At 64.4% G+C, this 55,444-nt stretch carries 53 protein-coding genes and 1 other RNA gene (1 of these 54 cut by a window edge); 19 read left to right on the top strand and 35 right to left on the bottom strand.

Translation table 11 applies throughout. The annotated features are described in order from the left end of the window. Both ACE3TQ_RS12670 and ACE3TQ_RS12665 read right to left on the bottom strand, forming a co-directional pair. Positions 1-824, bottom strand: partial view of a helix-turn-helix domain-containing protein gene (locus ACE3TQ_RS12670; protein WP_374582572.1) — the 5' portion only. The gene continues 13 nt to the left of window position 1, outside the view; only the first 824 of its 837 coding nucleotides appear in the window; the start codon lies at positions 822-824; its stop codon lies beyond the left edge, outside the window. Between the two features lie 88 nt (positions 825-912). Continuing rightward, positions 913-1,455 carry a hypothetical protein gene (locus ACE3TQ_RS12665; protein WP_374582571.1) on the bottom strand — a complete coding sequence of 181 codons (543 nt, stop codon included), beginning with the start codon at positions 1,453-1,455 and terminating at the stop codon, positions 913-915. Positions 1,456-1,533: 78 nt separating this feature from the next. On the opposite strand from ACE3TQ_RS12665, the gene ACE3TQ_RS12660 reads away from it, so the two are divergent. The 8 genes from ACE3TQ_RS12660 (at position 1,534) to ACE3TQ_RS12625 (ending at position 8,804) form a co-directional block, all read left to right on the top strand. Further along, complete coding sequence (locus tag ACE3TQ_RS12660) at positions 1,534-2,823, top strand: HlyC/CorC family transporter (RefSeq protein ID WP_374582570.1); 1,290 nt, start codon at positions 1,534-1,536, stop codon at positions 2,821-2,823. A 122-nt stretch (positions 2,824-2,945) separates the two neighbouring features. Further along, positions 2,946-4,640, top strand: a complete 1,695-nt coding sequence (gene pilB, locus ACE3TQ_RS12655; protein WP_374582569.1) for a type IV-A pilus assembly ATPase PilB — start codon at positions 2,946-2,948, stop codon at positions 4,638-4,640. A gap of 11 nt (positions 4,641-4,651) precedes the next feature. Then, positions 4,652-5,863 (top strand): type II secretion system F family protein, encoded by a 1,212-nt coding sequence (locus ACE3TQ_RS12650; RefSeq protein ID WP_374582568.1) that lies wholly within the window; start codon positions 4,652-4,654, stop codon positions 5,861-5,863. 7 nt (positions 5,864-5,870) lie between these two features. Next, a complete protein-coding gene (locus ACE3TQ_RS12645; protein ID WP_374582567.1) occupies positions 5,871-6,761 on the top strand; it encodes an A24 family peptidase in 891 nt (296 codons plus the stop codon). 1 nt (position 6,762) lies between these two features. After that, positions 6,763-7,365, top strand: a complete 603-nt coding sequence (gene coaE / locus ACE3TQ_RS12640) for a dephospho-CoA kinase (protein ID WP_374582566.1) — start codon at positions 6,763-6,765, stop codon at positions 7,363-7,365. A gap of 61 nt (positions 7,366-7,426) precedes the next feature. After that, a complete protein-coding gene (zapD, locus tag ACE3TQ_RS12635) occupies positions 7,427-8,182 on the top strand; it encodes a cell division protein ZapD (protein WP_374582565.1) in 756 nt (251 codons plus the stop codon). 5 nt (positions 8,183-8,187) lie between these two features. Beyond that, positions 8,188-8,367, top strand: a complete 180-nt coding sequence (gene yacG, locus ACE3TQ_RS12630; RefSeq protein ID WP_374582564.1) for a DNA gyrase inhibitor YacG — start codon at positions 8,188-8,190, stop codon at positions 8,365-8,367. Continuing rightward, entirely contained in the window at positions 8,364-8,804 is a 441-nt protein-coding gene (locus tag ACE3TQ_RS12625; protein WP_374582563.1) for a nuclear transport factor 2 family protein, read from the top strand. Before yacG ends, ACE3TQ_RS12625 begins: the two co-directional genes overlap by 4 nt. 99 nt (positions 8,805-8,903) lie before the next feature. On the opposite strand, the gene mutT is transcribed toward ACE3TQ_RS12625, so the two are convergent. The 3 genes from mutT to argJ are packed head-to-tail and all read right to left on the bottom strand — an operon-like array spanning position 8,904 to position 11,420. Further along, positions 8,904-9,305 carry an 8-oxo-dGTP diphosphatase MutT gene (gene mutT, locus ACE3TQ_RS12620; RefSeq protein WP_374582562.1) on the bottom strand — a complete coding sequence of 134 codons (402 nt, stop codon included), beginning with the start codon at positions 9,303-9,305 and terminating at the stop codon, positions 8,904-8,906. Continuing rightward, entirely contained in the window at positions 9,302-10,177 is an 876-nt protein-coding gene (locus ACE3TQ_RS12615) for an ATP-binding protein (protein ID WP_374582560.1), read from the bottom strand. The genes mutT and ACE3TQ_RS12615 overlap by 4 nt, the downstream gene beginning before the upstream one ends. A gap of 4 nt (positions 10,178-10,181) precedes the next feature. After that, positions 10,182-11,420 (bottom strand): bifunctional glutamate N-acetyltransferase/amino-acid acetyltransferase ArgJ, encoded by a 1,239-nt coding sequence (gene argJ / locus ACE3TQ_RS12610; protein WP_374582559.1) that lies wholly within the window; start codon positions 11,418-11,420, stop codon positions 10,182-10,184. A 251-nt stretch (positions 11,421-11,671) separates the two neighbouring features. On the opposite strand from argJ, the gene ACE3TQ_RS12605 reads away from it, so the two are divergent. From ACE3TQ_RS12605 to ACE3TQ_RS12595, 3 genes are all read left to right on the top strand, one after another. Beyond that, positions 11,672-12,904: a porin gene (locus ACE3TQ_RS12605; RefSeq protein WP_374582558.1), complete on the top strand. Its 1,233-nt coding sequence runs from the start codon at positions 11,672-11,674 to the stop codon at positions 12,902-12,904. Between the two features lie 10 nt (positions 12,905-12,914). Next, the gene (locus ACE3TQ_RS12600) at positions 12,915-13,322 is read left to right on the top strand and encodes a hypothetical protein (RefSeq protein WP_374582557.1); all 408 of its coding nucleotides are present in this window, start codon (positions 12,915-12,917) and stop codon (positions 13,320-13,322) included. A gap of 171 nt (positions 13,323-13,493) precedes the next feature. Then, positions 13,494-15,470, top strand: coding sequence for an ATP-binding protein (locus ACE3TQ_RS12595; protein ID WP_374582555.1), 1,977 nt, complete (start codon positions 13,494-13,496; stop codon positions 15,468-15,470). 21 nt (positions 15,471-15,491) lie between these two features. On the opposite strand, the gene ACE3TQ_RS12590 is transcribed toward ACE3TQ_RS12595, so the two are convergent. The 3 genes from ACE3TQ_RS12590 to secA all read right to left on the bottom strand — a co-directional run bounded on the left by ACE3TQ_RS12590 (position 15,492) and on the right by secA (position 19,474). Beyond that, positions 15,492-15,755, bottom strand: coding sequence for a hypothetical protein (locus ACE3TQ_RS12590; protein WP_374582554.1), 264 nt, complete (start codon positions 15,753-15,755; stop codon positions 15,492-15,494). A gap of 122 nt (positions 15,756-15,877) precedes the next feature. Beyond that, complete coding sequence (locus ACE3TQ_RS12585; RefSeq protein WP_374582553.1) at positions 15,878-16,477, bottom strand: hypothetical protein; 600 nt, start codon at positions 16,475-16,477, stop codon at positions 15,878-15,880. 234 nt (positions 16,478-16,711) lie between these two features. Further along, positions 16,712-19,474 (bottom strand): preprotein translocase subunit SecA, encoded by a 2,763-nt coding sequence (gene secA, locus ACE3TQ_RS12580; RefSeq protein WP_374582551.1) that lies wholly within the window; start codon positions 19,472-19,474, stop codon positions 16,712-16,714. Between the two features lie 147 nt (positions 19,475-19,621). On the opposite strand from secA, the gene ACE3TQ_RS12575 reads away from it, so the two are divergent. After that, entirely contained in the window at positions 19,622-20,092 is a 471-nt protein-coding gene (locus tag ACE3TQ_RS12575; protein WP_374582550.1) for a DciA family protein, read from the top strand. A gap of 71 nt (positions 20,093-20,163) precedes the next feature. On the opposite strand, the gene lpxC is transcribed toward ACE3TQ_RS12575, so the two are convergent. From lpxC to ACE3TQ_RS12550, 5 genes are all read right to left on the bottom strand, one after another. Then, complete coding sequence (gene lpxC, locus ACE3TQ_RS12570; protein ID WP_374582549.1) at positions 20,164-21,099, bottom strand: UDP-3-O-acyl-N-acetylglucosamine deacetylase; 936 nt, start codon at positions 21,097-21,099, stop codon at positions 20,164-20,166. Positions 21,100-21,134: 35 nt separating this feature from the next. Continuing rightward, positions 21,135-21,602, bottom strand: coding sequence for an N-acetyltransferase family protein (locus tag ACE3TQ_RS12565; RefSeq protein ID WP_374582548.1), 468 nt, complete (start codon positions 21,600-21,602; stop codon positions 21,135-21,137). Then, positions 21,599-22,441: a DMT family transporter gene (locus tag ACE3TQ_RS12560; protein WP_374582594.1), complete on the bottom strand. Its 843-nt coding sequence runs from the start codon at positions 22,439-22,441 to the stop codon at positions 21,599-21,601. The genes ACE3TQ_RS12565 and ACE3TQ_RS12560 overlap by 4 nt, the downstream gene beginning before the upstream one ends. 111 nt (positions 22,442-22,552) lie before the next feature. Continuing rightward, positions 22,553-22,933: a hypothetical protein gene (locus ACE3TQ_RS12555; RefSeq protein ID WP_374582547.1), complete on the bottom strand. Its 381-nt coding sequence runs from the start codon at positions 22,931-22,933 to the stop codon at positions 22,553-22,555. Continuing rightward, on the bottom strand, positions 22,912-23,328 hold the full coding sequence (locus tag ACE3TQ_RS12550) for a hypothetical protein (RefSeq protein ID WP_374582546.1): 417 nt from the start codon (positions 23,326-23,328) through the stop codon (positions 22,912-22,914). The genes ACE3TQ_RS12555 and ACE3TQ_RS12550 overlap by 22 nt, the downstream gene beginning before the upstream one ends. A gap of 103 nt (positions 23,329-23,431) precedes the next feature. Between ACE3TQ_RS12550 and ACE3TQ_RS12545 the strand changes: the two genes are divergently transcribed. Continuing rightward, positions 23,432-23,977, top strand: coding sequence for an SET domain-containing protein (locus ACE3TQ_RS12545; protein ID WP_374582545.1), 546 nt, complete (start codon positions 23,432-23,434; stop codon positions 23,975-23,977). Between the two features lie 8 nt (positions 23,978-23,985). Here the strand turns inward: ACE3TQ_RS12545 and ACE3TQ_RS12540 are convergent, their stop codons facing one another. The 20 genes from ACE3TQ_RS12540 to rnpB form a co-directional block, all read right to left on the bottom strand. Further along, a complete protein-coding gene (locus ACE3TQ_RS12540; RefSeq protein WP_374582544.1) occupies positions 23,986-24,489 on the bottom strand; it encodes a peroxiredoxin in 504 nt (167 codons plus the stop codon). 232 nt (positions 24,490-24,721) lie between these two features. Further along, the gene (ftsZ, locus tag ACE3TQ_RS12535) at positions 24,722-25,942 is read right to left on the bottom strand and encodes a cell division protein FtsZ (protein WP_374582543.1); all 1,221 of its coding nucleotides are present in this window, start codon (positions 25,940-25,942) and stop codon (positions 24,722-24,724) included. A 98-nt stretch (positions 25,943-26,040) separates the two neighbouring features. Beyond that, positions 26,041-27,273: a cell division protein FtsA gene (gene ftsA, locus ACE3TQ_RS12530; protein ID WP_161026424.1), complete on the bottom strand. Its 1,233-nt coding sequence runs from the start codon at positions 27,271-27,273 to the stop codon at positions 26,041-26,043. A 15-nt stretch (positions 27,274-27,288) separates the two neighbouring features. After that, complete coding sequence (locus ACE3TQ_RS12525) at positions 27,289-28,053, bottom strand: cell division protein FtsQ/DivIB (protein ID WP_374582541.1); 765 nt, start codon at positions 28,051-28,053, stop codon at positions 27,289-27,291. A gap of 15 nt (positions 28,054-28,068) precedes the next feature. After that, the gene (locus ACE3TQ_RS12520) at positions 28,069-29,028 is read right to left on the bottom strand and encodes a D-alanine--D-alanine ligase (RefSeq protein ID WP_374582540.1); all 960 of its coding nucleotides are present in this window, start codon (positions 29,026-29,028) and stop codon (positions 28,069-28,071) included. A 4-nt stretch (positions 29,029-29,032) separates the two neighbouring features. Continuing rightward, the gene (gene murC / locus ACE3TQ_RS12515) at positions 29,033-30,421 is read right to left on the bottom strand and encodes a UDP-N-acetylmuramate--L-alanine ligase (protein ID WP_374582539.1); all 1,389 of its coding nucleotides are present in this window, start codon (positions 30,419-30,421) and stop codon (positions 29,033-29,035) included. Then, positions 30,418-31,473 carry an undecaprenyldiphospho-muramoylpentapeptide beta-N-acetylglucosaminyltransferase gene (gene murG, locus ACE3TQ_RS12510; RefSeq protein ID WP_374582593.1) on the bottom strand — a complete coding sequence of 352 codons (1,056 nt, stop codon included), beginning with the start codon at positions 31,471-31,473 and terminating at the stop codon, positions 30,418-30,420. The genes murC and murG overlap by 4 nt, the downstream gene beginning before the upstream one ends. A gap of 11 nt (positions 31,474-31,484) precedes the next feature. After that, entirely contained in the window at positions 31,485-32,696 is a 1,212-nt protein-coding gene (gene ftsW / locus ACE3TQ_RS12505; protein WP_374582538.1) for a putative lipid II flippase FtsW, read from the bottom strand. Next, complete coding sequence (murD, locus tag ACE3TQ_RS12500) at positions 32,696-34,213, bottom strand: UDP-N-acetylmuramoyl-L-alanine--D-glutamate ligase (protein WP_374582537.1); 1,518 nt, start codon at positions 34,211-34,213, stop codon at positions 32,696-32,698. Before murD ends, ftsW begins: the two co-directional genes overlap by 1 nt. Continuing rightward, positions 34,213-35,382, bottom strand: coding sequence for a phospho-N-acetylmuramoyl-pentapeptide-transferase (gene mraY, locus ACE3TQ_RS12495; protein ID WP_161026430.1), 1,170 nt, complete (start codon positions 35,380-35,382; stop codon positions 34,213-34,215). The genes murD and mraY overlap by 1 nt, the downstream gene beginning before the upstream one ends. A gap of 2 nt (positions 35,383-35,384) precedes the next feature. Next, positions 35,385-36,830 carry a UDP-N-acetylmuramoyl-tripeptide--D-alanyl-D-alanine ligase gene (gene murF, locus ACE3TQ_RS12490; protein ID WP_374582535.1) on the bottom strand — a complete coding sequence of 482 codons (1,446 nt, stop codon included), beginning with the start codon at positions 36,828-36,830 and terminating at the stop codon, positions 35,385-35,387. Continuing rightward, positions 36,830-38,371 carry a UDP-N-acetylmuramoyl-L-alanyl-D-glutamate--2,6-diaminopimelate ligase gene (locus ACE3TQ_RS12485; protein WP_374582534.1) on the bottom strand — a complete coding sequence of 514 codons (1,542 nt, stop codon included), beginning with the start codon at positions 38,369-38,371 and terminating at the stop codon, positions 36,830-36,832. Before ACE3TQ_RS12485 ends, murF begins: the two co-directional genes overlap by 1 nt. After that, positions 38,372-40,162 carry a peptidoglycan D,D-transpeptidase FtsI family protein gene (locus ACE3TQ_RS12480; protein WP_374582533.1) on the bottom strand — a complete coding sequence of 597 codons (1,791 nt, stop codon included), beginning with the start codon at positions 40,160-40,162 and terminating at the stop codon, positions 38,372-38,374. Continuing rightward, positions 40,159-40,431: a cell division protein FtsL gene (gene ftsL, locus ACE3TQ_RS12475; RefSeq protein WP_374582532.1), complete on the bottom strand. Its 273-nt coding sequence runs from the start codon at positions 40,429-40,431 to the stop codon at positions 40,159-40,161. Before ftsL ends, ACE3TQ_RS12480 begins: the two co-directional genes overlap by 4 nt. Beyond that, positions 40,428-41,393, bottom strand: a complete 966-nt coding sequence (gene rsmH, locus ACE3TQ_RS12470) for a 16S rRNA (cytosine(1402)-N(4))-methyltransferase RsmH (protein WP_374582530.1) — start codon at positions 41,391-41,393, stop codon at positions 40,428-40,430. Before rsmH ends, ftsL begins: the two co-directional genes overlap by 4 nt. A gap of 12 nt (positions 41,394-41,405) precedes the next feature. Beyond that, positions 41,406-41,834: a division/cell wall cluster transcriptional repressor MraZ gene (gene mraZ / locus ACE3TQ_RS12465; RefSeq protein WP_374582528.1), complete on the bottom strand. Its 429-nt coding sequence runs from the start codon at positions 41,832-41,834 to the stop codon at positions 41,406-41,408. A 478-nt stretch (positions 41,835-42,312) separates the two neighbouring features. Continuing rightward, a complete protein-coding gene (locus tag ACE3TQ_RS12460; RefSeq protein ID WP_374582527.1) occupies positions 42,313-44,541 on the bottom strand; it encodes a collagenase in 2,229 nt (742 codons plus the stop codon). 104 nt (positions 44,542-44,645) lie between these two features. Continuing rightward, entirely contained in the window at positions 44,646-45,416 is a 771-nt protein-coding gene (locus ACE3TQ_RS12455) for a PAS domain-containing protein (protein WP_374582526.1), read from the bottom strand. Continuing rightward, positions 45,413-46,903: a glycerol kinase GlpK gene (gene glpK, locus ACE3TQ_RS12450; RefSeq protein ID WP_374582525.1), complete on the bottom strand. Its 1,491-nt coding sequence runs from the start codon at positions 46,901-46,903 to the stop codon at positions 45,413-45,415. The genes ACE3TQ_RS12455 and glpK overlap by 4 nt, the downstream gene beginning before the upstream one ends. A gap of 12 nt (positions 46,904-46,915) precedes the next feature. Next, an RNA gene (gene rnpB, locus ACE3TQ_RS12445) (RNase P RNA component class A) lies at positions 46,916-47,239 on the bottom strand. A 96-nt stretch (positions 47,240-47,335) separates the two neighbouring features. Here rnpB and ACE3TQ_RS12440 point away from each other — a divergent pair. Together ACE3TQ_RS12440 and ACE3TQ_RS12435 are read left to right on the top strand one after the other, a co-directional pair. Beyond that, positions 47,336-49,033 (top strand): thiamine pyrophosphate-binding protein, encoded by a 1,698-nt coding sequence (locus tag ACE3TQ_RS12440; RefSeq protein WP_374582524.1) that lies wholly within the window; start codon positions 47,336-47,338, stop codon positions 49,031-49,033. Between the two features lie 385 nt (positions 49,034-49,418). After that, positions 49,419-49,796 carry a hypothetical protein gene (locus ACE3TQ_RS12435; protein ID WP_374582523.1) on the top strand — a complete coding sequence of 126 codons (378 nt, stop codon included), beginning with the start codon at positions 49,419-49,421 and terminating at the stop codon, positions 49,794-49,796. Between the two features lie 5 nt (positions 49,797-49,801). On the opposite strand, the gene ACE3TQ_RS12430 is transcribed toward ACE3TQ_RS12435, so the two are convergent. After that, complete coding sequence (locus tag ACE3TQ_RS12430; protein WP_374582522.1) at positions 49,802-50,269, bottom strand: hypothetical protein; 468 nt, start codon at positions 50,267-50,269, stop codon at positions 49,802-49,804. A 63-nt stretch (positions 50,270-50,332) separates the two neighbouring features. Next, entirely contained in the window at positions 50,333-51,412 is a 1,080-nt protein-coding gene (locus tag ACE3TQ_RS12425) for a porin (RefSeq protein WP_374582520.1), read from the bottom strand. 359 nt (positions 51,413-51,771) lie between these two features. On the opposite strand from ACE3TQ_RS12425, the gene ACE3TQ_RS12420 reads away from it, so the two are divergent. Genes ACE3TQ_RS12420 through ftsX form a run of 4 tightly spaced genes read left to right on the top strand, consistent with a single transcriptional unit; the run spans position 51,772 to position 55,408 of the window. Then, positions 51,772-52,722 (top strand): MerR family transcriptional regulator, encoded by a 951-nt coding sequence (locus ACE3TQ_RS12420; protein ID WP_374582519.1) that lies wholly within the window; start codon positions 51,772-51,774, stop codon positions 52,720-52,722. 50 nt (positions 52,723-52,772) lie between these two features. Further along, positions 52,773-53,816 (top strand): signal recognition particle-docking protein FtsY, encoded by a 1,044-nt coding sequence (gene ftsY, locus ACE3TQ_RS12415; protein ID WP_374582518.1) that lies wholly within the window; start codon positions 52,773-52,775, stop codon positions 53,814-53,816. A gap of 21 nt (positions 53,817-53,837) precedes the next feature. Continuing rightward, on the top strand, positions 53,838-54,497 hold the full coding sequence (locus tag ACE3TQ_RS12410) for a cell division ATP-binding protein FtsE (RefSeq protein WP_374582517.1): 660 nt from the start codon (positions 53,838-53,840) through the stop codon (positions 54,495-54,497). Further along, on the top strand, positions 54,494-55,408 hold the full coding sequence (gene ftsX, locus ACE3TQ_RS12405) for a permease-like cell division protein FtsX (RefSeq protein ID WP_374582516.1): 915 nt from the start codon (positions 54,494-54,496) through the stop codon (positions 55,406-55,408). The genes ACE3TQ_RS12410 and ftsX overlap by 4 nt, the downstream gene beginning before the upstream one ends. Positions 55,409-55,444 lie beyond the last annotated feature (36 nt).

Raw genomic sequence — 55,444 nt, 5'->3', positions numbered from 1 at the left:
GTCACCACCAGGCGCGACTCGCCCTCGTAGCGCAGCAGGCGCAGCTTGCCGGCCGCGTCGGCCGCCGCGCCCTCCATCAGGACGCCCGGCGGCATGCCGGTGAAGTGGACAAAGTCGCGCACCATATGGGCCTGGTCGTGGTAGCCGCAATCCATGGCCAGGCGGGTCAGCAGGCCGTGGCGCGGCGGCAGCAGCATCAGGCGGCCCAGCGCCTTCACATAGCGCGCCATGCGGCGGCTGTCGCGGATGGTCTGGCCGTAGCTGGCCAGGTAGCGCCGCTCCAGCGTGCGCACACTCAGGCCGCAATGGCCGGCAATCGCCTCGGTCGGCAGCGCCAGCGCGCTGGCCGGCAGCGAAAACGGCAGGCGCGCCCCTTCGCGCCGGCCCAGCAGCTGCAGCAGCCAGTCGGAGACGGCGGCCACCCACTGCATGCTGCCGCTCATGCGCTGCAGGCGCTCCTGCAGGCCGGCCGCGCCCAGCTGCGGCGCCAGCTCGTCCAGCGGCAGCAGGGTGTCGCGCAGCTCCGGTAAAGGAATGTCCAGCAGGCGCGCGAACTGGCCCGCCTCCACCATGGCGCTGATAAAGGTGGTGCCCGGCTCCCACACGGCCGGCGTCGGGCGCGTCAGGGCGCCCGACACCATGGGCTGGCTGCAGCGCCGCTCGCTGCCGTCCGGCGCGGCAAAGCGGGTGCCGCCGGCGATATAGAAGCCGATCATGGGGCAAGGGGTGGACGGCACGATGACCGGGCCGGGGCTGGAATGCTCGATATGGAAGTAGCGCACCACGCCTGCCAGGGCGGCAGGCGGCAAAATGGCCAGGCGCATTGGCGCCAATGTCACATCCCGGTCGCGCATGCCGGGCATTATAGGCCAGCGCCACGGCCGCTGCTGGAGCGGCCGGCGCTGCGTCCCGTCAGAACTTGATGCCGCAGGTATCCAGCGCGGCCATCCACTTGATATACATCCGGTCGGCGCGCTTTTTATCGTCCGGCATGGACGGCAGTTTCATCATTTCCGGGTCTTTCGCCAGGTCCTGGGCCGCGCAGCTGCAGGCTGCCTCCCGCCTTTTCCCGCCCAGTTTTTTCAGGAAAGCCAAAGCCTGGGATTGGGGCGCCATGCAAATGGTCTTGAACTCGCCGGCCAGCTTGCGCTCCACATACGGCCGGAAGCACTCATTCGTGCCCTTCGCCTCCACCGCCTGCACCACGGCCTGGTCGGCGTCGGTCGGATTGCGGGTGCTGGTCACCTGGGTGGTGCGCAGGCGTTCAATAAACAGGGTCCTGGAACAACCGCATGCCTTGGCCTGCTCCTCCGCGCTCATCTGCACCGCCGCCATGTCCACCTTCAGGCAGCCGCCATGGACGTTGGCAGCCAGGTGCTGGATCATTTTCTCCGGCAGCACCTCGGCCTGCGCCAGCGGCAGCAGCAGGCAAGCACACAACAGGATCCAACGCATCTTCGCTCCTTTAGTTATTAAATTATTAAGTATGGCAGCATGATAGAATTGCCCTCTTATTGACTTGTCGTGACGACCTTGGATACCGTTCCCTTGTGGGCGCAATTTGCCGCCCTCTCCTTCCTGATCCTCGCCTCGGCCTTCTTCGCGATGGCTGAAACGGCCCTGATGGCCGCCAACCGCTTCCGCCTGCGGCACCAGGCCAAACGCGGCAGCCGCCGCGCCATCGCCACCCTGTGGCTGCTGGAACGCACCGAACAGCTGCTGTCCCTGGTCCTGGTGGCCAATACCCTGATCAACGCCATGGCCATTGCCCTGGCCACCGCCATCGCCATCACCCAGTTCGGGCTGGAAGAGCATGTGATCGCGCTGTCCACCGTGGCCACCGTGTTCGTGCTGATCGTGCTGGCCGAGATTTCGCCCAAGATCGTCGGCGCGCGCTATGCCGACCAGATCGTGCTGCCGGCCTCGTTCGTGCTGCGGCCGCTGCTCTCGGTGTCCAAGCCGCTGCTGTGGTTCGTGCACCTGTTCGTCAACACCCTGCTGCGCCTGTTCCGCATCAAGCCCACCGGCCAGATCCACGAAGGCCAGCTGTCGGCCGACGAGCTGCGTTCGGTGCTGCTGGAAAACGGCAGCTTTATCCCGAAAAAGCACAAAAGCATCCTGCTCAACCTGTTCGACCTCGACACCATCTCGGTGGAAGACATCATGACGCCGCGCGCCCAGGTCGAAGCGCTCGACTTCTCGCTGCCGGTGGCCGAGATCAAGGCGCAGCTGACCACCTGCTTCCACAACAAGCTGCCGGTGCATGAAGGCGAGATCAACCAGGTGAGCGGCATCCTGCACGTACGCAAGGCCATCGCCCTGCTGAACGAGGAGGACGAGCTGACGGTCGAGCACTTCCGCGCCCTGCTGAGCGCCCCCTTCTTCATCCCGCAGGACACGCCGGCCTTTGCCGCCCTGCAGAACCTGCAGGAAAACAAGGAGCGCCTGGCCCTGGTGGTCGATGAATACGGCGAAGTGCAGGGCCTGGTCACGCTGGACGACATCATCGAGGAAATGATCGGCGAATTCACCACCTCGACCCCGAGCGCGGCGCGCGCCGACAGTTTTGGCTGGGATGCCCAGGGCGAATGCCTGCTCGAGGGCAGTACGGCATTACGTGACATCAACAAGCGTCTGGGTTTAAACTTCCCGCTGGATGGGCCCAAAACCTTGAATGGCATGTTGCTGGAAGTATTACAGGACATCCCCGATGCGCCGATCTCGGTCAAGGTGGGGAACTGCATCGTGGAAGTGGTGCAAGCCCAGGACCAGGCTATCAAAGTAGTGAAATTACGACGTCCGGAGCCCCGTCACGCAGAGTGAATCGTGCGGCGCTTTACAAAAATGATGCCTGCAGGCATCATCCGGAGACTCACTCAATCTTATCAATCTGATAGTGCCCTCCTATGGCTGCAGTTCAACCCAACCCGGCAACCGGCACACCCATGTCGGGTTTGGCCCGGGCCCTGACGCAAGCGGGGCGCCTGACCGCGCCGCAGGCGGATGCGCTGCAAAAAAAAGCCCAGGCCGAGAAATCCCACTTCATTGATGTGCTGCTGGGCAGCGGCGCGATCAATGCGCGCGAGCTGGCCGCCTTCTGCGCCGACACCTTTGCCTATCCCCTGCTCGACCTGACGGCGCTGAACGTCGAAGTCCTGCCGCCCAAGGCCATCGACATCAAGCTGATGGTGACGCAGCGCGTGGTCCCGCTCTCCAAGCGCGGCAACAAGATGTCGGTGGCGCTGTCCGACCCCACCAATACCCAGGCCTTGGACCAGATCAAGTTCCAGGCCGAGTCGACGGTGGAACCGGTCATCGTGCCGCACGACAGCCTGCTCAAGCTGCTGGACACCCTGACCAAGAGTTCCGAGCAAAGCATCGCCGACCTGGCCGGCGATGAAGGCGACATCCAGTTCGCCGAGGACGAGGAAGCCGCACCGACCCAGGCCCAGGCCGACGCCGCCACCGAGGTGGAAGACGCGCCGATCGTGCGTTTCCTGAACAAGATGCTGATGGATGCCGTCAATATGGGCGCCTCCGACCTGCACTTCGAACCGTTCGAGAAGTTCTACCGCATCCGCTTCCGGGTCGACGGCGTGCTGATCGAACACGCCCAGCCGCCCACCTCGATCAAGGACAAGCTGGTGTCGCGCATCAAGGTGCTGTCCAAGCTCGATATTTCGGAAAAGCGCGTGCCGCAGGACGGCCGCATGCGCCTGATCGTGTCGCCCACCAAGACCATCGACCTGCGCGTCTCGACCCTGCCGACCCTGTTCGGCGAAAAGACCGTGATGCGTATCCTGGACGCGACCCAGGCCCAGATGGGCATCGATTCGCTGGGCTACGACCCGGACCAGAAAGAACTGCTGCTGGACGCGATCCAGCGCCCGTACGGCATGGTGCTGGTGACAGGCCCGACCGGCTCGGGCAAGACGGTGTCGCTGTACACCTGCCTCAACATCCTGAACAAGCCCGGCATCAACATCTCGACCGCGGAAGACCCGGCCGAGATCAACCTGCCCGGCGTCAACCAGGTGAACGTCAACGACAAGGCCGGCCTGACCTTCCCGGTCGCGCTGAAAGCCTTCCTGCGCCAGGACCCGGACATCATCATGGTGGGTGAGATCCGTGACCTGGAAACGGCCGACATCGCGATCAAGGCGGCGCAAACCGGCCACATGGTGTTCTCCACCCTGCACACCAATGACGCGCCATCGACCCTGACGCGTCTGATGAACATGGGTGTGGCGCCCTTCAATATCGCCTCCTCGGTGGTCCTGATCACGGCGCAGCGCCTGGCGCGCCGCCTGTGCACCTGCAAGAAGCCGGTCGATATTTCGGCCGACCTGCTGCTGAAGGCGGGCTTCAAGGAGCACGAACTGGATGGCACGTGGAAGCCTTACGGCCCGGTGGGCTGTGAGCGCTGCAATGGATCCGGCTACAAGGGCCGGGTCGGTATTTACCAGATCATGCCGATCACGCCCGCGATCGAAGCACTGATCCTGGCACACGGCAACTCGATGCAGATCGCGGCACAATCGGAGGCGGAAGGCGTCAAATCGCTGCGCCAATCGGGTCTGGTCAAGGTCAAGAACGGCCTCACCAGCCTGGAAGAAGTGCTGGGCTGCACCAACGAATAGGAAAGACTGATATGGCTACTGCGGGCAATGTGAAGGAACAAGTCTTCGCCTGGGAAGGCAAGGACAAGACAGGCAAGACCGTGCGCGGCGAAATGCGCGCCGGCGGCGAGGCGGTGGTCAACGTGACCCTGCGCCGCCAGGGCATCATGGTGACCAAGGTCAAGAAAAAGGTCTACCGCTCGGGCAAGAAGATCAGCGACAAGGACATCACCCTGTTCACGCGCCAGCTGGCCACCATGATGAAGGCCGGCGTGCCGCTGCTGCAGGCCTTCGACATCGTCGGCAAGGGCCACGCCAACCCGTCGGTGGCCAAGCTGATCCTGGACCTGCGCTCGGATATCGAGACCGGTACCAGCCTCAACATGGCGTTCCGCAAATACCCGCTGTACTTCGACCCGCTGTTCTGCAACCTGGTGGCGGCCGGCGAACAGGCCGGTATCCTGGAAGACCTGCTGACCCGCCTGGCGATCTATAAAGAGAAGACGCTGGCCATCAAGGCCAAGATCAAGTCGGCCCTGACCTACCCGATCGCAGTGCTGGCGGTGGCCTTCATTGTGACCGCCGTGATCATGATCTGGGTGGTGCCGGCCTTCAAGGAAGTGTTCACCAGCTTCGGCGCCGACCTGCCGGCGCCGACCGTGTTCGTGATGAACATGTCGGAATTCTTCGTCAATTACTGGTACATCATCTTCGGCTCGATCTTCGCCGCGCTGTACTTCTTCTTCCAGTCCTGGCGCCGCTCGGTCAAGATGCAGGCCTTCATGGACCGCCTGCTGCTGAAGATCCCGGTGTTCGGCCAGGTGATCCGCAAAGCCACCGTGGCGCGCTGGACCCGCACCCTGTCGACCATGTTCGCCGCCGGCGTGCCGCTGGTGGAATCGCTGGACTCGGTGGGCGGCGCTTCGGGCAACCATGTGTACATGGAAGCGACCAAGAAGATCCAGACCGAAGTCTCGACCGGTACCAGCCTGACCGTGGCCATGCAAAATGCCGACGTCTTCCCCAGCATGGTGACGCAGATGGTCTCCATCGGCGAGGAATCGGGCGCGCTCGATTCGATGCTGGGCAAGGTGGCCGACTTCTACGAGGAAGAAGTGGACGAGGCCGTGTCCCAGCTGTCGAGCCTGATGGAACCGGCCATCATGGTGATCCTGGGCGTGGTGATCGGTGGCCTGGTGGTGGCCATGTACCTGCCTATCTTCAAACTCGGTTCCGTGGTGTAAGACAAGAATGCAAGAATTTTCCCAGCTGTTGCAAGACAGCCTGATGCTGTTTTCCCCGCCCGCCACCCTGGCTGCCGCCATCGTGGCCGGCATCGTGGGCCTGCTGGTCGGCAGTTTCCTGAACGTGGTGATCCACCGCCTGCCGATCATGATGCAGCGCGAATTCGACAATTACATTGCCGAAGAGTCGGGCAAGGACTTGCCGCACACCGACCGCTACAACCTGGTGCTGCCGCGCTCGGCCTGCCCGCACTGCGGCCACCGCATCACGGCGCTGGAAAACATCCCGGTCCTGTCCTGGCTGGCACTGCGCGGCAAATGCCGCGCCTGCAAGGCGCCGATCTCGGCGCGCTACCCGCTGATCGAGGCGGTGAGCGGCCTGCTGTCGGGCTGGCTGGTCTGGCAATTCGGCTTCGGCTGGATCGGCATGGCCACCCTGGTGTTCGCCTGGCTGCTGCTGGCCATGACCTTCATCGACATCGACACCCAGCTGCTGCCGGACGACCTGACCTACCCGCTCTTGTGGCTGGGCCTGCTGGTCAACCTGAACGGCGCCTTCACCCCGCTGCGCGACGCCGTGATCGGCGCCGCTGCCGGCTTCATGGTGCTGTGGACGGTGAATGCCGCGTACAAGCTGGTGCGCGGCCGCGAAGGCATGGGCGGCGGCGACTTCAAGCTGCTGGCGGCGCTGGGCGCCTGGATGGGCTGGCAAATGCTGCCGGCCATCATCCTGCTGTCGTCGGCGGTCGGCGCCGTGGTCGGCATCATCATCATCGTCGCCTCGCGCCTGGGCTTCGAGCACAAGATTCCCTTCGGCCCCTACCTGGCCGGCGCCGGCCTGCTGGCCCTGGTGTTCGGCCAGCACTTCGTGAACCTGACCTACGGCGTGGCGGGCTGAGATGCCGGCGCGCTTCACGGTCGGCCTGACAGGGGGCATCGGCAGCGGCAAGAGCCTGGTGGCCAATATGTTTGCCGAACGCGGCGCCAGCATCATCGACACCGACCAGATCGCGCACAGCCTGACCGGGCCGCACGGCGCCGCCATGCCCGATATCCTGGCCGAGTTCGGCCAGCACATGGCCGACAGCCGTGGCGCCATGGACCGCGCCAGAATGCGCGAACTGGTATTCCGCGAACCGGCCGCCAAGCGCCGCCTGGAAGCCATCCTGCACCCGATGATCCGCGACGCCACCCTGGCGGCGGCGGCCGAGGCCAGCGGCAGCTATGTGATGCTGGCCATCCCCCTGCTGGTCGAGTCCGGCAACTGGAAACAGCGCGTCAGCCGCGTGCTGGTGATCGATTGCCCGGAAGAAGTCCAGGTGGCGCGCGTCATGGCGCGCAACGGTCTTACTGAAGAGCAAGTGCGCGCCATCATGGCGGCCCAGGTGCCGCGCGCGGTGCGGCTGGCGGCGGCCGACGATGTGATCGACAACGGCGGCGCCATTGCCGCGCTGGCGCCACAAGTGGACCGGCTGCATGATTTATATCAGCAATATTTGTAATTTTGCTTCGCATGGTTCAGAATCACGTGATTATTAATGAGTCTTCCACACGAGGGATGCTTTGATCGTCTACGAATATCCTTTCAATGAGCGCATCCGCACCTTGCTGCGCCTGGAGGATTTATACGAGAAATTCAAGTTCTTCGTGCATCAGGAACACCCGATGCAGCATCACGTGGCGCTGGCCACCATCTTCGACATGCTCGAAGTGGCCGGGCGCGCCGACCTGAAGTCCGATTTGCTGCAGGAACTCGAGCGCCAGCGCCAGAGCCTGCTGGGCTACCGTTCCAACCCCAATGTGCAGGCGGAAATGCTGGACGCCATCCTCGCTGAGCTCGACAGTGTGTCGAGCGCCCTGGTGGCGGCGCAGGGCAAGACCGGCCAGAACGTGCGCGACAATGAGTGGCTGATGAGCATCCGCGGCCGCACCATCATCCCCGGCGGCGCCTGCGAATTCGACCTGCCCTCCTATTACGCCTGGCAAAAGCAGCCGGCCGAAAAGCGCTTCAACGACATCGCCACCTGGTTCAACCCGCTGGTGCCGCTGTTCGACGCACTGGCCCTGGTGCTGCGCCTGCTGCGCGACTCGGGCGCGCCGGTGAAGATGATCGCCAATGCCGGCAGTTATCAGCAGATGCTGCAAGGCAAGGTCTACCAGATGCTGCGCCTGTCCGTGGACCAGGCCTCGGGCGCGATTCCCGAGATCTCGGCCAATAAATACATGCTGTGGGTGCGCTTTACTTCGCAGGGCGGGGACTTGAAACCCAAGCCGCTGGAAGAAGATGTACCATTCGAGCTCACCCTCTGTAATTTCTAAGCACCATGCCGACTGTCGTAGATTGTCCCACTTGCCAAGCCAAGGTCGAGTGGACGGAAGCCAATAAATACCGCCCTTTCTGCAGCGAGCGCTGCAAGCTGATCGACCTCGGCGCCTGGGCGGAGGAAAAGTACACCATCCCCGGCAGCGCGCCGACCGATCCGCTGGACGAGGATAAGCAGTGATCGGGCGCGGTGCCGCCTTTGCCGCCGGCCTTGGCCTGGTCCTGGCTTCGGCCGCGCTGGCGCAATCGCCGCGCGAGGTGGCACTGCAGGTGGCGGACTCGCAGTGGAATACGTTCCGCTTGCAGGGCGATGCCAAGTCGCTGGCGCCGTTGCTGGCGGACCGCTGGGTGCTCACCCATTCCGATGGCAAGGTGCAGTTCAAGGCCGACTACCTGTCCCAGCTCGGCACGGGCTCGCGCCGCAATACTTCAATCAGCAATGAAGATGTGACGGTGGAGCTGCATGGCGACACCGCCATCGTGACCGGCAAGAGTGTGCAGTCGGGCGTCGGCGAGCAAGGTCCGTTCAGCGGCACCTTCCGCTTTACCCGCACCTGGCGCTGGCAGGACGGGCGCTGGGTGATGCTGGCTTCGCATTCTTCGCGTTTGGCGCCTTAGACCCGGCAAACCTGGGTCTGACCCAAGGGTCAGACCCTCGGCCCGCGGCCGCCGCGCGCCCGGGGTCCGACCCTTGGGTCGTACCCCGCTTTGCCGGGTTTAGTAACGCACCCGGTCCAGCCACTCCAGCAAAGGAATGGTGGCTGGCAGCAGCGGCTCCACGCCCACCGTGCCTTGCCAGGCAAACGCCTGGCCTTCCAGGCTTTGCGGCTCGCCAGTCCATTCACGGCTGATGAAGAAGTGCAGCCGCACGTGGGCGTGCGGGTAAACATGCTCGACACCGCACCACTCTTCCGCGCTCACGATGTGGATGCCCAGCTCCTCCACGAACTCGCGCTTGAGCGCCTCGAGGATAGTCTCGCCCGGGTCGACTTTCCCACCCGGGAATTCCCAGTAGCCCGCATACGGCTTGCCTTCGGGCCGCTGGCCAAGCAGGACATCGCCGTTCGGCTGCATCAGGATGCCAACCGCGACATCGATCGGCTTCGGTACGGCGCTCATGGCAGCCTCCCCGCGTAATCGCGCGCAAACTGCCAGGCCACGCGGCCCGAACGCGAACCGCGCTGAAGCGCCCACTGCAGCGCCTCGGTGCGCGCATCCGCGATCTGCGGCACGCTGCAGCCGAAGGCCGCCAGCCAATGCGCCACGATGCCCAGGTAGTCATCCTGCTTGAACGGGTAGAACGAGAGCCACAGGCCGAAGCGCTCGGACAGGGAAATCTTCTCCTCCACCGTCTCGCCCGGATGCAGGTCGCCATCCTCGTCATGGGTGTAGCTGGCGTTATCCGACATGCGCTCCGGCATCAGGTGGCGCCGGTTGGAGGTGGCGTAGATCAGCACATTGTCGATCAGCGCCGACACCGAGCCATCCAGCGCCACTTTCAGCGCCTTGTAGCCGCTCTCCCCCTCCTCGAACGACAAGTCGTCGCAGAACACCACGAAGCGCTCCGGGCGGCCGGCCACCAGGTCCATGATATCGGGCAGGTCGTGCAGGTCGCCCTTGTCGACCTCGATCAGGCGCAGGCCGTCGGCAGCAAACGCCGCCAGGCAGGCTTTGATCAGGGACGACTTGCCGGTGCCGCGCGCGCCGGTCAGCAGCACATTATTGGCCGGCTTGCCCTGCACGAACTGGCGCGTATTCTGTTCGATCTGCGCCTTCTGGCGGCCAATATGCTGCAGGTCGTCAAAGGCGATCTGCGCCGGGCGCGGCACGGGCTGCAGGTAGCCGGCGCCGCCCGCACCGGCGCGCTTGCGCCAGCGGAAAGCCGTGGCACCCTGCCAGTCCGGCGCCGCCGGGGCCGGCGGCAGGATCGCTTCCACGCGCTCCAGCAGCGCCTCGGCGCGGCGCAGGAATTGGTCGAGTTGGGTCGACATCCGCTCAGGAACGGTAGTCGGCGTTGATCGACACGTAGTCGTGCGACAGGTCGCAGGTGTAGACCGTGGCGCTGGCCGTGCCCCGCGCCAGCTTCACACGCACCGTGATTTCGCTCTGCTTCATCACGCGCTGGCCGTCTTCTTCCTTGTAGTCCGGGTTGCGGCCGCCATCCTTGGCCACCCACACATCATCCAGGTACAGGTTGATCTTCGACACATCCAGGTCGTCCACGCCGGCGTAACCGATGGCGGCCAGGATGCGGCCCAGGTTAGGGTCGGACGCGAAGAAGGCGGTTTTCACCAGCGGCGAGTGGCCGATCGAGTAAGCGATCTTGCGGCATTCGGCCACGTCCTTGCCGTCCTCCACCGTGATGGTCATGAACTTGGTCGCGCCTTCGCCATCGCGCACGATGGCTTGCGCCAGGAACACCGACAGCTCGGTCACGGCGGCGGCCAGCGCCTTGTATTCCGGCGAATCGACCGAATCGACCACCAGCGAACCGGCGCCCGTGGCCACCAGCATGAAGGAATCGTTGGTCGAAGTGTCGCCGTCGATGGTGATGCAGTTGAAGGACTTGTCGGCCGCTTCCTTGACCAGCACGTCCAGCACCGGCTGCGCCACTTTGGCGTCGAAGGCCAGGTAGCCCAGCATGGTGGCCATATTCGGCTTGATCATGCCGGCGCCTTTGGAAATGCCGGTCAGGGTGACCTTGTGGCCGGCGATTTCCACCGTGCGCGAACCCGCCTTCGGCTGGGTATCGGTGGTCATGATGGCTTCGGCGGCGTTGAACCAGTTGTCCAGCTTGAGGTTTTCGATGGCCTTCGGCAGGCCGGCCACGATCTTGGCCACCGGCAGCGGCTCCAGGATCACGCCGGTCGAGAATGGCAGGATCTGCTGCGCATCGCAGCCCAGTTCCTGCGCCAGCGCAGCGCAGGTGGCGCGCGCATTGGCCATGCCCGCTTCGCCGGTACCGGCGTTGGCATTGCCGGTGTTGATCATCAGGGCGCGGATCGGCTTGCCGCCGGCTTTCACCGCCGCCAGGTTTTCCTTGGAAATCTGCACTGGCGCGGCGCAGAAGCGGTTCAGGGTGAAGACGCCCGATACGGTGGCGCCCTCGGCCAGCTTCATGACCAGCACGTCCTTACGGCCCGGCTTCTTGATACCGGCTTCGGCAAAGCCAAGCTCGATACCGGCAACAGGCTGCAGGTCGGCGGCGACAGGGATAGGGGAATTGACGGCCATGGTGTTCTTCTCGGTCAAAAATGGTGGGAGGAAGGCGCTATTTTAAACGCAGAGCGTCCTTGCATGCGCGGCGCCATGGCCTATATCAAAACCGGCAGAAATCCCACAGTTTCTAGAGCTGCCCCACTATTTCAAAACGAAACCGTTTAACCATTTGAGGTTTTGATTTATTGTAGGCAATGGCTGTTACAATGCCGCACACTTTGGTGCAAAGCACTGACAATACAACAACATTTGATCGGAACACTTTCATGAAGAAACAGCTTCTCGCCGCCGCCGTGCTGGCTGCAACCGGCATGATGGCCCAGGCCGGTACCCTGGGCGACGGCAACCTGAGCATCAGCGGTTTCGGCACCCTGGGCGTGGCCCAGACCGACTCCGATGACGCCAAATTCGCCCGCTACAACCAGGCCTCCGGCACCGGCGACTCGCCGCGCATCGGCCTGGACAGCAACCTGGGCCTGCAAGCCACCTACACGTTCAATGACCGCCTGTCGGCCACCGTGCAGGTGCTGACCCGCAAGAACACCAGCCCGCAGTTCACCACCGACCTGACCTGGGGCTTCCTGAAATACAAGCTGAACGACGAGACCAATGTGCGCCTGGGCCGCGTGGTGCTGCCAGCCTTCCTGATCTCCGACTACCAGAACGTGGGCTACGCCAACACCATGATGCGCCCGCCGATCGAAATGTACGGCCAGGCGCCGATCGAGAACGTGGACGGCGCTGACGTCAACTGGCAGCGCGCCTTCGGCGACACCAACGTCACCGTGCAAGCCTTCGGCGGCACCAGCCGCGGCAAGCTGTACATCCCGACCGGCGGCGGCTCCGTCGCCAAGCACCAGTCGCCGGTGTTCGGCGCCGCCGTGACCGCCGAATACGGCCCGTTCACCGCCCGCGTCGCCCACGCCCGCGCCCAGATCGAAGTCAACAACCTGGCCCCGATCAACGCCCTGACCGATGGCCTGACCAAGACCGGCGTGCCGGCCGCGATCCAGCTGGCCAACGACCTGACCCTGAAGGGCGGCAAGCGCATGAGCTTCACCGAAATCGGCTTCACCATGGACTACAAGAACGTGGTGGTCCAGGCCGAATACGCGCAGCGCCGCGCCCACGAGCCGGTCTACATCCCGGAAACCAACTCCGGCTACGTGATGCTGGGCTACCGCCTGGGCAAAGTGCTGCCGTACTACACCCACGCCTACTACAAGGATGCCGGCACCTCCGTGACCGTGCCGAGCGTACCGGCGGCCCACCCGCTGGCCCCGACCCTGGCCGGCGTGCGCGGCCTGCTGGCGTCGCCTGAGCAGAAGTCCGACCTGATCGGCATGCGCTGGGACTTCGCCAAGAACCTGGCGCTGAAGGTGCAGATCGACCACATCAAGCCAAAAGCCAAAGGCGGCTCCCTGATCCTGCCATCGGGCGTGCCAACCTATAACAGCAGCATCAACGTCTATGCCGCCGGCATCGACTTCGTGTTCTAAGGAGGAAGCCATGAAAAAGATCCTGACCGCCCTCCTCGCCTCCGCCCTGGCTGCCGCCGCCGTTCCAGCCTCGGCTGAAATCGTGGTGATCGTCAACAAAGACAATCCAGCCTCGCGCATGTTCTCGGAACAGGCATCGCAATTCTTCCTGGGCAAATCGGCCATGTTCACCCCGGTGGACCAGGCCGAAGGCTCGAAGATCCGCGCCGAGTTCTACCAGAAGATCGCCGACAAAGACCCGGCCCAGGTGAAGGCCATCTGGTCCAAGCTGGTGTTCACCGGCAAGGCCACCCCACCGAAGGAATTCAAGTCGCACGCCGAGGTGAAAAAAGCCGTCGCCGACGACCCGAAAGCCATCGGCTACATCGACAAGTCCGCTGTGGACGACAGCGTCAAAGTCATCCTGACCCTGCCGTAATCCCCAGCGCCACCGTCCCCCCCGACGCCGCCCCGCAACAGCCGGGCGGCGTTTTGTTTTAAACACCGGCAACTTTCACAGATGTACGGATACAATGCTGTGATATTTACACAATAAATGTCCACTTTTCTTCCTGACCCCGAAGTGGACATTTGATGCCTGGGGGTATTTTTGAAGCTGTCGCTGCGCGCGAAATTTTTGCTGCTGAGCGCCTTTGTCCAGGCGCTGGTGGTGGCATTGTTGATCGGGAACAGCCTGCGCCTGATGACCAATGCCGTCAGCCGCAATGCCGACCGTGTGGCGCATGAGTATGCCGTCAACCTGAACCTGACCCTGACCCCGTATGCCAGCAGCGGCCGCCTGCCCGAGCTGCGCACCTATTGGTCGGAAATGCTGTCCGACCCGCGCGACAGCTTCCTGCGCTATATCGTGATCCTCGATGCGGCCGGCGAAACCATCCTGGAGGCGGGCGAGCGCCCGGCCTTCATGCCGGAATCGCTGCGCCAGGCCCAGTTGGGCGGGGTGCGCACCGCCGTCGATGGCAACCTGCTGCACGCCCAGGCGCCGCTGCTGCTGAAGGAAAACCAGGTGGGCACCCTGCACTTCGGCCTGTCCACCATGGATTTGGTGGCGGCGCGCGACGATGTGCTGCGCCAGGGCGGCCTGATCGCCCTGCTCGGCTTCGCGCTGGCGCTCCTGCTGTTCTTCCTGCTGACGCGCGGCGTCGGCCTGCGCCTGCGGGAACTGGCGCGCCATTCGGAGAAACTGGCCGAGGGCCAGTTCAGCCAGCTGCCCGAGGGCGGCGGCGACGAGCTGGAGGTGGTGACCCATTCGCTCAACCTGATGAGCGCCGCGCTGCGCGATCGCATCGCCCAGCTGGAACAATCGCAGCGCCGCCTGCGCGAATCGGAAGAGCGCTTCCGCACCCTGTTCGATATGACGCCGCTGCCGCTCACCGTGTCGGACCAGGAGGGCCACATCATCGGCGCCAACCAGGCCGTGGTGCGCACCTTCGGCATCCCGCTGCACGAGCTGATCGGCAAGCGCTCGGACGAAGTGCAGTTCTGGGCCCACCCGGGCGAGCGGCAACGCGTCTGGGACAAGTTCGCCCAGCATGGCGTGGTGCGCGGCGCGCTGGCCGACGTCACGCTGCCCGGGCAGCAGCCGGGCCAGGTGGCCATCTGGTCGTCCTCGCTCATGCTGGATGGGCGGCGCGCCATCATCTGGGCCATCCTCGACCTGACGCAGGAAATGAATGCCAAGCGCGAGCTGCGCGAGTTGAACGATGCGCTGGAAACGCGCGTGCGCGAGCGCTCGGCGGCGCTGGAGCAGGCCAACCGCGACCTGTCGAGCGCGCTGGAAACCCTGCAGCGCACCCAGCACGACCTGATCGCCTCCGAGAAGATGGCCTCGCTCGGCTCGCTGGTGGCCGGCATCGCGCACGAGCTCAACACGCCGATCGGCAACTCGCTGCTGGCCTCCACCGCGCTGACCGACCGGGTCGATGAATTCAAGCAGACCGTGGCCGACGGCAGCATCCGCCGCTCCACGCTCACTCATCACCTGGACGAAGTGCAGATGGCCTGCGGGCTGATTTCCAATTCGCTGCAGAAGGCGGCCGACCTGATCGCCTCCTTCAAGCAGATCGCGGTCGACCAGACCAACGACCAGCGGCGTCATTTCCGCCTGCAGTCGGTGGCGCTCGATACCGTCGCCACCTACACGCCGCGCCTGCGCCGCAGCGCGATCCAGATGCAGGTCGAGGTGTCGGCCGAACTGGAGCTCGATTCCTATCCGGGCAGCCTGTACCAGGTGTTCAACAACCTGATCAACAATGCCCTGCTGCATGCCTTCGAGGGCCGCAACCGGGGCAGCCTGTGGCTGTCCGCGCTGGCCCTGCCCGGCGAGCAGATCGAAATCGTATTCCGCGATGATGGCGTCGGCATGAGCGACGAGGTGAAGCGCCACATCTTCGACCCCTTCTTCACCACCAAGATGGGCAATGGCGGCACCGGGCTGGGCATGAATATCGTCTACAACATCGTCACCGGCGTGATGGGCGGCCGTATCACCATCGATTCCACGCTGGGTGCGGGCACCACGGTGCGCATGGTGATCCCGACTTCTTCGCCGCAGCGCGACAATTAGCAATAGCGGGCGGCACCTGGCTCACGCTTCCGGCACGACCTTGAGGCCTCTTACGTATCGCCAGATGGACGCGTAACACACTCCGGCAGTGAGGCCCAATATCAATTGAATCCCGCTATCAGACAAATCTGGCGCACCAGCCGCAGAGTTCATGATGATGATGGCGGCACCCGTCGTCGCCACGGTCGAAATGATCAGAAACAGCCAAATCCGTGCTGCGCTCCCACTTCCGCGCACAGTGAGTGCGCATTTCGCCAAGTACTTTTCAAGAATCGAGCCTTTCATTTGAGCCCTCCTTGCCGCCGGTTCGCGTAAATCCCAAGCGTACTGGGCGGAGCGAAATGCTCATTGATGCCGCTCAATCCGCGAGCGATCGGCACTGCCATGAAGACGGGTGCGCCTTCGGCTCAGTCGAGCAGCAAGTCTTCAGCGCGGCGGTAGGTACGGCGCCGCTCCTCACAGTCCGGACGCAACTGCGGTAGCAAAAGCTTGCCATCCTGCAGCACGAGGGCGGCCTGCCGCGGCTGAGACGGGAACCCAGGCGGTGCGGCAACGATACTGGTTGCGGCGTCGCGCTGCTGCAACCGGCGTGCCTGGGCTGCGGCTTCGTAACGCAAGCGGGTAGCGTTTTTCCACTGGCGCTCGCCGGGCATCTGGACGTAGATCGCCTCCCAGGCGTTTCGCACCCGGCCCAGGCTGGCCTTGACGAACTGGTTGGGCGACATGCTCATTGCATTGCACACCAGTTCGTTGCCGACGATTTCCGCATGATGGGCGCCAGCGTGGGTCGAAATGCGCAGGCGGGTCCCGTCGGGCAGGAAGACGGTCTTCCAGAGATAGCCGCGGCGGCCGGCGGGCCGTTGCAGGTCGTGCTGGCGTTGTAACCACTCGCGTATGGCCTGGTCGGCCAAATCGGCAGGGTCGCACGCGCATTCGCAGTCGGCGTGGTAGTCGAGCAAAGCGCGGAGGGTGGGCAGGGGTAGTGACAGGGACAGTCGGGAGGACATGCTGAAATCTCCTGTTTTAAAGTGCTGAAATCCGCTTAAATCGGGCCGAAAGTGCTGCAATTTCCCCTTCGACATACAAAATCACGAAAAGTTCAAATTTCAGCGGTTTTCAGCACTTTAAATCACGCGTTTTCAGCACTTTGTCACGAGGGCCCCGCGCACGGCCCCTGACGGCGCAATGAAAACGGCCCGGGCGCTCGCGCGGCCGGGCCGTTTTAGGTTGGGCTTGGAAGCTTACGCCAGCTTGCCGTGGCAAGCCTTGAACTTCTTGCCGCTGCCGCATGGGCATGGGTCGTTGCGGCCGACTTTGAAGCCCTGGCTCAGGGCTTCTTCCAGCTCGCCCGCCGGGATGGCGGTGGGCGCCAGCAGTTCTTCCGGCGCGGCGTTCGGGTTGAAGTCGGCGTGCTGGTAGTGCACGTTTTCCACGTGGGTCTGGTTCATGGCCGCTTCCGCCGCCTCGACCTCTTCACGCGACTGGATGCGCACCATCATGATCATGCGGATCACGTCGTTCTTGATCATGTCCAGCATGGTGCCGAACAGTTCAAACGCTTCGCGCTTGTATTCCTGCTTCGGATTCTTCTGCGCATAGCCGCGCAGGTGGATGCCCTGGCGCAGGTGGTCCAGCGCTGCCAGGTGCTCGCGCCAGTGGGTGTCCACCGACTGCAGCATGACGTTGCGCTCGAAGCCACCGAAGGCTTCCTTGGAGACGATATCGACCTTGGCCTGGTACACGGCGTCGGCAGCCGCGACCACGCGCTCGACGATGTCGTCGTCGCTGATCTGGCTTTCCTTCTCCAACATCTCGACCAGCGGCAGGTCGATCTGCCATTCGTTGGCCAGGGTGCGTTGCAGGGCTGGAACATCCCACTGCTCTTCCACCGATTCTTCCGGCACGTACTGGCGCACCAGGTCGGTGAACACGCCCTGGCGCAGGCTCTGGATGGTTTCCGAAATGTCGGTCGCTTCCAGCAGCTCGTTACGCTGCGAGTAGATCACCTTGCGCTGGTCGTTGGCGACGTCGTCGTATTCCAGCAGCTGCTTACGGATATCGAAGTTGCGCGCTTCAACCTTGCGCTGCGCCGATTCGATGGAACGGGACACGATGCCCGCTTCGATCGGTTCGCCTTCCGGCATCTTCAGGCGGTCCATGATGGCGCGCACGCGGTCGCCGGCGAAGATGCGCAGGAGCGGGTCGTCCAGCGACAGGTAGAAGCGCGAGGAGCCCGGGTCGCCCTGGCGGCCGGAACGGCCACGCAGCTGGTTGTCGACGCGGCGGGATTCGTGGCGCTCGGTACCGACGATGTGCAGGCCGCCGGCCGCCACCACCTGGTTGTGCAGCGACTGCCAGCCGGAACGCAGGTGCTGCGCCTTGGCTGCCTTCTCTTCGTCGCTCAGGTCCGGATTGGCTTCGATGATCTGGATCTGCTTTTCGATATTGCCGCCCAACACGATGTCGGTACCACGGCCGGCCATATTGGTGGCGATGGTGATCGCTTTCGGGATGCCTGCCTGGGCGATGATTTCCGCTTCACGGGCGTGCTGTTTTGCGTTCAGCACGTTGTGCGGCAGATTGGCCTTGGTCAGGATGCCGGACAGCAGTTCGGAGTTTTCGATCGAGGTGGTACCTACCAGCACCGGCTGGCCGCGCTCGTAGCAGTCGCGGATGTCGAGCATCATCGCGTTGTACTTTTCGGCGTTGGACTTGTACACCTGGTCCTGGCGGTCCTTGCGCTGGGAAGGACGGTTCGGCGGGATCACCACCGTTTCCAGGCCGTAGATTTCCTGGAATTCGTACGCTTCGGTGTCGGCGGTACCGGTCATGCCGGCCAGCTTGCCGTACATGCGGAAGTAGTTCTGGAAGGTGATCGAGGCCAGGGTCTGGTTCTCGTTCTGGATCTTCACGCCCTCTTTCGCTTCGACCGCCTGGTGCAGGCCGTCGGACCAGCGGCGGCCGGTCATCAGGCGGCCGGTGAATTCGTCGACGATCACCACTTCATTGTTCTGCACCACGTAGTGCTGGTCCTTGAAGTACAGGGCGTGCGCGCGCAGGGCGGCGTACAGGTGGTGCACCAGGGTGATGTTGGCCGAGTCGTACAGGGACGCGCCTTCAGGCAGCAGGCCCATCTTGGTCAGGATCGCTTCGGCTTTTTCGTGGCCGGCTTCGGTCAGCAGCACCTGGTGCGATTTCTCGTCCTTGGTGTAGTCGCCCGGCACTTCCACCTTGCCCTTGCCATCCGGCGTTTCCTCGCCGATCTGCAGGGTCAGCTGCGGTGGCAGGAGGTTCATCTTGTGGTACAGGTCGGTGTGGTTCTCGGCCTGGCCGGAAATGATCAGCGGGGTACGCGCTTCGTCGATCAGGATCGAGTCCACTTCGTCGACGATGCCGAAATTCAGGCTGCGCTGCACGCGCTCGCTGGCTTCGAACACCATATTGTCGCGCAGGTAGTCGAAACCGAATTCGTTATTGGTGCCGTAGGTGATGTCGGCGGCGTAGGCGGCCTGCTTGTCGGCGTGCGGCATCTGCGACAGGTTGACGCCGCAGGACAGGCCCAGCCAGCGGTACAGCTTGCCCATGGTCTCGGCATCGCGCTGCGCCAGGTAATCGTTGACGGTGACGATGTGCACGCCTTTGCCCGACAGCGCGTTCAGGTAGGCCGGCAGGGTCGCGGTCAGGGTCTTGCCCTCGCCGGTGCCCATTTCGGCAATTTTGCCATAATGCAACACCATGCCGCCGATCAACTGCACGTCGAAGTGGCGCATCTTGAACACGCGCTTGGACGCTTCGCGGCAGACCGCAAACGCTTCCGGCAGCAGGTCGTCCAGCGTTTCGCCATTGGCAACGCGTTCCTTGAGGGCAGGCGTTTTCGCTTGCAGCTCGGCATCCGACAGCTTTTCGAACTCCGGTTCCAGGGCGTTGATCGCCTTGACCGTTTTTTGGTATTGCTTGAGCAGACGCTGGTTGCGGCTGCCGAAAATCTGGGTCAGTAAGGACATTTCTTAAATTCTTCCTTCGGGTCCGCCAATGGCAAAAGTGCGTGATTTTATCATGCGTTCCGGGCAACGTTGGGGGTGAAGGCCACTATAACAATAGGCCAACACTGAAAAATTCACCGGCTGGGGCCGCCACGGTAAAATGGCGCCATGCGTTTCTCGTTCACCAACCGCAATTACGCCCCGCTGGAAGCGACGAATTTCCTGCAAGGCAACGCCACCCTGGCCCGCCTCTTGCCGGCCGTGCAGCGCATGGCAAATTTACAACGAGATTGCCAGGAAGTACTCCCGGCCGCCTTCAAACATTGCGAAATTTTTGCGTTTGACGGCGCCGAACTGACGCTGGCCGTCCCCAACACGGCCCTGGCGGCCAAGCTCAAGCAGCAAGTGCCGGCGCTGTTGCAGACCCTGAATGGCAAAGGGTGGCAAATTAACAACATCCGCTTCCGCGTGCAGATGCCGAAAGGCCTGGCGCACGCCCGCCCCAGTGGCGAAGGCCTGAAATTGCCCGAAACTGCCGTCAACTCGTTCGACGAGCTGAGCCAGAAACTCGAACCCACCGCCGCCAACGAACCGCTGATCGAAGCGATGAAGCGCCTGGTAGCCCGCCGCCGCGGATAAAAAAAATAGGGACGTACCCCATTTTTCGCCGTCGGCGAAAAATGGGGTACGTCCCTATTTTTTTTATCCGCTTACAGGTAGGCCCACTCGCGGGCCATTTGGCGGGCGTAGGATGGCGGGGCGGTGTCGAGCGAGTCGTAGGTGACCAGCTCGTAGCTGTCGGGGTCGGCCAGCATGGCGCGCAGCAGCTGGTTGTTCAGGGCGTGGCCCGATTTGTGCGCTTCGTAGCTGGCGATGATGGGGTGGCCGACCATGTACAGGTCGCCGATCGCGTCGAGGATCTTGTGGCGTACGAATTCGTCGTCGTAGCGCAGGCCGTCCTGGTTCAGGATGCGGTATTCGTCCATCACGATGGCGTTTTCCAGCGAGCCGCCGCGCGCCAGGCCGATGCCGCGCAGCATTTCCACGTCCTGCATGAAGCCGAAGGTGCGGGCGCGGGCGATGGCCTGGATGTAGGACACGTCGCCGAAATCCACCGTGGCGCGCTGCGCCGTGCCATCCACCGCCGGGTGGTTGAATTCAATGAAGAAGTCGAGCTTGAAGCCGTCGTGCGGCACCAGGCGCGCCCACTTTTCCTGGGCGCCTTTGCCTTCGCGGATTTCAATCGGCTTTTTCACCTTGATGAACTTCTTCGGCGCTTCCTGTTCCTGCACCCCGCCCTGCTGCAGCAGGTAGACGAAGGACGATGCCGAACCATCCATGATCGGGATTTCTTCGGCCGTCACGTCGACATACAGGTTGTCGATGCCGAGGCCGGCGCAGGCCGACATCAGGTGTTCGACGGTGGAGACGCGGCCGCCGTCCTTCATCAGCACGGTGGCCATGCGGGTGTCGCCGACGATGTCGGCGCGGGTCGGGAACACCACTTGCGGGCTCAGGTCGACGCGGCGGAAGACGATGCCGGTATCCGGTTCGGCCGGGCGCAGGGTCAGCTCGACCTTGGTGCCGGAGTGCAGGCCCACACCCGTGGTGCGGACGACTTCTTTGATGGTTCGTTGTTTCAGCATGCCACGATTATAGTAGCTTTCCCGAACGAACGTTCTTAGCCCTCTGCAAAGGCGGCCATGGCTTCGCGACTCCAGGTGCACAGGCCTTTTTCCTTGTACTCCGCGCCAATATTGCGATAAAAACCACGCGCCGCCGCGTTGCTGCTCTCCACGCCCCAGCGTGCGAATACATAGCCGCGCGCCAGGCATTCTTCGGCCGCTGCCTTCATCAGCAGCTTGCCGACGCCGGTGCCGCGCAGCGCCGCGCCAACGTAGACGTCGTCCACATGCATGTAGTGGCCGGCGCCCCAGATCGAGTAGCCGATGGTGTAGGAAAGGTAGCCGGCCGCACGCCCTTCCGCTTCCACCAGGAAGACGCCAAAGTGTTCGCTGTCGCGCAGCAGGCTCTGCTCTGTGGTGCGGACATAGGCTTCGAAGCCTTCGTAGGCCGCCAGCTCGCGGATCAGGGTGAGGAAGGCAGCGGCATCGGCGCTGCCGGCCTTGCGAATCGTTACTGTGCTCATGGATGCTCCGCTTCTGCGTGCTCGGTTTCGCGCCGCACCAGGTAGATGCCGGAGGCGATGATGATGGCGGCGCCGATCAGGGTGAAGCGGTCCGGCAGTGTCTGCCACAGCAGCCAGTCGATGCCCACGCCCCAGGCCAGCGCCGTGTATTCGAACGGCGCCACGATGGAGGCCTTGCCCATGCTGAAGGCGCGCGTCAGCGCCAGCTGGCCGAAGAAGCCGGTCACCGCCAGCGCCGCCATGGCCGGCCACAGTGTCCAGTCGATCGGCACCCAGGCCTGGATCGCGAGCGGCGCGACGCCGACGCCCATCAGGGTCAACACCCAGAACATGACGTGCTCGGGCGCGTCGGTCTTGGCCAGCACGCGGCCGGCGATGGCGGATATGCCGTAGCAGACGGCCGATCCCAGCACGGCCAGGCCGGCCAGCGAGACGAAGTTGGTGGCATCCGGACGCAGCACCACCAGCACGCCGCCCAGCGCCACCACGATCGCCATCCACTGGCCGAAGCTGACCTTCTCGCGCAGGATGAACACCGCCAGCGCCGTGACCAGCGCGGGGGCGATGAAGAAGATGGCGTAGGTGTCGGCCAGCGGCAGCGTCTTCAGCGCGTAGGCGAACAGCGACAGCATGGCGATGCCGACCACACCGCGCAGGATGTGCAGCGGCCAGCGCACGTTGAAGATACCGGTGAACTTGCCGCGGTAGGCCATGAAGGCGCACACCAGTGGCATGGAGAGCATGCAGCGCAGCGCCGTGACCTGCACCGCCGGGTAGCGCCCGGCCAGCACCTTCATGGAGGCGTCCATGAGGGAGAACATGGCGACGGCGGCCACCATGGCGTAGATAGCTTGCAGGTTTTCTTTTTGTTGCGGAGTCACGATGGAGGCCCAATTGCTGTACCGGGTCATCCATTGTACTGAAAGAAACGGATTGCTGCTGAGGCTGGATCAGCCCAGTCGATAACAGTAGAAGTCCCTGTTGGCCCATTCGCGCTCACCCGCGCCGCGCCCATAAGGCATACGTTGTCGCGACACCTGGTAACCTGGATCCCTTACCCCTCGTATGGCAAAGTAACTTGGCCGTAGCAACTCCTGCACCTCGGTAATTCCATCAATCACCTTGTGCACGCGGCGAATAACATGGAAATTGTCTTCCATGTCCATTCGCCTGGTAATGATCTGCAGGAACCATTCACGGCACTCCTCATCATATTCCCAGTACATCGCGTCGGGATGCAGGCCTTCCCTATCCAGTGCCCGTAGTAACTTCCTGCCGCAATCGACCATCCCGCTTGCCATGGTTCCCTCTACCAGTACAACTGTATCCATGGTAGTACTCCTTTCGACTGGTTGGCGCATGCCACATACATGGTCCGTGCCAGATGGGCCGGCAGCACCGGCGCATAGCGCGCGGCTTCTGTCCACTTCAGGACTGCGGACCAATTTTCGCTGAATGCCGCACTGGCATGAATCGCTTTAGCGAGCTCCGGCTCCAGCCGAGCCAGCTTTATCAGTGCGTAGAGATTGTGCGTGTTGCAGGCAATGGCAAAGTGCTTGTCCGGAAACTCGTGACGCCTACGCTGGCCAGCAATGACTGCCTTCAACGCACATTCGATTGCATAGCCAGTCAGGTAGTAGCTGCCCGCATAAAATCCCGCGTCGAGCAGACACTTGCCCTCCCTAAAGCGCATGCGCGCCAGCTCCTGGAGTTCGATACGGTCCATGGTGGGTCCCGCCGGTGGAAAATGTTGAGACCCGACGACGCAGCCTTTGTTCCCGAACCAGGAAGAAATCACAAACATATTTTGGGCGGGTTATGATGGCGGGATGAATACAGAAGCTTTACAGGTTGAAGTGGCGGAGCCGCTCTATGTGGTGCACGAATCGCCCGTGCATGGCCGCGGCGTGTTCGCGGCGCGTTTGATCCCGGCCGGCACCCGCATCATCGAATACACCGGCGAGATCGTCGACTGGGACGAGTGCTGCCGCCGCACCGAGGAGAAAGGCGGCCCGATCGGCCACACCTTCTTCTTCAGCCTGAACAACGGCCTGCTGATCGACGGCGGCGCCGGCGGCAACGAGTCGCGCTACATCAACCACTCCTGCGAGCCGAACTGCGAGGCGGAGGAGGATGACGACAGCCGCGTCTACATCTGCGCGCTGCGCGATATCGAGGCGGGCGAGGAACTCAATTACAACTACGGCCTGATCTACGAGGCGCGCCACACGGCCAAGGTGAAGAAGCAGTTTGCCTGCTTCTGCGGTGCGCCATCCTGCAGCGGGGTCATGCTGGCGCCCAAGAAGCGCAAGTCGCGCGCCAAGCCGCGCGCAGAAACGCAAAACGGCGCCGAAGCGCCGTCCTTAGCCGGGTAATCCCAGGATTACAGCTGGCCCAGCATGGTTTCGGCGTTCGACACTTCGAACTTGCCACCCTGCTCGACGTTCAGCTGCTTGACCACGCCGTCTTCCACCAGCATGGAGTAGCGCTGCGAGCGGGTGCCCATGCCGTACTTGGAGAAGTCGGCATCCAGGCCCAGGGCCTTGGAGTAGGCGGCGTTGCCGTCGGCCATCATGCGTACGATGCCGGTGGCTTTCTGGTCGCGGCCCCAGGCGCCCATGACGAAGGCGTCGTTCACGGAGATGCACCAGATTTCATCCACGCCCTTGGCTTTCAGGTCGGCAGCGTGCTTGACGTAGCCTGGCACGTGCTGGGCGGAGCAGGTCGGGGTGTAGGCGCCTGGCAGGCCGAAGATGGCGATCTTCTTGCCCTTTACCAGGTCTTGCACGTTGAAGGTGTTCGGGCCGAGGGAGCAGCCTTCGGTTTCGGTTTCGATGAATTCGGACAGCTGGCCTTCTGGCAGTTTGTCGCCGATTTTGATGGTCATTCGTTTTTCTCCTGTTGTTGTACTAAACCCGGTAAACCAGGGTACGGCCCAAGGGCCGGACCCTGTCTGCGCTATGGCCTGTGGCTTCGGCATAGCGGGGTCTGACCCTTGGGTCTGACCCAGGTTTACCGGGTTCTGAAAATAAAAAACCGCGCAGTGCGCGGGTAGCCCTGGATTCTTAGTATAACTCCACGCCGCCGGACGCGTTGTCCGGCGGCGCGGCTGACACTATTTAGTCAGCCTGCTTGCGCAGGAAGGCCGGAATGTCGTAGGTTTCCATGCCGGACTTGGCCAGCGCGTTCACCTGCTCGGTGGCCGATTCGCGGCGCCACACGGCTGGCTGCTTCTGCACGTCGGAAGCGACGCCGCCGAAGCCGGCGGAGCCGAAGCCACCCACCGCGCTGGTCACCGCGCCGCCGCCCAGGCCGGCGTTGACGTTCAGGCCGGTGCCGCCGTGGGTGCCGGTGCGCAGCATCGGCTGCTGTACCAGTTGCACGTGCTTCTTGGCTTTACCCAGGCCGGTCGCCACCACGGTCACGCGGATCGCGTCACCCATCGCGTCGTCGTAGGCGATGCCCTGGGCGATCGACGCATCCGGTGCGGCGAAGGCGCGCACTGCGGCCATGACTTCCTTGATTTCCTTACCTTTCAGGCCGCGCGAGGCGGTCACGTTGACCAGCACGCCGCGCGCGCCGGACAGGTCGACGCCGTCCAGCAGCGGGGACGCCACGGCCTGCTCGGCGGCCACGCGGGCGCGGTCCACGCCGGACGCGGTGGCGGTGCCCATCATCGCCTTGCCCTGCTCGCCCATGATGGTCTTGACGTCGTTGAAGTCGACGTTGATGTGGCCCGGCACGTTGATGATCTCGGCGATACCAGCGACGGCGTTGTTCAGCACGTCGTCGGCGTGCTGCAGCCATTCGATCAGCGATTCGTCTTCGTAGATTTCTTCCAGCTTCTCATTGCAGATCACGATCAGCGAGTCCACGTTCTGCGACAGTTGCTCCAGGCCCTCTTCCGCGATGTCCAGGCACTTCTGGCCTTCGTGCGAGAACGGCTTGGACACCACGGCCACGGTCAGCGCGCCCTGCTGCTTGGCGATTTCCGCAACGATCGGCGCCGCGCCGGTGCCGGTGCCGCCGCCCATGCCGGCAGCGATGAACACCATGTGCGCGCCGCGCAGCGCATCTTCGATGCGGCCGCGCGATTCTTCGGCCAGTGCACGGCCGACGTCAGGCTTCATGCCCGCACCCAGGCCGGTCTCGCCGATCTGGATGATGTTGTCTGCCTTGGAGGTGGCCAGCGCCTGGGCGTCGGTATTGGCGGCGATGAATTCCACGCCGCTCATGCCCTTGTTGATCATGTGCTGCACCGCGTTGCCGCCTGCACCGCCGACGCCGACGACCTTGATGACCGTTCCCAGTGTTGCGTTATCAACCATATCAAACTCCATGATGTACTCCTATCTAGAATGCGGTTTTCAAGCGCCAGGCCTCATATCGTTAGGAGAACTGGAGATTGAAAACTGCGTTTGTTATCTAAAAAATCTGCTTAAAAATTACCCAGGAACCATTCCTTCATGCGCTGCCAAACTGCTTTTACCGAACCATCCTGGCGGGTCACAATGTGGCCACGCAAGTACTGCTTTTTCGCTTCCAATAACAATCCAAGCACCGTCGCATAGCGCGGGCTGCGCACCACGTCGGCCAGCTGGCCGCGATAGTCCGGGGTGCCCAGGCGCGCCGGTTTCAGGAAGATGTCTTCCGCCATCTCCACCATGCCCGGCATGATCGCGGTGCCGCCGGTCAGCACGATGCCCGACGAGAGAACGCCCTCGTAGCCGGACTCGCGCACCACCTGGTGCACCATCGCAAACAGTTCTTCCACGCGCGGCTCGATCACGGCCGCCAGCGCCTGGCGCGACAGGTTGCGCGGGCCGCGGTCGCCCAGGCCCGGCACTTCCAGGTGCTCGCCCGGGTCGGCCAGCACCTGCTTGGCCACGCCGTAGCGGATCTTGATTTCTTCCGCCTCGCCGGTCGGCGTGCGCAGCGCCATGGCGATGTCGTTGGTGATCTGGTCGCCGGCGATCGGGATCACGGCGGTGTGGCGGATCGCGCCGTCACTGAACACCGCGACGTCGGTGGTGCCGCCGCCGATGTCGATCAGCACCACGCCCAGCTCCTTTTCGTCCGTGGTCAGCACCGCGTCGGCCGAGGCCATCGGCTGCAGGATCAGGTCCGATACTTCCAGGCCGCAGCGGCGCACGCACTTGACGATGTTCTGCACCGCGCTCACGGCGCCGGTGACGATGTGCACTTTGACTTCCAGGCGGATGCCGCTCATGCCGATCGGTTCGCGCACGTCGTCCTGCGAGTCGACGATGAATTCCTGCGGCACGGTGTGCAGCAGCTGCTGGTCGGTCGGGATGTTGACTGCCTTGGCCGTTTCGATCACGCGCGCCACGTCGGTGGCGGTGACTTCCTTGTCCTTGATCGCCACCATGCCGCTGGAGTTGAAGCTGCGGATATGGCTGCCGGCGATGCCTGCGTACACGTTGCGGATCTTGCAGTCGGCCATCAGCTCCGCCTCTTCCAGCGCGCGCTGGATCGATTCGACGGTCGCCTCGATGTTCACCACCACGCCTTTTTTCAGGCCATTCGACTCGTGCTGGCCCAGGCCAATCACTTCGTGGCGTCCATCTGCCATCACCTCGGCCACCACGGCCACCACCTTGGAGGTGCCGATGTCGAGGCCGACGATCAGGTTCTTAGCGTCTTTAGTCATCTCTCTGCCTGCTTATCAATGTTTCTTCGTATCCGCGGGAATCTTCAGCCCCGCCGCGCTCAAGGCCAGACCGTTCTGGTAGCGCATGTCAATCGTTTCAATATTCGGCACGCGGGCGGCAATCTGCGGCCAGATCCGCACCAGGCGGTCGACGCGCTGGCGCAGCGTGTCGTGCGTCGCCTCGCGCCCCAGCGCTACGCTGGCGCCGTTGTCCAGCTTCACGGTCCAGGCGTAGCGGCTCGACAGCGACACGGCTTTCGGTTCGAGGCTGGCCGGGGCGAACCATTGCTTCAATTCGCCGTAGCGCGCCAGCACTTCCTTCTCGCTGCCATCCGGACCGGAAAATTCCGGCAGCTCGTGGTCTTCTTCCGCCTCGGCCAGGTTGGCGGTGAACACGTCGCCTTTCACCGACAGCAGGCGGCCGTCCTCGCCCCAGGTGCCGAGCGCTTCGTGCTCTTCCAGCGAGACGATCAGCTGGTCCGGCCATTCGCGCCGCACGCTGGCGCGGCGCACCCACGGCACCGCTTCGAACACCTGGCGCACCTGCTCCAGGTTGGCGGTGAAGAAGTTGCCCACGATGCGGCCCTGGGTGCCGTTGCGCAGCGTCAGGTGGTTCACGTGCTTGAACTCGGACTTGTCCATGGTCTCAACGCGGATGGCGCGCAAATCGAATACAGGACGATTCGCCAGCCACCACACGCCGGCAGCGGCGCAAGCCAGCACCGACAGCGCGACCATGCCGCTGGCGGTTGCATTCAAGGCTTTGACGTCGTGCCACATATCGGTTTCCGGTCCTTACTTCTTCAGTTTCAGTCGCGCGGTGCGCAGGATCTCCACGCACAGTTCTTCGTAGCTCACGCCGGTGGCGCGCGCCGCCATCGGCACCAGCGAGTGGCTGGTCATGCCAGGCGAGGTGTTCACTTCCAGCAGGAAGGGCTTGTGGTCTTTCGCGCGCAGCAGCACGTCCACGCGGCCCCAGCCCTCGCAGCCGACGGCGCGGTAGGCCGCAACGGCGATGCGCTGCATCTCGTCCTGCATGGCCTGGTCCAGCTGCGGCGGGCAGAAATACTGGGTGTCGTCGGTGAAGTACTTGTTCTGGTAGTCGTAGTTGCCGGCCGGCGCGACGATCTCCACGATCGGCAGCGCGCGCGCATCCTTGCCGCTGCCCAGCACGGCGACGGTGAACTCGCGCCCTTGCACGAATTCTTCGGCCAGCACGCAATCGTCCAGGGCGGCGGCGGCATCGTAGGCAGCTTTCAGGCCGGCCGCGTCGGTCACCTTGGTGATACCGATGGTGGAGCCTTCATGCGGCGGCTTCATGATCAGCGGCAGGCCCAGGCGCGCGGCTTCGGCGTCCAGGTCGGAGTCGGCGCCCAGCACCGCGTACTCCGGCGTCGGCAGGCCTTCGCGCAGCCACAGGATCTTGGTGGTGATCTTGTCCATGCCCACCGCGCTGGCCATCACGCCGGAGCCGGTGTAAGGGATGCCCAGCAGTTCCAGTGCGCCCTGCAGGCTGCCATCTTCACCGTAGCGGCCGTGCAGCGCGATGAACACGCGGTCGAACTTTTCCGCCGCCAGTTCGGCCAGCGAACGCTGGCCCGGGTCAAAGGCGTGGGCGTCGATGCCCTGCGCCTGCAGGGCCGCCAGCACGCCGGTGCCGGACATGATGGAGACGTCGCGTTCGGCCGACAGGCCGCCCATCAGGACGCCCACCTTGCCGAATGCTTGCGCTTCTTGTGCAGTCAGTTTGGCCATTGCGTCATACCTTCCAGTTCGTCAATTTTGCCGGGACGCCGCTGATCGAGCCTGCGCCCATGGTCAGCACGACGTCGCCGTCGCGCACCACATTCATAATCGTTTCCGGCATGTCGGCGATGTTCTCGACGAATACCGGTTCCGCCTTGCCGCGCGCGCGGATCGCGTGCGCCAGGGCGCGGCCGTCGGCAGCCACGATCGGCTGCTCGCCCGCTGCATAAACGTCCGACAGGACCAGTACGTCGACCGTGGAGAGGACTTTTGCGAAATCTTCGAACAGGTCGCGCGTGCGGCTGTAGCGGTGCGGCTGGAAGGCCAGCAGCAGGCGGCGGCCGGGATAGGCGGCGCGCGCGGCGGCGGTGGTCACTTCCATCTCGATCGGGTGGTGGCCGAAGTCGTCCACCAGGGTGAAGCTGCCGCCCGACGGGATGGCCACTTCGCCGTACTTGGTGAAGCGGCGGCCGACGCCGGCGAAGCCGGCCAGGCCGGCCTGCGTGGCGGCGTCGTCGACGCCGATCTCGCGCGCAATGGCGACCGCCGAGCAGGCGTTCTGCACGTTGTGCATGCCGGGCTGGTTCAGCACGATGTCCAGGTCCGGGTAGCCTTCCTGCAGCACGGTGAAGTGCATCTGGGTGCCGACCGCGCGCGCGTTCACGGCGCGCACTTCGGCGTCTTCCGCAAAGCCGTAGGTGGTGACCGGCTTGGTCACCTGCGGGATGATGGCGCGCACGTGCGGGTCGTCGATGCACAGCATGGCGCGGCCGTAGAACGGCAGGCGGTGCGTGAAGTGGACGAAGGCCTGCTTCAGCTTCTCGAAGTCGTGCTCGTAGGTCTCCATATGGTCGGCATCGATATTGGTGATGACTTCGATCATTGGCGACAGGTTCAGGAAGGAGGCGTCCGACTCGTCGGCTTCGGCCACCAGGTATTCGCCCGAGCCTAGCTTGGCGTTGGCGCCGGCGGCGGTCAGGCGGCCGCCGATGACGAAGGTCGGGTCCAGCCCGCCCTGCGCCAGCACGGAGGCCACCAGGCTGGTGGTGGTGGTCTTGCCGTGGGTGCCGGCGATGGCGATGCCGCGCTTCAGGCGCATCAGCTCGCCCAGCATCACGGCGCGCGGCACGATCGGGATCTTGCGCGCGCGCGCGGCCACCACTTCCGGGTTGTCGGCCTTGACGGCGGTGGAGGTCACCACCGCGTCGGCGTTGCCGATGAAGCTGGCGTCGTGGCCCTGGTGCACGGTGGCGCCCATGTCGACCAGGCGCTGGGTCACGGCGTTCGAGCCGAGGTCCGAGCCGGACACGTTATAGCCCAGGGTCACCAGCACCTCGGCGATGCCGCTCATGCCGCTGCCGCCGATGCCGACGAAGTGAATGTTCTTTACTTTGTGTTTCATGCGAGTGCTTCCAATTCTTGTGCGATGGCGTCGTTGGCGTCGCGCTTGCCCACTGCATGCGCGGCGGCCGCCATCTTCTGGCAGGTGTTGCGGTTCAGCGTCTGCAACAGCGCTGCCAGGCTCTCCGGATTCAGTTCCGTCTGCGGCATATGGATCGAGGCGCCCTGCCTGGCCATCCATTGCGCGTTGTCGCGCTGGTGGCTGGTGGTCGACGCCACCAGCGGCACCAGCACGCTGGCCACGCCGGCTGCCGTCAGTTCGGACACGGTGATGGCGCCGGCGCGGCAGATCACGATGTCCGCCTGCGCGTAGGCGCCCGCCATGTCGTCGATGAAGTCGACCACGTTCGCTTCCACATGCGCCTGCGCGTAAGCCGCGCGCAGGGCTTCGATATTCTTCTTGCCCGACTGGTGGGTCACCAGCGGGCGCTGTTCCGGCGCGATCATGGCCAGCGCGGCCGGCAGCGCGTCGTTCAGCGCCTTGGCGCCCAGGCTGCCGCCCACCACCAGGATGCGCAGCGCGCCTGCGCGCCCGGCGAAGCGCTCGGCCGGCGCCGGCAGCGCCAGGATTTCCTTGCGCACCGGGTTGCCGGTGACGACGGCCTTGGCCGCCGCCGCACCGAAATCGGCCGGGAAGCCGAAGCACACGCGCTTGGCCAGCGGCGCCAGGGTCTTGTTCGACAGCAGCAGGGCCGCGTCAGCGTTGACCAGCACCAGCGGCACGCCGCGCAGCCTGGCCATCAGGCCGCCCGGCACGCAGACGTAGCCGCCCATGCCCAGCACCACGTCCGGCTTGCGCTTGCCGATAAAGCCGAAGCAGGCGGCGAAGGCGCCGATCATCCTGAAGGCGCCGCCGATGGTGTGCGCCAGGCCCTTGCCGCGCATGCCGCTGAAGTGGATCACGTCCATCTCCACGCCGTGCTTGGGCACCAAGTCCGTTTCCATGCCGTGCGAGGTGCCCAGCCAGCTCACTTCCCAGCCGCGTGCGCGCATCGCCTGCGCGATCGCCAGGCCGGGGAAAATGTGGCCGCCGGTGCCGGCTGCCATGATCATCAGGCGCTTGCTCATACGCGCCCTCCCCGCATCAGCTGGCGGTTTTCGTAGTCGATGCGCAGCAGGATGGCCAGGCCGACGCAGTTGATGATGATGCCGGTGCCGCCGTAGCTCATCAGCGGCAGGGTCAGGCCCTTGGTCGGCAGCAGGCCGAGGTTCACGCCCATATTGATAAAGGTCTGGATGCCGATCCAGATGCCGATGCCCTTCGCAGCCAGGCCGGCGAAGGTCTGGTCGATGGCAATGGCCTGGCGGCCGATGTCGAAAGCGCGCTTGACGATCCAGTAGAACATGCCGATCGTGATCAGCACGCCGACCATGCCCAGCTCTTCGCCGATCACCGCCAGCAGGAAGTCGGTGTGCGCTTCCGGCAGGTAGTGCAGCTTTTCCACGCTGGCGCCCAGGCCGACGCCGGTCAGCTCGCCGCGGCCGAAGGCGATCAGCGAGTGGGTCAGCTGGTAGGACTTGTTGAGCGCATTCTCTTCTTCCCACGGATTCAGGTAGGCGAACAGGCGCGCGCGGCGGAACGGCGACAGCATGATGATGGCCACGAAGATCGTCACCAGCATGCCGGCGATGCCGCCGAACCAGACCGCGTTCACGCCGCCCAGGAACAGGATGCCCATGGCAATGCAGACGATCACGCCGAAGGCGCCCAGGTCCGGTTCCAGCAGCAGCAAGAGGCCGACGAAGGCCACCGCCAGCGCCATCGGGAAGAAGCCCTTGGACAGGCGGTGCATGTATTCCTGCTTGCGCACGGTGTAGTCGGCGGCGTACAGCACGATGAACAGTTTCATCAGCTCGGACGGCTGGAACTGGAACACCTTGAGCGAGAGCCAGCGGCGGCCACCGTTCACGTTCACGCCCAGGCCCGGGATCAGCACCAGCACCAGGGCCACCAGGGTGCCGATGAACAGGTAAGGCGCGGCCTTCTGCCAGTCCTCCACCCGCACGCGGAAGGCCACCGCTGCGGCCACGATGGCGATGCCGATGAAGACGGCCTGGCGCTGCACGAAGAAGTGGTTCTTGTAGTTGGCGAACTTGGGCGAATCAGGCAGCGCGATGGAGGCCGAATACACCATCACCATGCCGAACAGCATGAGCAGCAGCACGCACCAGACCAGCGGCTGGTCGTATTCCATCATCTTCGAATGGCGCGCGCGGCTGTCCAGCGGTGCCGGAGCCTCGGAGCCAGTGAAGCGGAATGGAAGCTGGAATGCCATCAGATCTCCTGCCCCGCGTCGAGCGCGATGTCACGCACGGTGTCGATGAACACCTGCGCGCGGTGCGCGTAGTTCTTGAACATATCCAGGCTGGCGCAGGCCGGCGACAGCAGCACGGCGTCGCCGCCATGGGCCAGCGCGGCGGCACGCCTGGTGGCTTCCTCCAGCGTGGCGCAGTCTTCCAGCTTGACGCCGGTCGGTTCCAGCGCGCTGCGGATGGCCGGCGCGTCGCGCCCGATCAGCACCACGGCGCGCACGAAGCGGCGCACCGGGTCGGCCAGCGGATCGAACTCCTGTCCCTTGCCGTCGCCGCCGGCGATCACCACCAGCTTCTGTTCGCTGCCGCCAAAGGATTGGCCCAGGCCGACCAGCGCAGCCACGGTGGCGCCGACGTTGGTGCCTTTCGAGTCGTCGTAGTAGTCGACGCCGTCGATCGTCGCCACCAGCTCCACGCGGTGCGGCTGGCCCTTGTATTCGCGCAGGCCGTGCAGCAGCGGCGCGAACGGCAGGCCGATGGCGCGGCACAGGGCCAGCGCCGCCAGCGCGTTGGAGGCATTGTGCGTGCCGCGGATCTGCAGCGCGTCGGCCGGCATCAGTTTCTTGGTATAGCACTCCACCGGCGGTGGCGGCGGGTCGTTCTTCTTGCGGCGCTTGGGCGGCTCGGCGTCGTCGGTCGGCTCGGCGGTGGCCAGCCAGTACACGCCGCGCTCGTTGACCAGGCCGAAGCTGTGCGCCAGTTCCGGCGCGTCGGTGCCGAAGGTGACGTTCTCGCCGGTCGGGTTGGCCATGGCCATGGTCCACTTGTCGTCGCGGTTCAGCACGCGCACGGTGTCCTCGCCGAAGATGCGCTGCTTGTCGTCGGCGTAGGCCTGCATGCTGCCGTGCCAGTCCAGGTGGTCCTGGGTCAGGTTCAGCACGGTGGCGGCGTCGGCGTTCAGGCTGTAGGTGGTATGCAGCTGGAAGCTGGACAGCTCGAGCACCCAGGCTTGCGGCAGCTCCGCATCGGCGTCCGGTCGGTCCATCACTTCGCGCAGCACGTCCAGCGCGGCGGGGCTGATATTGCCGGCCACGCGCACCGACAGGCCGGCGCGCTCGCACAGCTGGCCGGTCAGGCTGGTGACGGTGGTCTTGCCGTTGGTGCCGGTGATGGCGATGACTTTCGGCGCGTAGGCGCGCTCGTCCTTCAGCCACTTCAGGGCCTGGGCGAAAATTTCGATCTCGCCCCAGACCGGGATGCCTTTGGCGGCGGCCGCCGGGATGATCTCGGCCAGCTCCTTGTTCGGACCCAGGCCCGGGCTGGCGCACACGAAGTCGACGCCGTCCAGCAGGGCCGCGTTGAACGGGCCGGCGATGAACTGGGTGCCGGGCAGCTGCTCGCGCAGCAGCGGCAGGCGCTCCGGCACCGGACGCGTGTCGGCCACGCGCAGCAGCGCGCCGCAGCGCGCCAGCCAGTGCGCCATCGCCAGGCCCGATTCGCCGAGCCCCAGTACCAGTGCAATTTTGCCGTTATAGATCATCAGCGCAGCTTCAGAGTGGACAGGCCAACCAGGACCAGCATCATCGTGATAATCCAGAAGCGCACGACGACCTGGGTCTCTTTCCAACCTTTCTGTTCAAAGTGGTGGTGCAGAGGCGCCATCAGGAACACGCGGCGGCCGACGCCGTAGCGCTTCTTGGTGAACTTGAACCAGCCCACCTGGATGATCACCGACAGCGTCTCCGCCACGAAGATGCCGCCCATGATGAACAGGACGATTTCCTGGCGCACGATCACGGCGATCGTGCCGAGCGCGCCGCCCAGCGCCAGCGCGCCGACGTCGCCCATGAACACTTGCGCCGGGTGCGCGTTGTACCACAGGAAGGCCAGGCCGGCGCCCGCCATCGCGCCGCAGAAGATGATCAGCTCGCCGGCGCCCGGGATGTGCGGGATGAACAGGTACTTCGAGTACGTGGCGGAGCCGGTCAGGTAGGCGAACAGGCCGAGCGCGGAGCCGACCATCACGGTCGGCATGATGGCCAGGCCGTCCAGGCCGTCGGTGAAGTTGACCGCGTTCGAGGTGCCGACGATCACGCAGTAGGTCAGCGCGATGAAGCCCCACACGCCGAGCGGGTAGCTGATGGTCTTAAAGAACGGCACGATCAGGTCGGCCTTGGGCGGCAGGTCCATCGAGAAGCCCGACTGCACCCACTGGAAGAACAGCTCGAACACCTGGGCCGGGGTCGGCGCCGACACCGAGAACGCCAGGTACAGCGCGGCGGCGATGCCGACCAGCGACTGCCAGAAGTATTTCTCGGCCGAGCGCATGCCCTCCGGGTCCTGGCGCACCACCTTGCGGTAGTCGTCCACCCAGCCCACCGCGCCGAAGCCCATGGTCACCACGATGACCGGCCAGATCAGGCGGTTCGACCAGTCGCACCACAGGATGGTGGCGATGCCGACGGCGATCAGCAGCAGCACGCCGCCCATGGTCGGGGTGCCGTGCTTTTTCAGGTGGGTCTGCGGGCCGTCGGTGCGCACCGCCTGGCCGTACTTCATGACGGTCAGTTTGCGGATCACGGCGGGACCGGCGATCAGGCCGATCAGCAGGGCCGTGATGGTGGCCATCACGGCGCGGAAGGTGATGTAGTTAAAGAGGCGGAAAGCCCCGATGTCGTCCTGCAGGATTTGTGCAAGCCAGAGCAGCATGATTAGTGTGTTTCCTTTGTTACGTGTTGCGATCCAATCAAATGCTGCACGACCCGTTCCATTTTCATGAAGCGGGAGCCCTTGATCAATACGGTTGCATCCGGCGTTGCTGCGGCCGTTACGGCTTGCAGCAGCGCGTCGAATTCCTGGTGGTGCTCGGCGTGCGGCGCCATATGGGCGGCCAGCGTGCCGGTGGCGAAGAAGTGTTCGATGCCTTTCGAGGCGGCGTAGGCGGCGACTTCCTCGTGGAACTCCTTGCCCTGGGTGCCGACCTCCCCCATGTCGCCCAGCACCAGCACGCGCGGCGCTTTGGCCTTGGCCAGCACGTCGATGGCGGCGCGCACGGAGTCCGGGTTGGCGTTGTAGGTGTCGTCGATCAGCAGCGCGCCGTTGGCGGCCTGCTTTTTCTGCAGGCGGCCATTCACCGGCGCGAATGCCTCCAGGCCGGTGCGGATGGTGGAGGTGTCGATGCCGGCGGCGTAGGTGCAGGCGATGGCGGCCAGCGCGTTGCGCACATTGTGCTCGCCGGCGGCCTGCAGCGACACGCTGAAGTGGCGCGGCACGGCGTCCGGCGTGGCGAACGAGGCGGCGGCGCCTTCGGACGAAGCCGGCGCCGGATGGATGGTCACGGCCAGCTCGGCGCCGAAGTCGCCGGCGCTGTAGGTGCAGCTGACATTGGCGGCGGCGTCCAGGCCGAAGGTCAGCGCGCGGCGGCCGACCGACATCTCGCGCCAGACCGGGGTGAACTCGTCGCCGTGCGGGAATACGGCTACGCCGTCGCCCGGCAAGGCGGCCAGCACGCTGCCGTTCTCGCGCGCCACCGCTTCCACGGTGTGCATGAATTCCTGGTGCTCGCGCTGGGCGTTGTTGACCATGCCGATGGTGGGCGCGGCAATCGCTGCCAGGCGGCCGATCTCGCCCGGATGGTTCATGCCCAGCTCCACCACGGCGGAGCGGTGCGATGCGTCGAGGCGGAACAGCGTGAGCGGCACGCCGATCTCGTTGTTCAGGTTGCCGCGCGTCGCCAGGCGGCCCTCTTCGCCGTGGGCGGCGGCCAGGATGGCGGCGATCATTTCCTTGACGGTGGTCTTGCCGTTGGAACCGGTCACGCCGATCAGCGGCAGCGCGAACTGGCGGCGCCAGTAATTGGCGATCTGCCCCAGCGCCACCAGGGTGTCCGGCACCACGATGGCCGGCAGGGTCCAGCCCTGCGGCAGCTTTTCCACCACCACGGCGGCCACGGCGCTGCCAACGATCTGCGGCAGGAAGTCGTGCGCGTCGAACACTTCGCCGCGCAGGGCGACGAAGAGCTGGCCGGCACCGACGGTGCGGGTGTCGGTCGACACGCCGTCGAACTCCAGCCCCAGCGCGGCGTCGTTGGTCAGCACGCCATGGTGCAGGTGGGCGCCGGTCAGCGCCGGCAGGATGTGGGCGAGCGTGCTGCGCATCAGTGCGGCCTCATCATGGTCAGGCGTGCCGACAATGCCAGCTGCGCGTGCTCGGCGTCCGAGAACGGCATCTTGCGGCCCTTGATTTCCTGGTACGGCTCATGGCCCTTCCCTGCCAGCAGGATCACGTCGGCCTTGCCGGCATTGCGCACGGCCGACAGGATCGCGGCGGCGCGGTCTTCCACCGTCATGAACTCCGAGTTCGGATGGTCCGGATCCATGCCCGCCACGATCTGGCGGATGATCTCGGCCGGGTCCTCGCTGCGCGGGTTGTCGCTGGTGACCAGCACATGCTCGGCCATCTGCGCGATCCTGCCCATCTGCGGGCGCTTGCCCGGGTCGCGGTCGCCGCCGCAGCCGAACACGCACCACAGGTGGCCGCCGCGGTCGGCCGCCACCGAGCGCAGCGCTTCCAGCGTCTTTTCCAGCGCGTCCGGCGTGTGCGCGTAATCGATCACCACCATCGGCGCTTCCTGGCCGCCGATCTGCTGCATGCGGCCCGGGGCCGGCTGCAGCGATTCGATGCCGTCGATGGCGGTGCGGAAGGCGATGCCCTTGGCCAGCAGCGCGGCCAGCACGGCCAGCGCATTGCTGACGTTGAACGGGCCGACCAGCTGGGTGCGCACATGCGCGTGGCCGAAGGTCGAGTCCAGGTTGAATTCCGTGCCCAGGTTGCGGCTGCGCAGCGCGCTGGCGCGCAGCATCGAGATGCCCTGCACGTTCGGCTGCGCCTTGGCGTCTTTCAGCGTGTAGCCGATGATGGCCGGGCGCGCGCCCTTCTTCGCCTTGATGTGCGCCACCAGGCGCTGCCCCATCGGGTCGTCCAGGTTGACCACGGCGTGCTTCAGGCCGGGCCAGTCGAACAGGATGGTCTTGGCGGCTTCGTAGTTTTCCAGGTCGCCGTGGTAGTCCAGGTGGTCGCGCGTCAGGTTGGTGAAAATCGCCACGTCGAAATGCATGCCGTCGAGGCGGCCCTGGTGCAGGCCGATGGACGAGGCTTCGATGGCCAGCGCCGCGGCGCCGTCGGCGCGCACTTCCTGCAGCTTGCGCGCCAGCAGGACGGCGTCCGGCGTGGTGTAGCCGGTTTCGTCGAATTCCACTTCGCCGCGCGCGCGGAACATGCCCACGCCCAGGGTGCCGATCACGGCGGCGCTTTCGCCGACCTTGGCCAGCGCCTGGCCGGTCCATACCGCGCACGACGTCTTGCCGTTGGTGCCGGTGACGGCCACGGTGAACATGCTGGCGTCGGGCTGGCCGTACCAGGCGTGCGCGATCGGCCCGGCCTGCTTTTTCAGGCCAGGCACGGCCAGGTGCGGCACAGCGTGCGCGGCGTCCCAGGCATAACCGGTGTCGTCGTATACCACGGCAGCGGCGCCGTTCTCGATCGCTGTGGCGATGAAGGTGCGGCCGTCCCTGGCGTCGCCCGGATAGGCGAAGAAAATGTCGCCTGCCTTGATGCGGCGCGAATCCGAGGCCAGTTGCGCGGTCGGAGCGGCGGCGCGCATCCAGCTGATAATGTCTTGGTGGGTCATCGTGGTCATTTACATGGCCTCCGGTCCGGTGTCCGCCGGCACCACGATTTCGGTGACGTTGGAGTCTGGAGGCACATTGGAGGCGCGCAATGCGTTGATTGCGACAGCCGCGAAAGTTGGTGCTGCGACCGAGCCGCCGTAGTGGCCGTTCTGGGTCGGTTCGTCGATCATGACTGCGATGACAAAACGCGGCGCCGACATCGGCACCATGCCGACGAAGGAACCGATGTACTTGCGTGGAATCGCATAGCGGCCGTTCTCCACCTTGTAGGCGGTGCCGGTCTTGCCGCCCACGCGGTAGCCCGGGATCTGGGCCTTCTTGGCGGTGCCTTCCTTGCCCGACACGACCGCCTCCAGCATCTCGCGCATCTGCGCGGCGGTTTGCGGCTTGATGATCTGCTGGCCTTGCGGCAATTTGTCGACCTTCTCAAACGACAAAGGAATGGTGTCACCATTCCGGGCAAACATCATGTAGGAGCGGGCCAGCTGGATCACCGACACCGAGATGCCGTTACCGTAGCTCATGGTCGCCTGCTCGATCGGCCGCCATGACTTGTATGGCCGCACCCGCCCCGCGACCGCGCCCGGGAAACCCCACTTCGGCTGCTGGCCGAAGCCGACCTTGGTGAACATCTCCCACATCTCCTGCGCCGGCATGCTCAGCGCTATTTTCGAAGTGCCGATGTTGGACGAGGTCTCGATGATCTTGGCCACGTCGATCACGCCATGCGCCTTGGTGTCGGTGATGGTGCGGTCGGCGATGGTGTAGCGGCCATTGCCGGTATCGATCAGGGTGGACGGCTTGACGCGGCCGGTGTCCAGCGCCAGCGCCACGGTGATCGGCTTCAGGGTCGAACCCGGCTCGAAGGAGTCGGTCATGACGCGGTTGCGCAGCTGCGCGCCGGTCAGGTTGCGGCGGTCGTTCGGGTCGTAGCTCGGGTAGTTGGCCAGCGCCAGCACTTCGCCGGTGTGCACGTCCAGCACCACGGCGCCGCCGGCCTTGGCGCCAAAATGCTCGACCGCCTGTTTCAGCTGGGTGTAGGCGATGTACTGGATCTTGCTGTCGACCGACAGGGTCACATCCTTGCCGTTGTGCGGCTCGACCTTGCCGCCGATGTCTTCCACCACGCGGCCGCGGCCATCCTTGATCACGCGGCGCGAGCCGGGGCGGCCGACCAGGTTGGCCTGCTGCGCCAGCTCCATCGATTCCTGGCCCTTGTCGTCCACGTTGGTGAAGCCGACCAGGTGGGTCATGACTTCGCCCTGCGGGTAGAAGCGCTTGTATTCGGGGCGGATGTCCATGCCGTCCAGGTCGAGCGCCTTGATCTTGTCGGCGGTTTCCACCTCGACCTGGCGCTTCAGGTAGACCAGGTTGCGGTCGGAGTCGAGCTTCTTGAGCAGCTCGGCCTCGCTCATTTCCAGCAGGCCGGCCAGGGCGCGCAGCTTGTCCTTGGGCGCCGCCTTCAGGTCGTCCGGCGAGGCCCAGATGGCGCGCACCGGGATCGAGGTGGCCAGCACCTGGCCGTTGCGGTCGGTGATCTTGCCGCGGATGGCCGGCAGTTCCTGCGTGCGCTGGTAGCGGTTGGCGCCCTGCTCCTGCAGGAACTGCGACTGGCTCGAGGTGCCCTGCAGCCAGACGGCGCGCGCCGCCAGCGCCGCGAAGGCGACGAACAGCACGAACAGCACCACGCGCGAGCGCCAGGTCGGCAGGCGCACCGCGAGCACCGGGCTCTTGGAGAAGGACACGCCCTGCGAGCGTGCCACGCGGGCCGTTCCGTTACCGCCGCTGGCGCGCATCATTGGCCGCCCTCCGTCAGGTATTGGGTGCGGTTCGGCGTGAGCTGGGTCATGTTCAGTTCACGGCGCGCGATTTCCTCGATACGGGCGTGCTTGCCCAGGGTCGACTGGTCCAGCTGCAGCTGCGCCCACTCGATGTCGAGCTGGCGCGCCTGCGCTTCCGCGCGTTCCTTGTCGACGAACAGGTGGCGCGCGCGGTACTGGGCGTTAACGACCGACAGGCCGCAAGCGACCAGCAGCGCCGTCAGCACGATATTGATCTTGTTGCTCATGGCGCGCCTCCGCTGGCGGGCAGGCGCATGGCCACGCGCATCACGGCCGAGCGCGCGCGCGGGTTGTCCTCGACCTCCTGGTCGGACGGCTTGACCCGGCCCAGCAGCTTCAGTTCCGGCTGCGGCAGGTCGGCCGCCTTGATCGGCAGGCGCCGGTCAGGCTGCTCCACCTTGGCCTTGGAGGCCAGGAACTGCTTGACCATGCGGTCTTCCAGCGAGTGGAAGCTGATGATGGCCAGGATGCCGCCCGGCTTCAGGGCGTGGAAGGCCTGGCTCAGGGCCGATTCGAGGTCCTCAAGCTCTTTATTGACGAAAATCCGGATAGCCTGAAAGGTGCGGGTCGCAGGGTCCTTGCCCTTTTCGCGAGTCTTGACCGCGCCTGCCACGATACCGGCAAGCTGTCGTGTGCTTGAAATTGGTTCGACTGCCCGGCGAGCAACAATCGCCTTTGCAATCTGAAAAGCAAACCGTTCTTCCCCATATTCCCTTATCACCTTTTCCAGTGTTTTTTCTGATTCCGTGGCCAGCCACTCGGCAGCGGAGATGCCGCGCGTGGTATCCATGCGCATGTCGAGCGGGCCATCGTTGCGGAAGCTGAACCCGCGCGCCGCGTCGTCCACTTGCGGCGACGAGATGCCAAGGTCCATCAAAATGCCGTCCACGGCGGGAATGCCGCGTTCGGCCAGCGCATCCGCCATGGTGGCGAAGCTGTCATGCACGATGGTGAAACGCGCATCGCCGATGGTCTCGGCGTTGGCGATAGCTTGCGGGTCTTTGTCGAAGGCGATCAGGCGCGCGTCCGGGCCCAGGCGCGACAGGATCAGGCGCGAGTGGCCGCCGCGGCCAAACGTGCCGTCTATATAAATACCGTTGGCGCGCGCGCCTCCCAGGTCGAGCGCATCCACCGCTTCATCTAACAGCACCGTACGATGCTGGAATTCTGGCACCGAGGTCGTCGTCATTTAAAGTCGGCCTCAGAAGGAGAAATCGGACAGGGTATCGGGCATGCCCACCTCGATGGTGGCTTGCTCGTTCTGGGCGCGCTTGACCGGGTCCCAGATTTCAAAGTGGGTCAGCATGCCGGACAGCACGACCTCGCGGCCCAGGCCGACGGCCTCGCGCAGCTCGGGCGCCACCAGGATGCGGCCGGCGGAATCCATTTCCACGTCGGCGGCATTGCCCAGCAGGATACGCTGCCAGCCGCGGGCCGACATCGGCCAGGCGGCGATCTGGTCGCGTTTGGCTTCCCAGACATGGCGCGGGTACATCAAGAGGCAGCCGTCCGGGTGCTTGGTAAGCGTGAGGCGTCCTTCGCACTGGATCATCAGTGCGTCACGATGCTTGGCGGGGATGGACATCCTGCCTTTCGCATCGAGAGTGATCGCGGACGCGCCTTGGAACACGGTTTACCTTATCTAAAAAATCCCACAAAACTACACTTTTTCACACTATCGCCCACTTTAGAGGATGCTTACAGGGCGGTCAAGCGAATTTCCCCGACGAAAAGACCGAATTGTCCAATGAAATTAAGGACTTAGCGCCATTCCTTGAGAAGTAGCTGAGATAAAAAGCTTCGAGAAATTAAATACTTATGAAAGATAGTGAAAGTGCTACTTCACGTGCAGGACGCACCAAACGGGGGAAAAGTGCCTAAAAATAAATTTCGAAATCGTCGTTTGGTTGCCTGAAGACAACGGCCATTTAGCTAAATAGCAACAAATGCCGCAGACCCGGTGGGATGGGAAGAATTACTGCCTGCCACGCTTTGCGCGCGATCGGGACCCTCTGAAAAAAACATGCCGCCCAGGGTGCTGGGCGGCAACTTGTATAGACAAATAGTGTTACCGCTGCTTGCCTATATTATACGGCTTCGCTCGCTCCTTAGTCGTAAGTCACGCCAACCGTGACGCCGGCGAACGGCTGCTTGGCGTGCAGTGCGATGTAGTACCAGCGGTTGCCGGCCGGCGCCGGGATGCTGATGCTTTCGCTGTTGCCGGCATTGGCGGAGGCGTAGTCGTAGGAGCCGGTGCTGGGGTAGCGGTCCAGCGCCACGTACATGTCCATATTGCCGCTGCCGCCCGTGCTCATGATCTTCACGTTCTTGGCGCCGACCGGCACCATCAGGTGCAGGTAAGCGTAGGTCTTGCTGCCGGAGGCGATATTGCGGATCGCGCAGTTCTTGCCCAGGTAGGTGGGCGAGGACTGGCCGGTGCAGGACGGCAGGCTGGAGACGTTGTCCGGCAGCGGCGGCTCGCCGGCGGTGGTGGCGGTATCGGCCCAGGCGGCGAATTCATTGTCGTAGCGGGTGCCGATGCTGCGCATGAAGTCGTTGTAGCGGCTGTAGTCGCCCACGCGGAAGCTGGCCAGCGCCTGGTCCACGTCGGCGCGGTGGCGCTCCATCATGAAGCGGGTCGCCATGTAGCCCCAGCGATAGGCGCGGTCCGAGTAGTCCGACATCTGGTAGGTGTTGCCGAAGATGTCGCTCAGGCGGTATTTGCGGGTGCGCGCCATGTCGATCGCCGGCTGGTTGTTGTTCTTCAGCGAGAGGTATTCGCCGATGCCTTCGATCCACCAGACGGTCGGCACCGAGGTGGACGCACCGAAGTCGCCGTACATATTGAAGCGGCCGTCCAGGTAGTGCACGTATTCGTGCTCCAGGTTCCAGACCTTGAAGGTCGGGCGCAGCCACGACGCTTCGTGCGCGATGAAGCGGGCCTGGTTGCCTGCCTGCGCCGGATTGCCTTCCAGGTACATGCCACCGTTGTCGGTCGGGATGTCGTACAGCAGGCCGGCGTATTTGTTGTAGTTGGCGTAGTCGTCGAACACCACCAGTTCCAGCGCGGTGTTGTTGTCATGCGCGACCGGGTTGCGGTTGGTCTGCAGCATGGTATGGAAGTAGCCCTCCTCCGCCGCCAGCGCGGAACAGATTTCCTGTACCTGGGCCGGCGTTACGTCCTGCGCGCGCAGGCGCAGTGTCGGGCTGCAGTTATGCGTAGTCTTCAGCACGGCTGCGGCCAGCTGCTCCTCGTAGTTGCAAACGCCGTACTGCGCGCAGTTTTCGTTGTCGTACCACTTGACCGCCGCCGCTGCCGCCAGCCACATGCCCTGGTCGTTGCCCAGCATGGTGCTGGTGTTCAGCACGTTCTGCACCATTGGCTTGACCTGCGGCTTGAGCGCGGAATACTGCATGAAGCGGAAAGCTTCATTGGAAGCATCGACCAGGTGGGCGCTGGCATTGGTGTTGATCAGGGCCGCCTTGCTATTGGTGATGAAGGCATTCAGCGCGTTGGCATAGGAAATGTCGTTCGACATGGCCGTGCCGACATTGGGCATGGTGTGCGCGCGGAAGAGCACCGTCAGCGCACCGGTCATGCCGCCGCCGGCGCTGTACTGCTTGAGCGGCTCGGCGGCGTTGGGGGCGGAGGGACGCACGGTGAAGCGCTCCACCGTGGCGCGCGCGTCCGGCAGGAACTGCACCTCGTCGTTCATATTGGTGACCAGCTTCCACACCTCGTTGGCCGTGGTGTAGGCCGACGGGTTGTCGGCATACAGCGGGCTGCCCTGCACCAGGCTATGCAGCGTCGTGCGCAGCGGCGCGCGCACGCTTTCGGTCAGCGCCGGGATGCTGCCGCCGCTGGCCTGGTAGTAGCCGGCGCGCAGGTACAGCACCAGGTTGACCAGCTTCATATTGCTGGCGTTGTAGCTGGCCGCTTCGCTCTGCAGGCGGGCCGTGACAGCGCTAACATTGGCGGCGGAATAGATGTTCGTCGCCAGCGGGTTGGCCACCGAGAACAGCGGATAGGTACACTCGTAGTCCGGCAGCGTGGCAATGTATTCGGCCAGGGCGGCGCCGCTGTAGCTGGCCAGCGTGTTCATGTTGGAACACGCCGGCGTGGCGGCCATGGCTTTCATGCTGGACTTCATCTGGCGCGGCATCAGGTCGTTGCGCGGCTTGCGCGACGGCGCCAGGTCGTACTTGGTTTGCTCGGCCGACGGCGGCAGGGTCTGGCGCTGGTGCGGGGCCGGCGCCTGGTGCAGCTTGTCGCCGCTGTCCGCATGGGCTTGCGCGGCGAGCAGCAAGGCTGCCACACCGATAGTTTTCAACATCATGTCTCCACTCCTCTTGTTAACCTCTGTTTGATGGGAGAGCCCATGCTAACGAGGAGGAGTGGCGCACATTCAAGCGTGCGCGGCGTTAGGGTGATTTCGCCGCTTCAGGCCACGTGAACGGCACAGGCGACGGGCGAAAAAGCCACAGGTGGCGGGCGCGAACCGTTGCGGAACTGGCTCGGGGTGTAGCCGGTCATGGCCTTGAACTGGCGGCTGAATGCGCTGTGGTCGGTATAGCCGCACTCGCGCGCGATGTCGGCGATGCTGCGCCCCGGGTGCGCCTCGATCAGGGCCAGCGCCCCTTCCAGGCGCGATTGCAGCAGCAGCTGGCGCGGGCTGTAATGGAAAACCTTCTGGAACAGGCGCTCCACGCGCGCCAGCGACAGGCCCTCCTCGCGCGCCAGTTCGTTCAGGTTGAGCTGCTGGTGGAAGTTCTCGCGGATGCGCTCGGCGATGCGCGCCACCTGGCGGTACACCGGGTGCTGCTCGTCCACCAGACCAAGGTCCTGCGAGGTGCCGACCAGGCCGACAATCTCGCCCTGCTCGTTGCGCAGCGGGGTTTTGTGGGTCAGGCACCAGCCGCGGCGGCGGTTCGGGTACAGGTGCAGTTCCAGGTGCTTGTGGATGGTGGCGCCGGCCTGGATCACCTGCCGGTCCTGCTCCTCGTAGGCCGCGGCCAGGGGGCGCGGGTGCACGTCCATCACTGTTTTGCCGAGGATATCGGACTTGTTGCGCAGGCCGCAGCGGCGCGCCAGCGTGTTGTTGACGGCCACATAGCGGCCGTCGCGGTCCTTCACGAAGAAGGCGACTTCAGTCAGCGCGTCGAACAGTTTTTCGATCGCGTCCAGTTCCACATTCCAAGGACGGTCCATCATAAAGGTGTCTCCCAAGCTTTGGCGCGCTCTGTGGCGCGATTCCATTTTGCCAGCAACTCGGACCTTTGGTCACCCCCCATGTTGGGCGTGAATTTGCGCTCGCACGCCCATTGGGTGGCGATTTCCTCCTGCGATTCCCAGAAGCCGACCGCCAGGCCGGCCAGGTAGGCGGCGCCCAGGGCGGTGGTTTCCGTGACCTTGGGACGCAGCACGGGCACGCCCAGCAAGTCGGACTGGAACTGCATCAGCATGTCGTTGCGGGCGGCGCCGCCGTCGGCGCGCACCTCGGTCACCGGCATGGCGGCGTCCTTCTGCATCGCCGCCAGCAGCTCGGCGCTCTGGTAGGCGATCGATTCCACGGCGGCGCGCGCGATATGCGCCTTGTTGCTGCCGCGCGTCAGGCCGACGATGGTGCCGCGCGCGTAAGGATCCCAGTGCGGCGCGCCCAGGCCGACAAAGGCCGGCACCAGGAACACGCCGCCGCTATCGGGCACGCTGGCGGCCAGCGCCTCCACATCGCTCGATTGCTGGATGATGCCCAGCCCGTCGCGCAGCCACTGCACGGTGGCGCCGCCCATGAAGACCGAGCCTTCCAGCATGTAATCGGTCTCGCCGTCGACGCGCCAGCCGACCGTGGACAGCAGGCGGTTGTGCGAGGTGCGCGGGTGGCGCCCGGCGTGCATCAGCATGAAGCATCCGGTGCCGTAGGTGTTCTTCACCATGCCGGGCTGGTGGCAGGCCTGGCCGAAGGTAGCCGCCTGCTGGTCGCCGGCGATGCCGGCCACAGGAATCGCGTGGCCGAACAGGGCTTCGCGCGTGGTGCCGACTTCCTCGCTGGAAGACACCACCTGCGGCAGCATTTCCTCCGGGATGTCGAACAGGTGCAGCAGGTCGGAATCCCAGCGCATCAGGTGGATGTTGAACAGCATGGTGCGCGAGGCGTTCGAGACGTCGGTCACGTGCACGCCGCACAGCTTCCAGGCCAGCCAGGAGTCGATGGTGCCGAAGCACAGCGCGCCCTTGCGCGCCCGCTCGCGCGCGCCCGGGACGTGGTCCAGGATCCATTTGACCTTGGTGGCGGAGAAGTAGGCGTCCAGCTCCAGGCCGGTCGCATCGCAGATCAGTTTTGCCTTGCCGGCCGCGCGCAGCTCTTCGCAGTAGCCGGCGGTGCGGCGGTCCTGCCACACGATGGCCGGCGCGATCGGCTCGCCGGTCTTGCGGTCCCACACCACCGTGGTTTCGCGCTGGTTGGCGATGCCGATGGCGCGCACCTGCTTGGGGTCGACGTGCTGCTCGTGCAGGACTTTGCGCGCGACGGTGATCTGGCTGTTCCAGATCTCGTTCGGATCGTGCTCGACCCAGCCGGGCTGGGGGAAATGCTGGGGAAATTCCTGCGCCGCGCATCCTGCGATGTTGCCTTCGTGGTCGAACAGGATGGCGCGTGAACTGGTGGTGCCCTGGTCCAGGGCGAGGATGTATTGGGTCATCTCTCTAAAATTCGTTGAAGCAAGCCGATAGGCCGGATTTTGTTACGGCGCCTTCCTTGCGGTCGGCGCTATGACAGCCATTCCTCTAGGCGACGGATTACTCCGCCGCTCAAGCTTTCTACCCGCACGCTCCGCGAGCAACATCATCGCGTGCCTATTTGAAATTGCACCAGGTGGAGGTTACCGCGTTTCACCGTAACTTAATACGCTCGTCTCTGTGGCCCTATTCCTCGCCTCACGGCGGACGGCCGTTAACCGTCACCCTGCTCTATGGAGTCCGGACCTTCCTCCCGCCTCGGTATTGCTACCTCGGCCAGCGGCTGTCTGGCTTGCTTCGGGCGGTATTTTACCAAATCTCGCGTCGCAAATCGGAAAGCTATTTCCCTAGAGCAGGCATAGAATGCCAAATCCATGTATAAGAAGGCAAGTACCATGACGCAAAACCCTCGTTCCGGCGGCCAGATCCTGGTCGATGCGCTGAAAGTCCACGGCACCGACACCGCCTTTGGCGTGCCGGGCGAAAGCTACCTGGACGTGCTGGATGCCCTGCACGAATCCGGCATCCGCTTCATCATCAACCGCCAGGAGGGCGGCGCCGCCTTCATGGCCGACGCCTACGGCAAGATGACCGGCAAGCCGGGCATCTGCTTCGTCACGCGCGGCCCGGGCGCCACCAATGCCTCGATCGGCGTGCATACCGCCTTCCAGGATTCGACCCCGATGATCCTGTTCATCGGCCAGGTCGGCAGCGATTTCATGGACCGCGAAGCCTTCCAGGAAGTCGACTACCGCCGCATGTTCGGCCAGATGGCCAAGTGGGTGGCCCAGATCGACCGCGCCGACCGCATCCCGGAATACATCGCGCGCGCCTTCCAGGTCGCCACCAGCGGCCGCCCCGGCCCGGTGGTGCTGGCCCTGCCGGAAGACATGCTGACCACCAAGGCCAGCGTGGCCGACACGCGCGCCTACGTGCCGTCGCAAGGCGCGCCTTCCGCCGCGCAGATCGCGCAACTGCGCCAGATGCTGGCCGAAGCCAAGCGCCCGCTGGTGCTGCTGGGCGGCGGCGGCTGGAACGCGCAGGCCACGGCCGACATCCGGCGCTGGGCTGAAGCCAACCACCTGCCGGTCGGCTGCGCCTTCCGCTTCCAGGACCTGCTGGACAACGCGCACCCGAACTACATCGGCGACGTCGGCATCGGCATCAACCCGAAGCTGGCCGCGCGCGTGAAAGACGCCGACGTGCTGGTCGCCATCGGCCCGCGCCTGGGCGAAATGACCACCAGCGGCTACTCGATCATCGCCTCGCCGGTGCCGCAGCAGCGCCTGGTGCACATCCACGCCAGCCCGGAAGAACTGGGCAGCGTGTACCAGGGTGAATTGATGATCGCCTCCGGCATGCCGCAGGCCGCCGCCATGTTGGCCGCCATGGAACCGGTCGATGCCAGCGCCTGGCGCGACAGCGTGGCGCAGGCGCGCGCCGAGTACGACGCCTGGCAGAAGGAGCCGACCGTGTTCGCCGACAACGGCGCCCCGCTCAACCTGTGGCAGGTGGTGCAGCAGCTCAAGGCCCAGTGCCCGGCCGACACCATCATCACCAACGGCGCCGGCAACTACGCCACCTGGGCGCACCGCTACTGGCCATACGGCGGCATGCGCACCCAGCTGGCGCCGACCAGCGGCGCCATGGGCTACTCGGTGCCGTCCGGCGTGGCCGCCAAGATCATCGCCCCGGCGCGTACCGTGGTGACTTTCGCCGGCGACGGCGAATACCTGATGAACGGCCAGGAGCTGGCCACCGCCGTGCAGTACAAGGCCGGCGTGGTCATCATCGTGTTCAACAACCAGATGTTCGGCACCATCCGCATGCACCAGGAACGCGAATACCCGGGCCGCGTGTCCGGCACCACGCTGCACAACCCGGACTTCGCGGCAGTGGCGCGCGCCTTCGGCGGCCATGGCGAAACCGTGTCGGCCACCGAGGAGTTCGGCCCGGCCCTGCAGCGCGCCCTCGCCTTCACCCGCGAGCAGTCGCTGCCGGCGATCATCGAGCTGCGCTACGACGGCAACCTGATCACCCCAGGCGCCACGCTCGACACCATCCGCAAGCAAGCCATCGCCGCCGGCAAGTAGGCCCAGGCACCCCGCCCTTCTGGCACCAGGGCTGGCCCAGCAACCGCGCGGCCAGCCCTTCGATTTTCCCCCATCGCCTTACAGCATCTGGCAGGTAAGATGAATGAGCCACTGCGATGGTTACTGATCGAGGGGATCGCGGCACTATTCGGCGCAGGCGGACTCTACCTGCTTATCGGCGCGTGTTTCAAGCTGGTGGACAATGGGCCGCCCTTCGCTTGGCGGGCGGCAATTGATCCGATGGGCTGGCTATATGGAGCAATGGTGATAGGCATTCAGACTGCTGTCCGGCTCCTTCGATGCATACTCGCGGCGTGAAAGCAAACTGGACACCGCCCCGGCGGAGGAAATTGATAGCTGCGCTGCTTGCGCGGGGAGGAAGGATATGAATAACGCTAAAAGCGGCGATTCACCATTTGACTCATCCAGTGACGACATCCTCGTACTTGAGGTCGCCCCTGCCGAGCTACAGCATGCGAGTACTGCGAGCGAGCGAGCGGCCTCAGCCCTCTATGCCGGCCGTAAGGTTCTATTGCAACCACGCATCAAGGCGGCGCCTGCGAAGCGTCCCCAACTACTGCCAGCCTGGACGCTGCACGCAATGATGGCGCTGACCTGCGGCCTGGTCCTTTCACTTATTTCCGCAATTCTCGCCCCGGATTCTTTCCTGTCCGCATTTCTTTCCGGTCTAGGGGGAACCATCGCCGGCGTCATCGTTACCAGATGGGATGAAAAGCACCATCCTGGCAGCTACGATCTATAGCATGCCTAGCGTTTCGGCGCGGGGCACGCTTTGCAGGTGCGTGGCTGGCGGCTGAAATCGCGCACCTTGGCCAGCACCATCGGCTGCGACTGGTCCTCGCAGTAGCCGCCATCCAGGGTCAGGGTATTGCCGTCGGGCGAGAATTTGCCGCTGATGGTGCGCTCCTCCTCGCCCTCCTGCACGGTGAAGTACATCATCTTGCCGCGCGGGTCGACATTGACGTCGCTCGCCACCAGCGGCCAGCTCAGGCCGCCCGCCGTGTATTCGTAGATCACCGTGTCGACCTCGGCGAAGCGCTGCAAGGTGATGCGCTGGCCGCCGTATTCGCCACTGCCCTGATGGACGCACAGGTCGGAATAGACCAGCATGCCGTAGCGCGGCAAACCGGCCGGCTTGCTGGCGGGCTTGCCAGCGGCGTGGGCGCTGGCCAGGGTGGCGGCCAGGGTGAGCAGGAGCAGGCGGGAAATCTTCATATGCGCATTGTAAAAAAAAACGGCTGCCAGGGGGCAGCCGTTTTGACCAGGAACTGGCGGCTATCAGAAGGTGTGACGGATGCCGACGTTGTAGGCGGTGTCACCGGAACCGGATTCAGCGTTGTTGCCAACGGTGAACGAGGCGCCGTTCTTGTTCTTGATCTTGCCGTACGAGGTGTACAGGGTGGTGCGCTTGGACAGCGAGTGCAGGTAACCGATCGCGTACTGGTCCGCATCGTGGTTAGGCGCAGTCTTGTCATCCACCGACGACCAGGACGCCACCAGGGAGCCGGCCGCCGACACTGGCACGGTCGCGCCCAGCAGCAGGTTCTTGCTGTCGGTCGAAGGCAGCACGCGGGCAGTGGTGTAAGCGGTATCGCTGCCGCTTGGGTAAGCAACACTGTTCAGGCCCTGGTTGGCACCGTACATGAAGTAAGCCTTGGCGACCTTGAAGTCATAGTTCACCGCCAGCAGGCTGTTGTGGCCGCTCTGGCGCTGGGTCACCACGGTGCCGGCAGCGGCATCGTTGTTACGGTAGTTGTAAGCCAGGCGCGCGTTCAGCGGGCCGTTCTGGTAACCGATCGAGGCGCCCATCTGGCGGCCGGTCGAGTTGCCTTTCTGTTCGCCGAAAGCGTAGAACAGTTCCGCCTGCACGCCGTTGAAGTCAGGCGACTTGTACACCACGGCGTTGGAGTTACGCACGTTGATGCCGTTCGATGGGAACAGGTTCTTCGCCGAGCCGGACAGGCCAGCCTGGAACGGGTCGCCCACTTGCACGAAGGCGTTATACCATGGGGTGTACTGGCGGCCCAGGGTCAGGGTACCGGCGGTCTTGGAGGACAGGCCGACGAAAGCCTGGCGGTTGAACAGGGTGTTGTTGGCGTCCAGCTCACCGGTATCGCCCTTGATGCCGGTTTCCAGCTGGAACACAGCGGACAGGCCGCCGCCCAGGTCTTCAGTGCCCTTGAAGCCGATACGGGAAGCATTGGCTACGCCGGCCGACAACTTGCTGACGCTGCCGTTCTTGCCGCCGCGCTCGCCCACGAAACCGGCATCCATGATGCCGTAGATGGTCACGTTGGATTGCGCGTAAGCGGTGCCAGAGGCAGCCAGGATGGCGAGGGAAATCAAGGTCTTCTTCATGATGTGCTTCTTCCTTTTCTTTGTTATCGATCACCAGTGCTCTACGGCATTGGTTGCAAGACATTCTATATGAAGTCAATATTTCCTGCTAAGCACGTAGTAATACGTATTGCAAGATGACGTCAAATACCACACTTGCCTAGGGTAAAGATTAAACAATCTTTCAACTTTTTTGTTCAGGACACACTTCACACTTTTGGCCCATTTGCAGCCTAAACTGGAAGAGCAAACCATGTGTCATGGACAACGGCGTAGAACCCCACTTTCCGAGTGAAACAGCCTTAGTTCAGCTGCAACTTTGTCCCAGAGTTCAGCGTTAGAATGCAGCTCGCGTATCAACCTGGGGGCGCTGTAGGCGTATGAAAACGAGTGCTATTTCTGTAACAGTTCCATCCACAATCAGTGATGTGGAGCGGGATACCGGCCTGGCAAAAGAAACCTTGCGGGTCTGGGAGCGCCGTTACGACTTTCCCCGCCCTGAACGCGACACATTCGGGGAGCGAGTCTACCCAAGCGAACAGGTAATTAAATTGAGATTGATCAAGAGATTGATTGATCTGGGGTATCGTCCGGGCAAGGTCATCGGCTTCACGGCGGAGGAGCTGCAGGCCCTGGCGCAAAAATCGGGCACCAGCCGGAAAAACGAGCCGGCGCGCCCCCATCCCGAGCTGCAAGCCTGCCTGGACCTGTGCAAAAGCCACCAGATGGAGGCGTTCCGCCGCAAACTGACCCAGGCCATGCTGGTCATGGGCCTGAAAAACTTTGTCATCGACCTGGTGGCCCCGCTCACGACCCAGGTCGGCGAAGCCTGGGCTTGCGGCCAGTTCGCGGTATTTGAAGAGCACTTATTCGCTGAATCGGTGCAGATCGTGCTGCGCGGCGCCGTCTTCTCGGTGCCGCAGGTCAACCACAGCAACGGCGCGCCGCGCCCGCGCGTGCTGCTGACCACCCTGCCGCAGGAGCGCCACGGCCTGGGCCTGCTGATGGCCGAAGCCATGTTCGCCGCCGACGGCGCACACTGCATCCCGCTTGGCGTGCAAACCCCGCTGCCGGACATCGTCGACGGCGCGCGTGCCATGCAGGCCGATATCGTGGCCCTGTCCTTCTCCACCACAATGAACCCGCGCCACGTCAGCGACAGCCTGCGCGAGCTGCGCGCCCGCCTGCCGGAACACGTGGAAATCTGGGCCGGCGGCAGCAACGCCGCCTTGCGCAAGCGGGCGCCCGCCTATGTCAAGGTGTGCGAACTGGCCGACATTGCGGCGGCCGTCGCCGATTGGCGCCAGCGCCAGCGGCAAACCGTTGCCTAGCCTCTGGTAGAATACGCGGTTCGATTGAAGGACCCTCTGCCAACCTGTCCATGTTCAGTTTTTTCAAGAAAAAACCGGTCGCGCCGGAAGCGGCGCCTGCAGCGGCGCCCGCCGCCCCTGCCCCTGCCGCCCCCGCTGCCGCCGAACCTGCCGCACCGCTGGCTTTTGAAGTCGAGACTGCCGCCCGGCCGGAACCCAAACAAAGCTGGATGAGCCGCCTGAAGGCCGGCTTGTCGAAGACTTCCGCCAACCTGTCGATCCTGTTCGTCGGCGCCAAGATCGACGACGACCTGTATGACGAGCTGGAAGCGGCGCTGCTGATGTCCGACGCCGGCGTGGAAGCCACCCAGTACCTGCTCGACGCCCTCAAGCGCAAGGTCAAGGAAGACAAGCTGCTGGATGCCGCCGCCGTCAAGGAAGCGCTGAAACAGCTGATGGTCGAGCTGCTGGCCCCGCTGCAAAAACCGTTCGAGCTGGGCCGCCACCAGCCGCTGGTCATGATGATTTCCGGCGTCAACGGCGCCGGCAAGACCACCACCATCGGCAAGCTGGCCAAGCATATGCAGGCGCACGGCCAGTCCGTGCTGCTGGCCGCCGGCGACACCTTCCGCGCCGCCGCCCGTGAGCAGCTGATGGTCTGGGGCCAGCGCAATAACGTGACCGTGATTTCCCAGGAATCGGGCGACCCGGCGGCCGTCTCCTTCGACGCCGTGCAGTCGGGCAAGGCGCGCGGCACCAATGTGGTGATGATCGATACCGCCGGCCGCCTGCCGACCCAGCTGCACCTGATGGAAGAGCTGAAAAAGGTCAAGCGCGTGATCGGCAAGGGCCTGGAAGGGGCGCCGCACGAAACCTTGCTGGTGATTGACGGCAATACCGGCCAGAATGCCCTGGCCCAGGTCAAAGCCTTCGACGACGCGCTGCAGCTGTCCGGCCTGATCATTACCAAGCTGGACGGTACGGCCAAGGGCGGCATCCTGGCCGCCATCGCCCGCGTGCGCCCGGTGCCGGTGTACTTCATTGGCATCGGTGAAAAGATTGAAGACCTGCAGCCGTTCAACGCGGCTGAATTTGTTGAAGCCCTGCTCGCCTAACAAGATCGAATTCCGGCCTACATGATCGAATTCCAGCACGTCAGCAAACAATACTCCCCGGACGGCATCGCGCTGCGCGACCTGTCCTTCACCATTGCCAAAGGCGAGCTGGTCTACCTGGCTGGCCCGTCCGGCGCCGGCAAATCGACCCTGCTGAAGATGATCGCCGCCATGGAGCGGCCGACGTCGGGCAAGGTGCTGGTCAATGGCCAGGACATCGGCGCCCTGAAACGCGCCGGCATTCCCTTCCTGCGCCGCAACCTGGGCCTGATCTTCCAGGAGCAGCGCCTGCTCAACGACCGCACCGTGCTGGCCAATGTGATGATGCCGCTGCTGGTGACCGGTTCGCCGCGCGGCACCGCCGAGCAGCGCGCCCGGGCCGCGCTCGACAAGGTCGGCCTGCTGGACCGGGCCGATGCCCAGCCGCTGGCCCTGTCCGGCGGCGAGCAGCAGCGCGTGTCGATTGCGCGCGCCATCGTCAACCGCCCGCAGATCATCCTGGCCGACGAGCCGACCGCCAACCTGGACCGCGCCAGCGCGACCAAAGTGATCGACGCCCTGCACGCCTTCCACTCGGTCGGCGTGACGTGCCTGATTTCCTCCCACGATGAGCAGATCCTGGACGCGGCAGCGCGCGTGATCCACCTGGAACGTGGCGAACTGATGAAGGAGGCCGCATGAGCACCTGGCTGCGCCACCATCTCTTCGCCCTCGGCTCGGCGCTGGTGCATGTGCGCCGCGCCCCCGGTTCCTTCCTGTTCAATATCCTCGTGGTGGCGATCGCACTGGCCCTGCCCTTCATGGGCGTGACCCTGCTCGACAATGTGCGCCCGATGTCGGAACAGATGGCGGTCGAGCCCGAACTCAGCGTCTTCATGAAGGCCGACACCGCGCGCGAGCAAGCCAGCGGCCTGGCCGGCTCGCTGCGCACCATCGCACCGCAAGCCAAGATCATCTTCGTCCCGCGCGAAAAGGCGCTGGAGCAGCTGCATGCCAAGAGCGGCCTGTCCGACGTGCTGGCCACCCTGGGCGAAAATCCGCTGCCGGACAGCTACGTCATCAAGCTGAACGCCTTCCAGAACGCCGCCGAAAGCGGCCAGATCGACGCTATTGCCGAGCAGATGCGCGCCCTGCCGGGCGTGGAGTCGGTCCAGGTGGACTCGGCCTGGGTCAAGCGCCTGGCCGCCCTGCTGGGCGTGCTGCGCCTGGCCCTGCTGCTGCTGGCGGCCACGCTGGGCACGGTGGTGGTGGCGGTGGTGTTCAATACCATCCGCCTGCAGGTGCTGACCCAGCGCGAAGAAATCCTGGTCTCCAAGCTGATCGGCGCCACCGACAGCTTCATCCATCGCCCCTTCTATTACACCGGCGCCCTGCTCGGCCTGTGCGCCGGCGGCGTCGCCCTCGGTGCGGTGGCGCTGGCGTTGCAGCCACTGAACCGCGCTATTGCTGAATTTGCAAGGCTGTACGCCTCCGAATTCCAGCTGGCGCCGCTCGAGCCGCTGGGCGTGGCCGGCCTGCTGGCCGTGTCCGCCGGCCTCGGCCTGGTCGGCGCCCTCCTCTCCGTCCAGCGCCACCTCTCGCGCCTGAACTGAAAATTCGGGGTCAGGTCTGGCAATCGGACAAATCTT

Source organism: Pseudoduganella sp. (assembly GCF_041914865.1).
Taxonomy (GTDB): Bacteria; Pseudomonadota; Gammaproteobacteria; order Burkholderiales; family Burkholderiaceae_D; genus Rugamonas.
Note: the sequence above shows the minus strand (reverse complement) of the source record. Positions and strands in the feature narration are given on the sequence as shown.

Excerpts from the sequence above, each read along its gene's own strand:
- ACE3TQ_RS12665 (WP_374582571.1), bottom strand. The coding sequence starts at position 1,455 with ATGCGTTGGATCCTGTTGTGTGCTTGCCTGCTGCTGCCGCTGGCGCAG.
- pilB (WP_374582569.1), top strand. The coding sequence starts at position 2,946 with ATGTCGGGTTTGGCCCGGGCCCTGACGCAAGCGGGGCGCCTGACCGCG.
- ACE3TQ_RS12650 (WP_374582568.1), top strand. The coding sequence starts at position 4,652 with ATGGCTACTGCGGGCAATGTGAAGGAACAAGTCTTCGCCTGGGAAGGC.
- ACE3TQ_RS12645 (WP_374582567.1), top strand. The coding sequence starts at position 5,871 with ATGCAAGAATTTTCCCAGCTGTTGCAAGACAGCCTGATGCTGTTTTCC.
- coaE (WP_374582566.1), top strand. The coding sequence starts at position 6,763 with ATGCCGGCGCGCTTCACGGTCGGCCTGACAGGGGGCATCGGCAGCGGC.
- yacG (WP_374582564.1), top strand. The coding sequence starts at position 8,188 with ATGCCGACTGTCGTAGATTGTCCCACTTGCCAAGCCAAGGTCGAGTGG.
- mutT (WP_374582562.1), bottom strand. The coding sequence starts at position 9,305 with ATGAGCGCCGTACCGAAGCCGATCGATGTCGCGGTTGGCATCCTGATG.
- ACE3TQ_RS12615 (WP_374582560.1), bottom strand. The coding sequence starts at position 10,177 with ATGTCGACCCAACTCGACCAATTCCTGCGCCGCGCCGAGGCGCTGCTG.
- argJ (WP_374582559.1), bottom strand. The coding sequence starts at position 11,420 with ATGGCCGTCAATTCCCCTATCCCTGTCGCCGCCGACCTGCAGCCTGTT.
- ACE3TQ_RS12605 (WP_374582558.1), top strand. The coding sequence starts at position 11,672 with ATGAAGAAACAGCTTCTCGCCGCCGCCGTGCTGGCTGCAACCGGCATG.
- ACE3TQ_RS12600 (WP_374582557.1), top strand. The coding sequence starts at position 12,915 with ATGAAAAAGATCCTGACCGCCCTCCTCGCCTCCGCCCTGGCTGCCGCC.
- ACE3TQ_RS12590 (WP_374582554.1), bottom strand. The coding sequence starts at position 15,755 with ATGAAAGGCTCGATTCTTGAAAAGTACTTGGCGAAATGCGCACTCACT.
- ACE3TQ_RS12585 (WP_374582553.1), bottom strand. The coding sequence starts at position 16,477 with ATGTCCTCCCGACTGTCCCTGTCACTACCCCTGCCCACCCTCCGCGCT.
- secA (WP_374582551.1), bottom strand. The coding sequence starts at position 19,474 with ATGTCCTTACTGACCCAGATTTTCGGCAGCCGCAACCAGCGTCTGCTC.
- ACE3TQ_RS12575 (WP_374582550.1), top strand. The coding sequence starts at position 19,622 with ATGCGTTTCTCGTTCACCAACCGCAATTACGCCCCGCTGGAAGCGACG.
- lpxC (WP_374582549.1), bottom strand. The coding sequence starts at position 21,099 with ATGCTGAAACAACGAACCATCAAAGAAGTCGTCCGCACCACGGGTGTG.
- ACE3TQ_RS12565 (WP_374582548.1), bottom strand. The coding sequence starts at position 21,602 with ATGAGCACAGTAACGATTCGCAAGGCCGGCAGCGCCGATGCCGCTGCC.
- ACE3TQ_RS12560 (WP_374582594.1), bottom strand. The coding sequence starts at position 22,441 with ATGGTGGCCGCCGTCGCCATGTTCTCCCTCATGGACGCCTCCATGAAG.
- ACE3TQ_RS12555 (WP_374582547.1), bottom strand. The coding sequence starts at position 22,933 with ATGGATACAGTTGTACTGGTAGAGGGAACCATGGCAAGCGGGATGGTC.
- ACE3TQ_RS12550 (WP_374582546.1), bottom strand. The coding sequence starts at position 23,328 with ATGGACCGTATCGAACTCCAGGAGCTGGCGCGCATGCGCTTTAGGGAG.
- ACE3TQ_RS12545 (WP_374582545.1), top strand. The coding sequence starts at position 23,432 with ATGAATACAGAAGCTTTACAGGTTGAAGTGGCGGAGCCGCTCTATGTG.
- ACE3TQ_RS12540 (WP_374582544.1), bottom strand. The coding sequence starts at position 24,489 with ATGACCATCAAAATCGGCGACAAACTGCCAGAAGGCCAGCTGTCCGAA.
- ftsZ (WP_374582543.1), bottom strand. The coding sequence starts at position 25,942 with ATGGAGTTTGATATGGTTGATAACGCAACACTGGGAACGGTCATCAAG.
- ftsA (WP_161026424.1), bottom strand. The coding sequence starts at position 27,273 with ATGACTAAAGACGCTAAGAACCTGATCGTCGGCCTCGACATCGGCACC.
- ACE3TQ_RS12525 (WP_374582541.1), bottom strand. The coding sequence starts at position 28,053 with ATGTGGCACGACGTCAAAGCCTTGAATGCAACCGCCAGCGGCATGGTC.
- ACE3TQ_RS12520 (WP_374582540.1), bottom strand. The coding sequence starts at position 29,028 with ATGGCCAAACTGACTGCACAAGAAGCGCAAGCATTCGGCAAGGTGGGC.
- murC (WP_374582539.1), bottom strand. The coding sequence starts at position 30,421 with ATGAAACACAAAGTAAAGAACATTCACTTCGTCGGCATCGGCGGCAGC.
- murG (WP_374582593.1), bottom strand. The coding sequence starts at position 31,473 with ATGATCATGGCAGCCGGCACCGGCGGCCACATTTTCCCCGGCCTGGCG.
- ftsW (WP_374582538.1), bottom strand. The coding sequence starts at position 32,696 with ATGGCATTCCAGCTTCCATTCCGCTTCACTGGCTCCGAGGCTCCGGCA.
- murD (WP_374582537.1), bottom strand. The coding sequence starts at position 34,213 with ATGATCTATAACGGCAAAATTGCACTGGTACTGGGGCTCGGCGAATCG.
- mraY (WP_161026430.1), bottom strand. The coding sequence starts at position 35,382 with ATGCTGCTCTGGCTTGCACAAATCCTGCAGGACGACATCGGGGCTTTC.
- murF (WP_374582535.1), bottom strand. The coding sequence starts at position 36,830 with ATGCGCAGCACGCTCGCCCACATCCTGCCGGCGCTGACCGGCGCCCAC.
- ACE3TQ_RS12485 (WP_374582534.1), bottom strand. The coding sequence starts at position 38,371 with ATGACCACGATGACCCACCAAGACATTATCAGCTGGATGCGCGCCGCC.
- ACE3TQ_RS12480 (WP_374582533.1), bottom strand. The coding sequence starts at position 40,162 with ATGATGCGCGCCAGCGGCGGTAACGGAACGGCCCGCGTGGCACGCTCG.
- ftsL (WP_374582532.1), bottom strand. The coding sequence starts at position 40,431 with ATGAGCAACAAGATCAATATCGTGCTGACGGCGCTGCTGGTCGCTTGC.
- rsmH (WP_374582530.1), bottom strand. The coding sequence starts at position 41,393 with ATGACGACGACCTCGGTGCCAGAATTCCAGCATCGTACGGTGCTGTTA.
- ACE3TQ_RS12460 (WP_374582527.1), bottom strand. The coding sequence starts at position 44,541 with ATGATGTTGAAAACTATCGGTGTGGCAGCCTTGCTGCTCGCCGCGCAA.
- ACE3TQ_RS12455 (WP_374582526.1), bottom strand. The coding sequence starts at position 45,416 with ATGATGGACCGTCCTTGGAATGTGGAACTGGACGCGATCGAAAAACTG.
- glpK (WP_374582525.1), bottom strand. The coding sequence starts at position 46,903 with ATGACCCAATACATCCTCGCCCTGGACCAGGGCACCACCAGTTCACGC.
- ACE3TQ_RS12440 (WP_374582524.1), top strand. The coding sequence starts at position 47,336 with ATGACGCAAAACCCTCGTTCCGGCGGCCAGATCCTGGTCGATGCGCTG.
- ACE3TQ_RS12435 (WP_374582523.1), top strand. The coding sequence starts at position 49,419 with ATGAATAACGCTAAAAGCGGCGATTCACCATTTGACTCATCCAGTGAC.
- ACE3TQ_RS12430 (WP_374582522.1), bottom strand. The coding sequence starts at position 50,269 with ATGAAGATTTCCCGCCTGCTCCTGCTCACCCTGGCCGCCACCCTGGCC.
- ACE3TQ_RS12425 (WP_374582520.1), bottom strand. The coding sequence starts at position 51,412 with ATGAAGAAGACCTTGATTTCCCTCGCCATCCTGGCTGCCTCTGGCACC.
- ACE3TQ_RS12420 (WP_374582519.1), top strand. The coding sequence starts at position 51,772 with ATGAAAACGAGTGCTATTTCTGTAACAGTTCCATCCACAATCAGTGAT.
- ftsY (WP_374582518.1), top strand. The coding sequence starts at position 52,773 with ATGTTCAGTTTTTTCAAGAAAAAACCGGTCGCGCCGGAAGCGGCGCCT.
- ACE3TQ_RS12410 (WP_374582517.1), top strand. The coding sequence starts at position 53,838 with ATGATCGAATTCCAGCACGTCAGCAAACAATACTCCCCGGACGGCATC.
- ftsX (WP_374582516.1), top strand. The coding sequence starts at position 54,494 with ATGAGCACCTGGCTGCGCCACCATCTCTTCGCCCTCGGCTCGGCGCTG.